Source organism: Rhizobium sp. rho-13.1 (genome assembly GCF_007000305.1).
Taxonomy (GTDB): Bacteria; Pseudomonadota; Alphaproteobacteria; order Rhizobiales; family Rhizobiaceae; genus Rhizobium; species Rhizobium rhododendri.
In genome coordinates this window covers 1-55,296 of the sequence record NZ_SCFL01000004.1, presented here as the reverse complement: position 1 = coordinate 55,296, position 55,296 = coordinate 1, and the positions used below count along the sequence as shown (strand labels likewise).

Here is a 55,296-nt window from a genome sequence, read left to right as displayed (position 1 = left end):
CGAATGAAACTGGCTACGTGTTCTCACCATCTGCGCCGCAGATGCCGGCTTGTCCAGCCATCCCCGAGGTCGTAACACCGCGGCATCAAGGAGACAGATCCATGCCACTCTACATCAAGGACGATGCCATCGACCGCCTGGCACGTCGCTATCAGGCGCTGACCAAGGCGCCATCGAAGACCGAGGCTGTCCGCAAGGCGCTGCAACTGGCGCTCGATACCGAACTGGCAAAGCCGGTGCTGGAAGATATCGCCGTGGCCTTCTGCCGAAACCTGCGCACGAAGACCAACGTGCGAAACGCCGATGCAGAGCCGCGCTGATGTTTATCGATGGCTCTGTACTGCTGGCAATGATGACCGACGAGGAAGCCGCGCGCGAATTTGCAAGGCGGATGCAGGCGTCGACCGTGCGCCTCACGTCGCCAATGACTGTGGCTCGAACGACACTGGCGCTTGTCGCCGAATTGGAAATTCCGGTCGATGAAGCGTCCGAGGCTGTCGCCACCTTCCTGCAACTGATGAATATCCAGTCAGTGGCTGTGCCCCCGCGAGCCGCTTCACTGGCGGTGGAGGCCTACTCCAATTTTGGTAAAAACGACAATTTTGGTAAAGGCGGCGCCGGTCTCAGTCTCGACGACTGCCTGACATATGCTTGCGCCAAATATTACCGCCAGCCGTTGCTTTTTTCTGGCAACGGCTTTGCTGCTACGGACATAGAGGCCGCTTGAGGCGAGACCGCGCCACGCCGCCCTTACGGGCAGTCAGAAAGCGGTGCAGCATCGAAAGTGTTGCTGCGCATCACAGACGTCGTCGGGTTTGAATCGCACTGGATACGGATCGGCGTGCGGTTGGTGGTGCCCGTGAACGGCAGGTCGACATTGATGATACCGCTTGGCGAGATTGCATCCTTGGAGTGATCGATAACGGCGCTGTAAACGGTAACTACGCGCGGACCTTTTGGAGTGACGCGCAGGGTGAGCGGCTCCGCGACAACAGCGGTAGCCATGCTCAAAGCGAGTGTCGAGGCGGCAAATAATTTGAGAAACATCATGCTCTCCTGTCATTGTGATATGCGATGGCAGGGGAACACATGGAGCGGGGCTAAGTTCCGTGCCCCGCTGCGATCACGGTAAAATTGAAGAGCCGACAGGCGTCACTCTCGGCTCAATTGCGCCGAGTGCGATTGAGATGTCGGCAAATTGCCGGCGTAATGTCGAATTCAGTCTTCCGTGTAGCGCTGCTCCCGCCAGGGATCGCCGCGCATGTGATAGCCGTTCTTCTCCCAGAAACCGGCCTTGTCCGATTTCATCAGGTCGATGCGGCGCAACCATTTGGCGCTCTTCCAGAGATAGAGATGCGGCACGACGAGGCGCATCGGTCCGCCGTGATCGCGGCTAAGCGGCTGGCCTTCCCAGGCGGTCGCAAGGATCGCGTCCTCGGCAGCGAAATCGGCCAGCGGCAGGTTGGTCGTATAGCCGTCATAGCTGGTCAGCATCACATAGTCGGCATCCGACTTGGGCATGACGTGATCGAGAAGATCGCGGGTGGAAACCCCGTCCCATTTGTTGTCATAGCGCGACCATGTGGTGACGCAGTGCATGTCACTGACCTTGCTGCTTTGCTCAAGGGCGCCGAATGCCGCCCAGTCGAGCGATAGCGGCGCCTCGACCCGGCCACCGACCTCCAGCCGCCAGCTGGAAAGCGCGATCTCCGGCTGGGTGCCGAGATCGAGCACCGGCCAGTTCTTCACCAGATGCTGCCCCGGCGGCAACCGCTCGCTCTCCGCCCGGCTGACGCGACCGGTCAGAAACTTGCCCTCCGCCGCCCACCGCCGCTTGGAAGTGGTCAGCTTGCTATCCAAAACCGGCTCGTCCGTCATCCTGATGTCCCTCGTCATTCCGCCGCGTGGAGAACAAGAACTACCCGACCATACGCCCCGCGACAACGGTGTCTGCACCCGCGAGCGGTGGTGGATTTTTTTTAGGCTGGGGCGTTGGTGCCGCGGTTCCTTTTGTTTTTCGTTGAAAGACCGGGATCAAGCCGTTTCGTCAATCAGAAAAAACTACGATATCTGTGATAAAGACCCGAGCTTTCATAGCTCTTATGACATCCATGACAAGTGAACGAAAGTCACGTAATTAACGTCACGACCCTGCCTCGAATGCCTTCGAACTTGATTACAAAAATCGGCCGCTCTTCCCCGGACCCCGATCTTGGCCTATTATGCCACCATGACAATCGATGCCGATATGATGATCGTTCCTGCAGATTACCCGGAGCTTGCCCTGATAGTGTGGAGCCGGGATGCGACACGCCCGGTTGCCGCAGCCGAGGCGTTTGCAATTTACGAGCGGAACTGGCGCTTTGTCGATCGGCAGCGACTGACACCCAGTGAGAAAGCCCTTATCGAAGAGCTGACCGCTCGGTTCGGACACGGGGAACTATTGGTTTCAAGTTAGCCGCCACGCACCCGGTCGCCACAGAGGGCAGGAACCACATGACTGACTTCCAGCGACCGGAGCATCGGATAATTGCCAAGGCATTGAGGCTTATGGATCCGACACTTCTCGTGTTAAATCGTTGCTGGTTTGCCGGAGGCACGGCCGTTGTCATGATGCACGGCGAATACCGTCGTTCCCTCGACGTAGACTTCCTTTGTGCCGATATGGATGGCTACCGCGCCATGCGCAGCCTCGCCGTCGAAAAGGGTGTCGGTGGCCTGTTTGCGGCGCCGGTTACAGCCTTACGCGAAGTGAGGGCAGATCAGTATGGCGTACGCACGCTGCTCTCGCTCGACGAACAAACGATCCGTTTCGAAATCGTTCGGGAAAGCCGCATTCCGCTGGACGGCATAATGAATGCTGGGCTCGGCGTACCAGTCCTTTTGCCGAGCGACATGATGGCGGAGAAATTGCTTGCCAATGCCGACCGGTGCCAGGATCGCGCAGTCGCATATCGCGATGCAATCGATCTCGGCATGCTGATAGATTATCACGGCGCGATTTCGCAAGACGCAGTCACGAAGGCGGAAAATGCCTATGGCGGCGATATCGGACGCAAAGCTTTGTGGGTCGTTGACAGGTTGGCCGACAGGGTGGAATTACAGCACGTTTGCGATGCGTTGCAGATGAAACGCCAAGATGCTGCGCGCGCCATGGCGGCGTTGTCACGCGAAGTTCTCCGCTTTTGGCACCGGTCCTAGATCACCAGCGGGACTTACTCGCGTCGTGCCGGAAAAATCGCCAATCCACGCCCCGCTGCGACTCAATCCCCCAAGGCCGCCACCAAAGGCGGCGGCCTTTACTGACCTCGCGACCTCAGTTGCCGAGAATTCCCGGCAGGCGCAGGCCCTTTTCCTTGGCGCAGTCGATAGCGATGTCGTAGCCGGCGTCGGCGTGGCGCATGACGCCGGTGGCCGGGTCGTTCCAGAGGACGCGGGCGATGCGGCGGGCGGCGTCTTCCGAGCCGTCGCAGCAGATGACCATGCCGGCATGCTGTGAAAAGCCCATGCCGACGCCGCCGCCGTGATGGATCGATACCCAGGTGGCGCCCGAGGCGGTGTTCAGCAGGGCGTTGAGCAGCGGCCAGTCGGAGACGGCGTCCGAGCCATCCTTCATAGCCTCGGTTTCGCGGTTCGGCGAGGCGACGGAGCCACTATCGAGATGATCGCGGCCGATGACGACGGGCGCCGAAAGCTCACCGTTCTTGACCATTTCGTTGAAGGCCAGACCGATCCGGTCACGGTCGCCGAGACCCACCCAGCAGATGCGGGCGGGCAGGCCCTGGAAGGCGATGCGTTCACGCGCCATGTCGAGCCAGTTGTGCAAATGGGTATTGCCGGGCGTCAGTTCCTTCACCTTGGCGTCGGTCTTGTAGATATCCTCCGGATCGCCCGACAGCGCCGCCCAGCGGAACGGGCCGATACCGCGGCAGAACAGCGGCCGGATATAGGCCGGGACGAAGCCGGGGAAGGCGAAGGCATTCTCCAGGCCCTCGTCTTTCGCGACCTGGCGGATGTTGTTGCCGTAATCGAGCGTCGGCACGCCGGCGTTCCAGAAATCGACCATGGCGGCGACGTGGATCTTCATCGAGGCGCGCGCAGCGGCCTCGACTTCCTTTGGCGCAGTCTCCTGTTTGGATTTCCATTCCGCCACGGTCCAGCCGAGCGGCAGGTAGCCGTGCAGCGGGTCGTGGGCGGAGGTCTGGTCGGTAACGATATCCGGTCGGACGCCGCGCTTGAAAAGCTCGGGGAAGATTTCGGCAGCATTGCCGATCAACGCGATCGATTTTGCCTCGCCGGCCTTGGTCCACTGATCGATCTTGGCCAGTGCCTCGTCCAGGCTGTCGGTCTTTTCGTCGACATAGCGCGTGCGCAGTCGGAAATCGGCGCGGGTTTCGTCGCATTCGACGGCGAGGCAGCAGGCACCGGCCATGACCGCGGCGAGCGGCTGGGCGCCACCCATGCCGCCGAGACCGCCGGTGAGGATCCATTTGCCCTTGAGGCTGCCGCCATAGTGCTGGCGTCCGGCTTCGACGAAGGTCTCATAAGTGCCCTGGACGATGCCTTGGGCGCCGATATAGATCCACGAGCCGGCCGTCATCTGGCCATACATCGCAAGGCCCTTCTTATCAAGCTCGTTGAAATGATCCCATGTCGCCCAGTGTGGCACGAGGTTGGAGTTTGCGATCAGCACGCGCGGCGCATCCTTGTGGGTGCGGAACACGCCGACCGGCTTGCCGGATTGCACCAACAGCGTCTCTTCTTCGGTGAGCGTCTTCAGGGTCGCGACGATGCTGTCGAAGTCTTCCCAGGTGCGTGTCGCCCGGCCGATACCGCCGTAGACGACGAGTTCGTTGGGGTTTTCGGCGACGTCAGGGTCGAGATTGTTCATTAGCATGCGCAGCGGCGCTTCCGTCATCCAGCTCTTGGTGTTGAGATCCGGCCCGCGCGGCGCGCGGATCTCGCGGATGTTGTGGCGTGAATTGGTCATGACGAAATCCCCTTAGCTGATGAGGTCGAGCGCGATCTGTTCGATGCGCGACAGGATGGACTTGAGCGGAATGCGCAGCGCCTCGGCCTTTTCAGGATCATAGGCGAAGGGCGGAGCTTCGGCGGCAAGATGGGTCGATTGCGCCAGCTCCATCTGGATGGCATGAACGCCCGATGCCGGCTGGCCATAATAGCGCGTTGTCCAGCCGCCCTTGAAACGGCCATTCAGCGTGCTGGTGTAGCCGGCGGCTTCAGCGGCGATGGCAACGGTTGCAGCCTCGATCGCCGGCGCGCAGGTCTTGCCCATGTCGGTACCGATGTTGAGATCCGGAAGCGTGCCCTCAAACAGGAAGGGAATGTCGGCACGGATCGAGTGGCAGTCATAGAGCACGGCAATGCCATGGATCGCCTTGACGCGTGCGATCTCGGCAGCGAGGGCCGCATGATAGGGTGCATGGAAGGCGGACAGCCGGGCTGCGGTATCGGAGTCGGAAGGCTCGGCGCCATTCTTCCAGATCGCCTTGCCGTCGAAATCCGTGCCCGGGATAAGGCCGGTGGTATTTTGACCGGGATAGAGGCTTGACCCATCGGGATCGCGATTGGCGTCGATGACATAGCGGTGGAAGGTGGCCCGAACCGTCGTCGCGTCGTCGAGCAGGCCGTCATAGAGCCGGTGGATGTGCCAGTCGGTATCGGCGAGGATGCGCCCATTGTCGTTCAGCCGCTCCCAGATGTCGGCTGGTACGTCTGTGCCGGTATGGGGAAAGGCGAGCACAACGGGCGAGGAGCCCTGGTGGACTTCGAAAGCAGGAGCGCTCATTGAATGGTCTCCTTGGCGGTTGTCGGCCTCTGCGTGCGCAAACTGCCGCTTGGAATAGCCTCCATAAGATCAGCCCTCCAGACCCGGCAGGATACCCTCGGACACCGCTGCATTCAGTGTGCCAGATGATACCAGGTCGCTGGCTGCGGCAAGGTCGTTTGCCATGTAGCGGTCCTCTTCGAGCGTCGGCACGACGCGGCGGATGGCGGCGACGGCGGCGGTGAGTTCGGGGCTGGTGACCAGCGGCGCGCGGAACTCGATCCCCTGGGCCGCCGTCAGCGCTTCGATCCCGATGATGCCAAACAGGTTGTCGGTCATCTGCAGCAGTCGGCGGGCACCGTGACAGGCCATGGAGACGTGGTCTTCCTGGTTGGCCGAGGTCGGTGTGGAATCGACCGAGGCCGGGTGCGACATCTGCTTGTTCTCAGACATCAGCGCGGCAGATGTTACCTCGGCGATCATCAGCCCGGAATTGAGCCCGGGCTTTTTGGCAAGGAAGGCCGGCAGGCCATGCGACAGCGCCGGATCGACCAGGAGCGCAATGCGGCGCTGGGCGATGGCGCCGATCTCGCAGACGGCGAGCGCGATCTGGTCTGCGGCGAAGGCCACGGGCTCGGCGTGGAAATTACCGCCGGAGACGACCGAATTGTCTGACAGCACCAACGGATTGTCGGTCACCGCATTGGCTTCGATCTCCAGCGTTTTTGCCACCTGGCGCAACAGATCGAGGCAGGCGCCGTCGACCTGTGGCTGGCAGCGGATGCAATAGGGATCCTGGACGCGCTCGTCGCCCTCGATATGGCTTGCGCGGATGACCGAATTGTCGAGCAAAGCCCGCAGAGCCGCCGCCGTGTCGATCTGGCCCTGATGGCCGCGCAGGGTGTGGATATCGGCATGGAACGGCGCCGACGAGCCCATCGCCGCATCGGTCGACAGCGCTCCTGTGATCAGCGCCGCCTGGGCGGCCCTGTGGGCGCGGAAGAGGCCTGCGAGCGCCAGCGCCGTCGAGGTCTGAGTGCCGTTGATCAGCGCCAGGCCTTCCTTGGCGGCCAGCACCATCGGCGTCAGCCCGGCCTTTTCCAATGCCGCACCGCCACTCATTCGTTCGCCGGCTAAAAATGCTTCGCCTTCACCCATCATGACCGCCGCCATGTGGGCGAGCGGCGCGAGGTCGCCGGAGGCGCCGACAGAGCCTTTTTCCGGAATGACGGGGATAACGCCCCTCTCAAGCATCGCCTCGATCAGCCGCACCATTTCGAGCCGCACGCCGGATGCGCCGCGCCCGAGCGACACCAGCTTCAGGGACATGATCAGCCGGACGATATTCTCGGCCAGGGGCTGGCCGACGCCGCAGCAATGGGAGAGGATCAGATTGCGCTGCAGCGTCGCGACATCGGCACGGTCGATCTTGATCGACGCCAGTTTACCGAAGCCGGTGTTGATGCCGTAGACCGGCGCATTGCCGGCGGCAATCTCGGCAATACGGGCGGCGGCGCGCTCGATACCGGCGTCGAACGAGCGATCGAGGACGACAGGTTCGCCCGTCCAGTAGATAATCGAGAGATCGGCGAGCGTCACCGAACCTGGATGGAGTGTGATGGTCATCGATCGATCCTCTCGCCCTTGAACAGGTGCGCATAAAGCGGATTGAAACCAATCCGGTAGACAAGTTCGGCCGGGCTATCGACGTTCCAGGTGGCGAGATCCGCCGATTTCCCGACCTCGATAGTTCCGGTTTCAGCAAGCACGCCTAGGGCCCGCGCGGCCTCGCGGGTCGTCCCGGCAATGCACTCCTCGACCGTAAGGCCGAACAGGGTCGCCGACATGTTCATGGTGAGCAGCAGGGATGTCAGCGGCGAGGTGCCGGGATTGCTGTCGGTGGCAATGGCGATCTTCACCCCGGCGTCTCGCAACAGCTGGACCGGCGGCTTCTGCTTCTCGTTGATGGCATAGAAGGCGCCGGGCAGCAGCACGGCCACCGTGCCGCTCGCGGCAAGTGCAGCCACGCCTGCAGCATCCAGATATTCGAGATGATCGGCCGACAGGGCCCCGTAGGATGCAGCGAGCCTGGCGCCACCGAGATTGGAAAGCTGCTCGGCATGCAGCTTGACCGGCAGGCCGAGCGCCTTGGCAGCGTCGAACACCAGGGCAATTTCGGACGGCGAGAATGCGATACCTTCGCAAAATCCGTCGACGGCATCGATCAGGCCTTCCGCCGCGCCCTGCCGCATGCCGGGAAGCACAACCTCGTCGATATAGGCGTCGTTGCGCCCCTTGTAGTCGACGGGCGTCGCGTGTGCTGCGAGATAGGAGGTGACGACGCGGACCTGACGGATGCGCTCAATGGCTCGGGCGGCGCGCAATATCCGCAGTTCGGCATCGACGTTCAGCCCGTAGCCGGATTTGATTTCGATGGTGGTGACGCCTTCGGCCAGCAGCGTGTCCAGCCTCGGCAAGGCGGCCGCCACCAGTCCTTCGACGGACAGGGCATTTGTGGCATTGACCGAGGAAACGATGCCGCCCCCGGCGCGCGCAACCTCTTCGTAAGTGGCGCCCTCGAGCCGCATTTCGAACTCGCGGGCGCGATTGCCACCATAGATGATGTGCGTGTGGCAATCGACCAGTCCGGGGGTCACCCAGCGCCCTTCGAGGTCGAGGATATCGGCGGTCTCGATGGCCCAGACCGGCAATTCACTCTCGGGGCCAGCATAGGCGATGCGGCCATTTTCGACGACGATTGCAGCCTTTTCGATAAGGCCGAGGCCGGGCAGGCGGCTGTCCAGCGTCGCAAGCCGGGCGTTGCGCAGCAAACGTGGGCGGCCTAGAAATGCGGTATTCTGTTCGGAGGAATTGTTCCCGGTCATCAGCTTTGCGCCTTTCTTTATGGCCTAACATGTATATACATAATAGTCGTGTGACAAGCAAAAATATGGCAGCTGGCGAGGAACCTAGGACGGATCGCCCGCAAATAGAAGGGGAATGCCGATGGTCGGACTTCACGCAGGATCAGCCCTATTGCCAACCGGCTGGCAAAAGAACGTACGCATAGAGATTGCCGACGGGCGCATCGTCAGCATCGCTGCGGGCGTACCGGCCGAGGCCGCCGACGAGCGCCACGCAGTGCTCGTACCCGCCATGCCAAACCTGCACAGCCACGCTTTCCAGCGGGCGATGGCAGGTCTTGCCGAAGTGCGAGGCCCCGGCAGCGACAGCTTCTGGAGCTGGCGGACGGTGATGTACAAATTCGCCCTGACGATGACGCCCGAGGATGTCGAGGCGGTCGCGGCCGAACTCTACATGGAGATGCTGGAGGCCGGCTTTTGCCGCGTCGGGGAATTCCACTACCTGCACCACGACAAGGACGGCAGGCCCTATGCCAATATTGCCGAATTGGCCGAACGTATCGGCGCTGCCAGCAGTCAAGCCGGTATCGGGCTGACGCTGCTGCCGGTGCTTTACGCGCGGTCCGGTTTCGGAGGCGGTCAGCCGATCGAGGGCCAGCGCCGCTTTATCAATACGCCGGATAGCTTTGCGACACTGATGGAGGGATGCCGGCAGGTGATTGGCGCACTGGAAGGCGGCGTGCTCGGCCTTGCGCCGCATAGCCTGCGGGCGGTGACGCCGGAAGAACTGAGTTTTGCCGCAGAGCTTGGGCGGAACGGGCCAATCCACATCCACGTCGCAGAGCAGGTCAAGGAAATAGAGGACTGCATTGCCTGGTCCGGCGCACGGCCCGTCGAATGGCTGCTCGACCATGCCGATGTCGATGCGCGCTGGTGCCTGATACATGCGACACATATGACGGAGGATGAAACGACACGCATGGCCAAGAGCGGCGCGGTGGCAGGCCTCTGCCCGATCACCGAGGCCAACCTTGGAGACGGGACATTTCCTGCCCCGCAGTTCATGTCAGAGGGAGGGCGGTTCGGCATCGGCTCGGACTCGAACGTCCTGATCTCGGTGCCTGAAGAGTTACGCCAGCTGGAGTATTCGCAGCGCCTCGACCTCCGCGCCCGCAACGTGGTGGCACCTCAAAACGGCTCGACCGGTCGTGCGTTGTTCGATCAGGCATTAAGAGGCGGTGGTATCGCCCTACAGACCGCTACAGGACTGCAAGAAGGAAACTACGCCGATCTCGTATCGCTGGATGTATCCGCCGTGCCCTATCTGGAAGGCGACCAGTTGCTCGATCACTGGATGTTTGCCGGAGGCGTGAAGATCGACAGTGTCTGGGCACTCGGGCGCAAGCAGGTCAGCGGTGGAGTGCATGTCGGGCGGGACCGGATCCGAAAGCGTTTTGTTGCCACCATGACCCGTCTGCTTTCGGCTTAGACGAGAAGCATGTCATCAGAGCGCAAATTAGTTGATGGAGGCTTCCAGCTTGGAACCCTTGCCGGTCATCTCTTCGCCGGCCGGTGTCAGCATCGACAGGCTGAGAACAGACACCACCATGATCGTTACGACGGCTATCATTACTCGCATTGGACTTTTCCTTGTGAACTTGCCCGACAAACGCACCGCGTAGCAGACAGTTCCGTAGGTGGGGTCCTGGGCCCGACAATACCAGCTTACTGCTGCGGATTTGCACCAGGTTGCTGCGGCGCAAAGGGTTCGGCCTGGCGGATGGTGTGCGTCGGATTGACCAGCAGAATGCTGAGCACGATCATCACCAGCGCAAGAATGAGAGTGAGACCGATCAAGAGGGGGCGAATGGCCATCGGCGGCTGTCTCCGTTCATCACCGAAATTTGAGAATCATAGGTCTATCAGAAATGCTTGAAGTTTCTGAGGCATATCCGGCATTTTCATAAATATAGACTTATGTCGCAGCGAGGCCTATGCGAGACGCAGACTGGATCGCCCAATCATTGAGCAGCAATCAAATTTGCATATTAAATAAGGGGCGGCTTGCCGCGCCTCCGAAATCTCATATGGTGCATTGGCTTTAAACCATTTTACACCGAGGCCATGTCGAGGCAGCAACCCGGCACAGACCGGCAGTGCAACGACGCGGCCAATTTTGCCCCCAGAGGAGAGACCATGAAAATCAATGCATTGCTACTATCGGGCGCCGTGGCGCTGGCCACCCTTGCCGGACCTGCCGCCGAAGCCAAGGATTGGAAAACCGTCACCATCACGCTCGAAGGCGCTTATGCGCCCTGGAACATGACCAATGCCGACGGCACGCTGGGCGGCTTCGAGCCGGAGTTGGCCAAGGTGCTCTGCGAAAAGGCCAAGGTCGAGTGCAAGCTCGTGGCCTCCGACTGGGACGGCATGATCCCGGCGCTCAACGCCGGCAAGTTCGACATCATCATGGATGCCCTGTCGATCACCGACGAGCGCAAGCAGGTCATCGACTTCACCGTTCCCTATGCCGCCACCCCGGCAGCCTTTGCCGTCGCCAAGGACAGTCCGCTGGCGAATGCCGCCGGCACCGGCAAGACCATCACCATGACGCCCGGCCAGACCGGCGTGGCTGAGATCGATGCCCTGAAGAAAGCCTTCAAGGGCAAGACCATCGGCATCCAGGCGGCCACCGTCTACGCCAAGTTCGTCTATGACAACTTTGCAGACATCGCCACGATCCGCGAATACAAGACCGGCGCAGACCGCGACCTCGACCTGCAGAACGGCCGCATCGACCTCGGCTTCGACGACGCCGTCTATTTCGAAACCGCCTTCGAAGCAGCCAATGGCGCGCTCGGCTTCTCCGGCCCGCAGATTGCCGGACCCATCTGGGGTATCGGCGAAGGCCTCGGCGTTCGCAAGTCCGACACAGACCTGCGCGACATGTTCAGCGCGGCGATCAAGTCGGCACTCGCCGATGGCACCGTCAAGACCCTGTCGATGAAGTGGTTCAAGACCGACGTCAGCCCGAAATAACTTTTCCAACAGATGCCTCCGGTCGATAGGGCCGGGGGCGTCACTGTTTTCGTCATTTCGGAATAACAGATGTCGACATTGCAACTGCTGGGCTTCGGTTCGACCGGGTGGGGCGCCCTGCTTCTCGTGGCAACGCTGCTGACGCTCGCCGTCACTGCAGCGGCGCTGGCGATCGGCGCCGTGCTCGGCACGCTCGTCGCCGCAGCCAAGCTTTCCGGCAACCGGCTCCTATGGGCGCTCGGCCATGCCTACACCACCGTCTTTCGCGGCGTGCCTGAACTGCTGATCATCTATCTCATCTATTTTGGCGGCTCGAGCGCCCTGACCTCCATGGGCAAGGCACTGGGCTACGACGGCTTCCTTGGCCTGCCGTCCTTTGCCGCCGGCGCCCTTGCCGTGGGGGTCATCTCCGGCTCCTACCAGGCTGAAGTGTTTCGCGGCGCCTACCTGGCGATCTCGAAGGGCGAACTGGAAGCCGCCTCGGCGATCGGCATGGGCACGCGACTGCGCTTCCGCCGGATCATCCTGCCGCAGGTGCTGAGGCTTGCCATCCCCGGCCTCGGCAATGTCTGGCAGCTGAGCCTCAAGGATTCAGCCCTGATCTCTGTTACCGGGCTTGCCGAACTGATGCGCACCAGCCAGGTGGCGGCCGGCTCGACGCGGCATTATTTCCTGTTCTTTATCGCCGGCGGGTGCCTCTACCTGATCCTGACCAGTCTTTCGGACCAGGTTTTCAACCGAGCCGAGCGTCGCGCCAACCGTAGCATGCCGTCGGCAACGATGGGGAAGGCTTGAGCCATGGATATCGCCTTCCTGTCATCGACCATGGCCACGCTGCTCGCAGCCTTGCCGATGACGCTGGCCCTGTTCATCACGTCGATCACCCTTGGCGGCCTGCTGGCGCTGGGGCTCGTCTGGATGCGCACCGGCGGCAATCCGATCCTTTCGGCCTTCGCCAAGGCCTATATCTTCGTGTTTCGCGGCTCGCCGCTGCTGATCCAGATGTTCCTGATCTTTTACGGCCTCGGCCAGTTCGGCATCATCCGCTACTCGTTTCTCTGGCCGCTGCTGCGCGAGCCCTTTGTCTGCGCCGTGCTGTCGCTGGCGCTCTGCACGGCCGGCTACACGGCAGAGATCTTTCGCGGCGGCATCCGCGCCGTTTCGCCGAAGGAGATCGAGGCAGCCCGCTCGATCGGCATGTCCGGCTTTCTGCTGGTGCGCCGCATTCTGGCGCCCATCGCCTTCCGCCATGCGCTGCCTGCCTATTCGACCGAGATCGTGCTGATGTTGAAGTCGACGGCGCTCGCAAGCCTCGTAACCGTCTGGGAGGTAACCGGCGTCGCACAGCGGCTGATCTCGCACACCTACCGGACGATGGAGGTATTTCTCTGCGCCGCCGTCATCTATCTCGTCCTGAATTTCATCATCCTGCAGGCCTTCGGCCTGCTAGAATATCGCCTCTCCCGCCATCGCCGCGCAGCGCCGCAGGCTTTGAAGGCGTAACGCAGTCTGAACTGGAGCGACCATGGCCCGCGTCAACCGACTTTCGGTCCGCAATATCCGCAAGAGCTTCGGCACCCACGAGGTGCTGCGCGGCATCTCGCTGGATGCCGAGGATGGCGACGTCATATCCCTGCTCGGCGCTTCCGGCTCCGGCAAGTCGACATTCCTCCGCTGCATCAACCTTCTCGAAGTCGCCAACGACGGCGAAATCTGGGTGGATGGCGAGCAAATCCGCATGATCCACAAGAACGGACGGAGCAAGCCGGAGAGCAACCGGCAGGTCGACCACATCCGCTCGGAACTCGGCATGGTGTTCCAGTCGTTCAATCTCTGGTCCCATATGACCATCCTGCAGAATGTCATCGAGGGCCCGATCCACGTGCTGAAGCGGCCTCGTGCGGAAGCCATTGCTGACGCCGAGGCGCTGCTCGAGAAGGTCGGCATCGCGGACAAGCGCCATGCCTATCCGGCCCATCTTTCCGGCGGCCAGCAGCAGCGCGCGGCGATAGCGCGGGCGCTGGCGATGAAGCCGAAGGTGATGCTGTTCGACGAACCGACATCCGCACTCGATCCGGAACTGGTCGGCGAGGTGCTGCGCGTCATGCGGGCGCTGGCAGAAGAGGGCATGACCATGCTGGTCGTCACCCACGAGATGAGCTTTGCCCGCAACGTCTCCAACCGCGTCGTCTTCATGCGCGAAGGGCTGATCGACAGTTCCGGCAGCCCGGAAGAGATGTTTGGCGGCGGCGGCTCGCCGGCTTTCCGCCAGTTCATCGGCAATTTCGGAAGCTGATCCCATGACCGTCACTCTCGAAGCAAAGCTCGGCTGGCGCGACGTCGCGGCCATCGCAGGCGGCGAAAGCCTGTCGCTCGCCCCCGCAGTCTGGGCGCGCATCGACAATGCCAGCCGCATCGTTGCCCGCATCGTCGAAACGGGCCAGCGGGCCTACGGCATCAACACCGGCGTCGGCGCCCTATCGGATACAGTGGTAGACCTCGCATCGCAGAGCAAGCTGTCACGCAACATTATCCTCAGCCATGCCTGCGGCGTCGGACCGCTTCTGTCCCGGCGCGAAGTCAGGGCGATCATCGCCGCCCAGATCGCCAATTTTTCCCACGGCTATTCCGGTGTGCGCCGCGAGATCGTCGACCACCTCCGGACGTTTCTCGACAAGGACTGCATTCCAGACGTCCCCTCCAGGGGATCGGCAGGCTATCTCACCCACAATGCCCACACGGCACTGGTGCTGATCGGCGAGGGTGCGGCCCATGTTGCAGGACAGCCGATGACCGGTGGCGAGGCGCTTGCGGCTATCGGCCTTGTGCCGCTGGTGCTGGGCGCCAAGGAGGGGCTCAGTCTCGTCAATGGCACGGCCTGCGCCACCGGGCTTTCTTGCGTGGCACTGGCGCGTGCAGCCAATCTTCTCGAATGGGCGGATGCCATTGCCGCGCTGACGCTCGAGGCAGCCGGCGGACAGATGGCAGCCTTCGACGAGACCGCGCTCGCCCTCAAGGTTTCGGATGGCGTCCAGAAAGTCGGCGCATCGTTACGGCGGCTGCTCGCCGGCAGCGGTCTGATTGCGGCAGCGCTCGGCAAACGCACTCAGGATGCCCTCAGCCTGCGCGCCATCCCGCATGCCCATGGCGCGGCCCGCGATGTCTTCGAAAATTCCGCCCGCGTGGTCGACCAGGAACTGGCCTCCGTCACCGACAATCCGGCCGTCTACGGCACGCCGGACAATCCCGTCGTCTCCTCGGAGGCCCATGCCGTATCGCCGGCACTCGGCCAGGCAGCGGACGGCCTCGCGATTGCGTTGGCGCAGATCGCTGGCATGAGCGAACGCCGGATGGACCGACTGGTCAATCCACTGGTGAGCGGCCTGCCGCCGTTCCTCGCCAGCGACGCAGGCAGCCATTCCGGCCTGATGATCGCCCAGTACAGTGCGGCAGCGCTCGCCAACGAAAACCGTCGACTGGCTGCTCCCGCCAGCACCGATGGCGGCCTGACATCGGCGTTGCAGGAGGATTTTCTCGCCCATCCGACCGCGGCCGCCAACAAGTTGCTCGCGGTGCTCGACAACGCCGAGTACATCTTTGCGATCGAACTGATGGCAGCCGCACAGGCACACGACTTCCTGTCTAAGGTGGCAGCGCGCGCCGATGGCACAGAGACGATTTACCGGCTTGTCCGCAGCCGCGTCGCGCATTATGCCGACGACCGTCCGCTTGGCGGCGACATCGAGGCGATCAGGTCGCTGATCCGCGACGTGCCACCGCCGCCTCACTGAAATCGGGAATGTAGCCATGACACCGCAATTCGACGTCGCCGTCATCGGTCTCGGTGCCATGGGCAGCGCGGCCCTGTCGCATCTTGCCGCCCGCGGCGTGCAAGCCATCGGCATAGATGCCTACTATCCGGCCCATACGCTGGGCTCTTCCCATGGCGACAGCCGGCTTATCCGGCTCGGCTATTTCGAGGACCCGTCCTATGTGCCGCTGCTGCAGCGGGCCTATGCCAACTGGCGGGCACTGGAAGGGCGGCTGCGCAGCGAAGTCCTGACAATCACCGGCGTGCTGCAAATCGGCGCGCCCGACAGCACTATCGTGACAGGCACGCGCGCCTCCTGCAAATTGCACGATCTTACCATCGAAGAGCTGGACCGGGCGGCGATGAAGGCGCGGTTTCCGGTGTTCTCACTGGATGCCGGCGAGATCGCCCTGCTCGATCCTCAGGGAGGCTATATCCGCCCGGAAGCGGCTGTCGCGGGCTATATAAGGCTTGCCGCCGAAGACGGTGCCGTGCTGCATTTCGGCGAGAAAGTCACCGGGATCGAGCCTGACGACGCCGGCGTGACTGTTACGTCTGCCGTGGGCAAGTATCGGGCAAACAAGGTGATCGTCGCCACCGGGTCGTGGATTTCTGAACTCGTGCCGCAGTTGAAAGAGCATGCAGTGCCGATCCGGCAGGTGGTCGCCTGGTACCAGCCGCGCGACGGCTTCGTGACCCAGCCGCAGCGCATGCCCGCCTTCATACGCGACGAAGGCGACGACGGCTCCTATTTCGGATTTCCGGCCATCGGCGTCGACGGGGTCAAGATCGGTCGCCATGCGCATTTCCGCGAACCGATCGATCCGAACGAGCCCAATCCACCGGTGAACGACGCCGATACGGCGCTCCTCGACGCCTTCATCGCCAGGCGCCTGCCCGCTGCGAACGGGCTGCGCGTCAACGCCATTACCTGCCGCTACACCATGCTGCCGAGCGAGGATTTTCTGATCGACCTGATGCCCGGCAACCCGCGCATCGTCGTCGCCTCGCCCTGTTCCGGCCACGGCTTCAAGTTCACCAGCGTCATCGGCGAAATACTCGCAGACCTCGCTCTCGATGGCCGAACAGACCTGCCGATCTCCGCATTCTCGTTTGGCACGATGGAGAGATTTCTCGCGGCGCGGAAGTGAGGGTCATGGTGATGGCTTGCGTGCCGTTTGCGGCCACAGTTTTTATGAGTCAGTGCGCGGCCCGTTATCTGGCTCAGACGACATTGCACTCTTTTTCAGGTTGGGAAGCACTACGGTCTGGGTTTTGCTCCAATCGAGATAAAGCGCGGAATCGTTATCTTCCCAGAACGCGCGCTCTTCCGTTTCATTTTCGAATGCAGGTATAGCAGCAATAGGCTTGTTCACTTCGATGCCTTTCCTGCTGACAGCATAGTGGGCGGAAACGACACTCTTGGCTTTGCGCCGCGGAAACACTCAAGGCACATTGATTGAGAAATGGGTCGAACTCAAACTATTTCGGTCCGTTGCCCCCTATCGACACGTTGCCAGCGATGCGCGAGCATCTGAGGAAGAGCGCCTAGGCAAGTCCAGAGCGATGCACCATCGAACGAGGAGCAATATATGCACACCGATCTCACCGAAACATTGAAGGCTGCACGGCAGACATTCCTCGGCATTCCTGCTGCAGTCATGCCACACGCCGGCTCGGTTGCGATCTTCGGTGCCGTGCACGGCACACCCTATCCAGATGCCACTCGCCAGGACGGCGAGACAGGTCCCGAGGCAGTTCGCAGGGCAATTTCCGCTGCGTGCGTCCATCTCGAAAACTGGGACTTCGATTTCGGCGGCCCCTTGCTGAATGACGGCGCGCTCGAAGTCATTGACCTCGGCGATGTCTTCACCGATCCACAGGATGCGGCCGCCAACCGCGAAAATATCGAGCGCACGACGCGCGCCGTCCTTGCCGCCGGTGCCATTCCCGTGCTGATCGGCGGTGACGATTCCGTCGCCATCCCGTTCATGCGCGGCCTCGGGGCAGCAGGCCCGCTGCATGTTCTCCAGGTCGACGCCCATATCGACTGGCGCGACAACATTGGCGACGAAAGGCTCGGTTACTCCAGCACGATGCGCCGGGCGTCGGAACTGCCGTTCGTTGCATCCATGACGCAGGTCGGCATCCGCGCCGTCGGCAGCGCACGGCGGCCGGAGGTTGAAGCCGCAGAAGCCTGGGGCTCGCGGCTGGTGACGGTATCTGAAACGCGACGGCTGGGATTGAGTGCCGTGATCGGCGGCATCCCGAGAGACGGCGCGGTGCTGATCCATATCGACTGCGATGCAATGGATCCCGGAACGTGCCCGGGCGTCAACGCTGTATCGCCGGGCGGATTTTCATTCGAGGAAATGACCACGCTGATCGCCGAAGCGTTACGAGGTCGCCGGCTGGCCGGGTTCTCCATCGTCGAATTCCAGCCACGGGCGGATATCAACGACATCTCCGCCATCGTGGTCGGTCGCCTCGTCTGCCATGTCCTCGGCCATCTGGCCCGAGGCTCTCTCAGCCCGTGAAAAACAGAAATAGGTAACGGCGGCCGGGGGCGGAGAGTTTCAGCAAAACTCGCCTTCCTGTCTCACTATAGATTGATTGGCTGCTCTCGCACCTGACCGATAAGATATTTGTATTGCGCACGACCGAATTTGCTTTTTGGCCATGCGACCCGAAATTGGCATGGGAGCAGGTGCTCGATTGCCGGAAGTCCGTCCGGTTGGGCGGTCAATCAAGGAAGAAAATCATGAACAGCAAACAGATGAAGACGGGCGCCCTGGCGCTGGCCGCCGGACTGATGATTTCCGTTGTCGGCCCGCAGGGTGCGCAGGCTGCCGACAAGATCCGCGTGCGCGGCGTGGTCGAGAGCTTGAGCGGCGATACGCTGAAGGTAAAGTCGCGCGAAGGCAAGGATGTGATGATCATGCTGAAGTCCGGCTGGGCCGTCAACGGCATCGTCAAGGCAGACGTCAGCGACATCAAGCCGGGCGATTTCGTCGGGATTGCTTCCATGCCGACCGACAGCGGCGTCAACGGCGCGCTCGAAGTGCTGATCTTCCCGGCCGCCATGAAGGGCACCGGCGAAGGCGACTACGGCTGGGACCTGAAGCCAAAAAGCTCGATGACCAATGCGACGGTTGCAAGCGCGGTGACCTCCGTTAACGGTCCGACGCTGTCACTGACCTACAAGGGCGGCGAGAAGAAGATCTCCATCCCGCCAGGCACGCCTGTCGTCACCATCGCCCCGGCCACCAAGAGCGACATCAAGGCTGGCGCCGGCGTGATCATCAACGGCACCACGGCAGGCGACAACATGGTCGAAGCCGACCGCGTCGTCGTCGGCATCAACGGCGTCGTTCCGCCTATGTGATCCAGCGCTCATGCGCTATCGTCATACGGCCCGGCTGCACCATGCAGTCGGGCTGTTCTGTTCGTCCGCCACAGCACCGTCGCACTTCAAAATGATCCGGCTGCGTCAGCGGCATCGCACGAGGACTGTCCATGGCCAGCATCGAAGACATCGGGGTCGCTCCGCCGCCAGAGCCGGCAAAGATCTACATCAGGCGCCACTCGGTCGTCACCCGCATCACCCACTGGATCAACGTTCTCTGTCTGACGCTGCTGCTGATGAGCGGCATGCAGATCTTCAATGCCCATCCGCAGCTTCACTGGGGACAATACGGCGCGGTCGAGGACCCATCCTGGTTCGAGATTGCCAGCGTCGAGGACGGTGACAAGATCATCGGCACCACCCGCATCGGCAGCGTGACGCTGACCACCACCGGCGTGCTCGGAGCATCCCGGGTGGATGGCGAGATGACAGCGAGGGCCTTTCCGGCCTGGGCCACCATTCCGAGCTTCCAGGATCTGGCGACCGGCCGCCGCTGGCACTTCTTCTTCGCCTGGTTGTTCGTCATCAACGGCCTGCTCTACGTTCTCTACGGCCTGATCGGCGGCCACTTCCGGCGCGACCTCGCACCAACCGCCCATGACATAGCCCCGCGCAATGTCTGGCAGGAGATAAAGGATCACGCCCGGCTGCGCTTTCCCAAGGGAGAGAAGGCGCGCCGCTATAACGCGCTGCAGAAGCTGACCTATATCCTCGTGATCTTCATCCTGCTGCCGCTGATGGTCGGCTCCGGGCTCACCATGTCTCCGGCGATGGATGCCGGCTATCCCTTCCTGCTCGACATATTCGGCGGCCGCCAGTCGGCCCGCGGTATCCACTTCATCGCCGCCTGGAGCCTTGTGCTCTTCGTCGTCGTCCATGTGATCATGGTCATTCTGTCCGGCCTCTGGAACAATATGCGCTCCATGGTGACCGGCCGCTATGCGATATCCGCGGAGACCAAGCCATGAGCAATATTCTCTCCCGTCGCCGCTTCCTGATCGGTTCGGCCGCAGGCCTCGGCGCCATCGGCCTTACCGGCTGTGACGATGTCGCCGGCAACCAGCAGGTCCAGAAGGTGCTGGCGATGGCGGAAAAACTGACCATGGGCAGCCAGCGCCTGCTGGTGTCGCGCCAGGCGCTGGCGCCAGAGTTCACCGAAGCCGAGATATCGCCGAGCTTCCATCCGAACGGCTCGACCCAGCCAAACAGCCCGGATTACGTCCGCATGAGCGAAACAGGCTTTGTCGACTGGCGCCTGAAGATCGACGGCATGGTCAACCAGCCAATGGAATTCTCGCTGGCCGACCTCAAGAAGCTGCCGTCGCGCACCCAGATCACCCGCCACGACTGCGTCGAGGGCTGGAGCGCTATCGGCAAATGGCAGGGCGTGCCGCTCGGGCTGATCCTGCAGACGGCGGGGCTGAAGCCGGGCGCCCGCTATGCCGTTTTGCATTGTGCCGATGAACTAGAGCAGACGCTCGACGGCAGCGGCGTCTACTACGAAAGCATCGACCTCATCGACGCCTTCCATCCGCAATCGATCCTTGCCTATTCGCTGAATGGCAAGGATCTGGCGGTGGAACACGGAGCACCGCTGCGGCTGCGCGTCGAGCGCCATCTCGGCTACAAGCACGCGAAATATCTCATGCGCATCGAAATCCGCGACCGCTTCGACGATCTCTGGGGTGGCAAGGGCGGGTTCTGGGAGGACAGGGGCTATGAGTGGTATGCTGGCATCTGAGGCAAAGCCGCAGCGCTGGGGCGCACGCATCCCGCTCGCCGTGATCTACGCGGTCGCCGGTGCGTTTCATCTCACTGTCCCCGACGTGTTCGTCACCATCACCCCGGCCTGGGTCCCCAAGCCGCACGAGGTGATTATTGTCACCGGGCTCTGCGAACTTGCCGGCGCCGCAGCCCTGCTCACCGGCCGCACGCGCGCCATCGCCGGCATCGCTCTCGCCGCCTACGCCGTCTGCGTCTACCCCGCCAACATCAAGCACGCCATCGACAGCCTCTCCGCCCCCACCCCACCCGTTCTCGGCTGGTGGTACCACGCCCCGAGGCTCGCCTTGCAACCGGTGCTGGTCTGGTGGGCGCTCTATGCGGGCGGGTTGGTGACGTGGCCGTTTAGCAGACGCAGAGAGGGTGAGGGCGGGTCTTGAACGACCGTCGGGAAAGGAATACTTCTTTCCTAGATATAATTGAGGCTTGCAATGAGCACGACCGTTACCGCCAAAGGCCAGGTCACCATTCCGAAGGCAGTCCGCGAGCTGCTTGGGCTCAAGCCCGGGACGCAGGTCGATTTCCGCCAGACACCAGACGGCAATGTCATCATGGTGCCGGCTCAAGGCAAGGTCCGTACCGACGGGTTTGGTAGTCTGCGTGGACACGCTGGCGCGGGGCTGACAACCGACGAAATCATGGCCCTGACGCGGGGTGACATTGTAGCGGAATCTAAAGTGCGCCAATTGCAATAGATTCAATTTTCTTGGAAATAAGTATCAGTGTCGCCGTGCTAAAAATGCACGAGGACTGTTTTGCGCCCTCGCTTCAGTCACTAAAGCTACCTTGGATCATCCCCCAAGTGGTGACGGGAAAATGAACGCCTCTGGATGCGAAAATGGATTGCACTTCTTACACAAAAGCTAATACATCGCCTAAGTTGAATGCGGGCATTTTGGCTAAACGGAAAAATCATCAAAATGGCGTTGCTTTAGGTTGCACCCAGCTTATAGAGCCCTTGTAGCTTTCCCTCAGCACCGTCCGTAGAGACTGCCGCGATACCAAAAAATATCTCCGCCTGAGGGGAGCCACGGATTTGGATCCCGAAGCTTTTAGAGAAAGCTAGCAAACAAGCTTCGTTCTCCACGAGGCTAGCCATGAACATGGTGTAAATACCAGATGGCGCGCGCGCGCATCGGTCCGAAATGTCGATCCTAATATCTTCACCGTTCACGACGATCTCGACTAGCGGGAAGCTCATCAGCTCCTTGTCCCTTCCCATCGTTTCGATGAGAGCTGCAAACGAGAACCCGTCTGTTTTCGAGTATATTAAAATGACCTTGCCGTGCCCCCACAAAGAGTCTCTTTCGCCACGCACCCACGTCGCTTCTGGATGGATTTCGACACCCCAAGTGGCTTCCGTCATACCTCCAGTGATGACTTTCAGACCTTTAAGCTGTTCTTCGCTGACGAACGTTATTTGGTCTCCGCGCGTGTTAGCTGAAAGCTCTAAGAAAGTGGCGGGGATCCCCATATCGGCGATGTAAGCCGCTATTGCCGCTGAAAGGCGTTGTGAACGCTCCATGCTTTCTGGCGACGGGTTCTTAAATGAAAATTGATGTACACCAAACTTTGATCCATCTGGATAATAACGGAGCCTCCCTCCAAGAAACATGAGTGTTGCAGCACTTATGCATTTTCCTGGCGCAAACTTACGAGGGATTATCAACTCGTCAGGCTGCTGGGGATCTAGGATATAGGTGCCAATGGAAGTTGAGAACCATGCGCCACGAATCAACCTACCGATAGCAATTGCTACTTCAAGGTGACCGCCTCCTGAGTTAATGTAGACTGAAGTTCTAGGAGGAGGTGCAACTCGCTCAAGAAATCTCTGAAATTTCTCGTCATCGCCCTCCTCTATTTGCCCAAAGGCACTTATGTGGAAAAAGCCGCCGAAAAGCCCCTCTATATGCGTTTGCGGGTCAGAATATTCGAAATTCATCCGGCCGCCTCCGCTGTTGGCTGACAATTGCGTGTGCCACTATCATTCATTTAATGAGAAAATACTGAAGACAAATAATCAGTGGCCCGCGCATGCGCGGAGTTCTGAATTCACAATAGCTTGTCATAGATGGTGATTTCGGAGACCGAGCTATCTCGCGTGTGTATCCGGAACCTGCCTGTAAAACTCCAGCGCAACCCAGAAGGTGAATAATAAAAACATAATTTAAGTTTCTTAGCGTAAAAATAAACTGCGAAACCGCAATAGCTATCCAGGTGCTAAATCGGTCCCGAGGGAGATTTGACACTAAACTCTACTCTTCTCGCTGGAAAAAATTGACCAAATTTCAGAAGACGCGGTTCGCAGTGCTTTCCGATTTCTTCATCGGAGCCCACGCAGTCGTAGCGGCAATTCCGTTGCTGACATGCGACATCGCGCGCTATCGTACATATTTCCCGTCAATCGAGATCATCCCCGAAACGCGCTGCCAACACACCGCTACCCCTCGACAATCTCGAACCTGTCCGGTGGCGAGGCGGCCATTTCGGCCCAGTCTAGCTCCTGCTCGAGGGCGTGGAAGACGTCGTCGTCGATGGAGCCGGTGCGGCGGAGTTCGGCGAGTTTGACGCGTTTGGCCTTGATGGAGCGACGCCGGAGGCTGTCGAGTTCGCTTTTTTCGCGCGGGTGGATGCCGTTGGCGGTGAGCTTGCGGTCGCCCTCGTAGATCGCCCGGAGCGTTCGCACCTCGCCTGTTTCCTCCAGCGTGTCGAGGTCGGCAAGGGCGGTGTCGAGCAGCGTCATGCGAGCATTCGTGATGCCCTCGCGCATGGAGTCGTCGTTGCCGAATTTCAGGATGCGGATGAGCGGCCCGAGCGTCAGCCCCTGGAGTATCAGGGTGCCGAGGACGACCGTCAGGGCGGCAAAGACGATGAGATCGCGGGACGGGAAATCCGCCGGAAGAGCAATCGCCGTTGCCAGCGTCAGCAAGCCGCGCATGCCGCACCAGCCCGCGACCAGGCTCATGCCGACGGTCGGCGGCTCCTCGGAGACCAGCTTGCGACGTGCCAGATAATTGATCACGCGGTTATAAAGCATCACCCATCCGAGCCGGACCAGAACGACCACAAGCAGGATGGCGCCACCGAAGGCAAAGGCGAATTCAATGTTTTTCGGGTAAAGCTGCTGGATCGTCTCGCGCGCCTGCATGCCCATCAGCAGGAAGGCGAGCACGTTGAACATGAAGATCGTCGCCTCCCAGACCGAATAGGAATGGATGCGATTTCGCGCCGTCTGGCGTTCCGGCATGTAGCGGGCGATCACCATGGCGTAGGCAACGATGGCGAGCACCGCCGACAGATGCAGGCGCTCGGCAATCACCCAAGTGCCGAACGTGGCGACGAATTCGAACAGCGAGCCGCCCAGCGTGCCTGCGAGCCGCGGCGCAATGAAGATGTAGAGAAATCCAAGCGCTATGCCGAGCACCAGGCCTCCGGGGGCTGCCAGCGCCAGTTCCGGGATGACGACGGACGCAGAATTTCCGCCTGTGGAAAACGCCACGGCAGCGCCGAAGATCAGCAGCGCCACGGCATCGTTGAGCAGGCTCTCGCCTTTCAAAACCGCAAATGTTCGGCGGGGCAATGCGAACCGGCTGAGCATCGCGCTTGCCGCCGCAGCATCCGGCGGCGCGACGATGGCTCCGAGCGCAATGGCAGCGGCAACAGGCAGCCCGGCAAAGGTAACGCCGACGAAGGCGACGGCTGCCGTCGTCAGGATGACAGCGATGGCGGCAAGCGAAATCAGCGGCACCCAGTTTTCACGCAGCGCTCTCGGCGGCAGGTCGTAGGCGGCATCGAACAGGGCCGGCGCGATGAAGATGGCGAGCGCCAGCTGCGGATCGATCGAGATCGTCGGCGCCCAGGGAAGGGTCGCCACCAGCAGGCCGGCGACAGCCAGCATCGTCGGATAGGGAATCATCAGCCGGCGCGATGGCTGCAGGAATACGATTGCCACCAGCAGCAGCGTCAGCAGGCTCTCGAAAAACGCCATGGTCTAAATTTCTCCAATCGCGCTATCTTGGTCGAAAGCAGCATTCGGCAAGCGCCAGGCTGGAGAAATCGTCGGGAGACGTTGGATCTAAGAGGGCTGCCCGTCGCCCGGACCCTCGGCGAGCTCTTCCAGGATCGGGCAATCCGGACGGTCGTTGCCGTGGCAGGCGTGCACCAGGGTTTCGAGGGTGCGGCGCAGCTCGCTCAATTCGCGGATCTTCCGGTCGATCTCGCTGAGCTTGGCGCTGGCGATCTGGCGCACGTCGGCACTGGCGCGGTCGCGATCCCCATAGAGCGCCAGCAGCTGGCGGCATTCCTCGACGGAGAAGCCGAGGCCCCGGGAGCGCTGCAGGAAGCGCAGCTTGTGGATGTCGGCCTCGCGGTAGTCGCGATAACCGTTGCTGCTGCGGTCGGGGCTGACAAGGCCGATCTCCTCGTAGTAGCGAATGGTCTTTGCCGGCAGGCCCGACCGGTCCGATGCATCGCCGATGTTCATGTCGCCTCCTGAAGCTTTTCGTGGCGCAGCCGGAGGGCATTGGCGATCACCGAGACGGAAGACAGGCTCATGGCCGCTGCCGCGATCATCGGCGACAGCAGCAGGCCGAACACCGGATAGAGACTGCCTGCGGCCAGCGGAATGCCGAGCGCATTGTAGCCGAAGGCGAAGATCAGGTTCTGGCGGATGTTGCGGATCGTCGCCTGCGACAGGCGTCGGCCCCTGAGGATGCCGCCAAGATCGCCCTTCACCAGCGTGATGCCGGCGCTCTCCATCGCCACATCTGCGCCGGTGCCCATGGCAATGCCGACATCGGCTGCGGCCAGCGCCGGCGCATCGTTGATACCGTCGCCCGCCATCGCCACCCGGGCGCCTGCGGAATGCAGCGCATCGACCAGCGCCTTCTTGCCCTCCGGCAACAGCCCGGCATGAACCTCGTCGATGCCCAACTGCCGGGCGACCGCCTCGGCCGTCGCCGCCGCATCACCCGTCGCCATGATGATTTTCAGGCCGCTCCGGTGCAGGGCAGCAATCGCTGCTCCGGCCGTCGGCTTCATCCGGTCGGCCACAGCGAGCAGGCCGGCGAGCTTGCCGTCGATGGCGAGGAAAACCACAGTCCTGCCGTCGCGGCGCAGGCTCTCTGCCCGGTCGCGGAGCGGTGCCGGATCGGCGCCCAGCGCCTCCATCATAGCCCCATTGCCGAGGCCAGCGGATGTTGCCTCGATGATGCCGCCAATGCCCATGCCTGTTGTCGCCTTGAAGTCGGCAACGGCGGCCGCAGCGATGCCCCGTCGCTTCGCGGCCTCGAGGATGGCTGCTGCCAGTGGATGCTCGGAGCCCTGTTCGAGACCGGCAGCGAGCTGCAACAGCCGGTCCTCCGTCATACCCTCGACGGCGATGATATCCGTGAGCTCGGGCTTGCCCTCGGTCAGTGTGCCCGTCTTGTCGATCACCAGCGTATCGACGCCGGCAAAGCGCTCCAGCGCTTCGGCATCACGGATGAGCACCCCCTCGCGCGCGCCACGGCCGGTGGCGATCATCACCGACATCGGCGTCGCCAGACCCAGAGCGCAAGGGCAGGCGATGATCAGTACCGCAACCGCCGCCATCAGCGCATGGGCAAGCCGAGGTTCCGGTCCGACCGTCATCCAGATGCCGAAGGTGAAAAAAGCGGCCAGTACGACAGTCGGCACAAAGACCGCCGAGACCCGATCGACCATGCCCTGCACCGGCGCTCGCGTGCGCTGCGCCAGCGCCACCATGCCGACGATGCGCGACAGCGTCGTATCGGCGCCGATCTTCTCGGCCACCATCACCATGGTGCCGTTACCGTTGATGGTGCCGCCGGTGAGCATTGCGCCAACCTGCTTTTCGACGGGCAGGGCCTCGCCCGAGATCATTGATTCATCGACCGTCGAGCTGCCTTCGGCAACCGTGCCATCGACCGGCACCCGTTCGCCGGGACGCAGCCGCAGGCGATCACCGAGGCGCACCAGATCGAGCGCCACCGTCTGGTCCGTGCCATCTGGCCCGACCCGCTGTGCCGTGTCAGGCGCGAGGGCCATCAGGGCGCGGATGGCAGAGCCGGTCTGTTCGCGTGCCTTGAGTTCGAGCACCTGGCCGACAAACACCAGCGCCACGACGACGGCCGCAGCCTCGAAATAGACCGGCACGCCGGTGCCATGGGCCGTCATGGCCATCGGAAAAAGATCGGGCGCCAGCAGGGCGACGACGCTATAGAGATAAGCGGCGCCGACGCCGAGACCGATCAGGGTCCACATGTTCGGGCTGCGGTTGAGCACCGAATTCCAGGCCCGGCGGAAAAAGGGCAGGGCAGCCCAGACCACCACCGGCGTTGCCAGCAGAAGCTCGATCCAGCCAGTCAGGCGCTCGCCGATCAGGGTGTCGAAAGGCAGGCCGACCATCGGCCCCATACCGAGAACAAGTAATGGCACAGCAAGGACCACACTCACAAAGAGCCGGCGCATGAAGTCGGCAAGCTCCGGGTTCGGGCCTTCGTCTGCGGCCGGAACGCCCATCGGCTCCAGCGCCATGCCGCATTTCGGGCAATCGCCGGGCTTGTCGCTGACGATTTCGGGGTGCATCGGGCAGGTGTACTGGGTGCCCGCAGGCATTGCCGAAGCGGCAGGGGCCGCTCCATCGACATAGGCTGCCGGGTTGGCTTCGAACTTCGCCTGGCAACCGGCCGAGCAGAAATAGTGTTTCGCGCCCTCGTGCCGCAGGAAATGCGCCGCCGTCGCCCGGTCGACAGACATGCCGCAAACAGGGTCTCGGGCCGTCAGGAATGCACCCGGGTCAGCCTCGAATTTCGTCCGGCATCCGTTGCAGCAGAAATGGTATGTGCGGCCTTCGTAAGCCAGATGCGGCTTACCCGCATCGGGATCGACGATCATGCCGCAGACGGGATCGCGGGTGACGGGCTGCATGCCATTGCCGGAGGCATGGGAGTGACCATGATGCGCGTCGTGATGGTGGGCGTTCGATGCCATGGCAGTACTCCAAACCCCGTTGAGGTTTCGCTTTATGAACCTTCCAGCGACTGGAGGGTCAAGCAGTTTCTTTGCATTGGACAAACGAGACCGGCAACTACCTGGAAGCCAGCTCGTGTGTTAGCTTCAGGCAATCGACACGTGCGAAATGATTCCAATGCGATATGAGCTTTCTGCGGCACAGATGTCCGCCCTCCTTCCGGCCATCATTCATGCCGAAGACCGGTTGGCCCGGCTGGACGAACGGGTGCTGCGCCACGCCATCGGCGACGGATTTCGCGAGCGCGGCCATTTCTTCGATGCCGTCGCGGCTCTCTGGGTTGGCGGTGAACTGGTGCATGTCGAGGATCTCGTGCTGCACGACGCCCATATGGATGCCCGCACGCCGACCCATGAACTGACCATCGCCCACGCGCTGCTCCGCACGCGGCGCCGGCTGTGGCAGGCGGAGCCCGGCTGGGGGCTCGATCCAGCCGGCATTGCAGCCTTGCGCGGATCGGGCGAGACGGGCGGCAGCGAAGCTTCGACTGCGACCGCCGATCCCGAGTCGGAGACCGGGGCCGAAGATGCCTTCAGCCTGGAGATGGCAGCGATCGATGCGGTGCTGGCCCGCTCGGACCGGCTTCTGGAGGAGACCAAAGGCCGCGCGCCGGAAACCAAGGCAGCCGTAGATCACGATCCGCTGGGCCTGATCCACGACGATGAATGGGATGAAAGCGAGCGCCTGCGCGAATGGCGTTCCGTGATCGGTGATGCAGACGGGATGCCGCCTGCACTGGGCGCAGCGGTGCTTTACGATGCCTGGGAACGCCTTGAGCCGCTGCGTCGGCAGCACTGGCTTGGGGGGCTTCTGACGGCCAGCTATCTCCGGTCGCGCGGCAAGGTGACCTCCCACCTGTTCTGCCTCAATGTCGGGATGAAGGCCATCCGCTTCGAGCGACGGCGCGCACCCGACCGCCTCACGCGGCTGACCGCTTTTCTCGAGGCGATGGCGGAGGCGGCCGAGGCGGGGCTGAAGGAACTGGACCGGCTGACGCTGGCAAGGACGCAGATGGAACGACGGCTCAAGGATCGCCGCTCCAACAGCAGCCTGCCGGCAACCATCGACCTCGTACTGTCGCGACCGATCGTCTCAGCCGGCATGGTCGCCCGCCATGCCGGTATTACCCCGCGCGGCGCCCTCAACCTTGTCGCCGATCTCGGCATCCGCGAAATGACCGGGCGCGGGCGCTACCGAGGCTGGGGCGTGCTTTGAGCGGAGGTCAAGGCCTGATCAGCCGTCCGCGCGGCCGCTCGAAAGTCTTGCGGCCGCCTTTCCAGCCAGCCAGTACCGGCCTGATTTCGCGAACGATCTCAGCCGGATCGTTACCATCGATGAGGATCATGTCGGCCGGCGCGCCGATTTTTATATGACGCTCCCGCCCCATCAACCGCGCAGCGCCGTCGGTGACCATTGCAAAGACGCCCAGCATGTCCGCATCGAGCGAAACCTGCGCCACATTGGCGTAGAGATTGGCCATACGGATCAGCGACGCATCGCCATAGGGGGTGAAAGGGTTCATGACATTGTTGGTGGCGATCGATGTCACCACGCCGAGCGTTGACAGATCCAGCGCCGGGGCGACGCCGCGCGGCACCAGATGATCCCGGTCGCGGCCGGTCAGGAAGAGGTCTGTTGACGGCAGCACCGTCACTGCCACACCGGCGTCGGCTAGCCGGCTACCGATCTCGGAAACCGCCTGCGGCGGCATTGCCGAAAGCTTGGTCACATGGCCGACCGAGACCCGCCCACTGTAACCGCGCGCCATCGTCTCTGAAATCACCGAGGGAAGGTTGGAGTTCTCCGGGTCCAGATCGAAATCGAGGTGGAAGTCCACCGCTGTGCCGAAACGCTCCGCGAGATCGAAGATACGGCGGATATGCTCCGTGGGGTCGGGATCGGTGTAGGGACAGCCACCGACCAGATCAGCGCCGTCGGCAAGCGCCTGCGCCAGCATAGCCTCGGTTTCCGGCTCCTGTGTCAGCCCCTCCTGCGCAAAGGCGCAGATCTCGATATCGATGGCCCATGCATAGTCCGCTTTCAGCTGGCGGATAGCATCGAAAGAGCGAAACCCGGCGCGAGGGTCGATCTCGACAAAAGTGCGCAGAAGGGTCGTTCCCTGCAGGATAGCGCGCTCCAGCACGATGGCTGCGCGGGCATAGACGTCCTCGACGGTAAAGCCGGCTTTCGCCCGCGCCGTTTCCCGCACTGCTTCGGCAAGCGTCCCCTCGCAGATGGTGCATCTACCGAGGATGCCGGCCTTGTCGAGATGGATGTGGCTGTCGACGAACCCGCTGCAGAGATATCCGCCGCTGGCATTTTCGACAGGGCCTTCGAATGTGAGGGAGGGAGCGATCGCGGCGATCAGGCCGTTGGCGACACCGACGTCCACGGGCGTCGGTTCGCCGGGCAGGCGGGCATTGGCGATGACGACGTCGAGTGGCATGGGCATCCCCGGAAAAGACTATCTCCGAGGTTTAAAGGGGCAGGGCGACCCCAAGCAAGGGCCGCCCTGTGAAAATCGGTCAGGCATTAGGGTGGATGACCACCTTGACGCAGCCATCTTTCTTGTCGCGGAAGGTCTTGTAGGCTTCCGGACCGTCTTCGAGGCCGATGCGATGGGTGATAATGAACGACGGATCGATCTCACCCTCGAGGATGCGCTTCATCAACGGCTCGAGATGGCGCTGGACATGAGTCTGGCCCATCTTGAAGGTGAGCGCCTTGCCGAATGCCGCACCGAGCGCAACCGGAACAGCCGCGCCGACGAAGACGCCGGGCAGCGACACCGTGCCCCCGGGACGGCAGGCCATGATTGCCTGCTGCAGTGCATAGGGCCGCTCCATCGAAGTGAGGTCGGTCTGCAGGGTTTCCATGATTCCGCCTTCGCCATGGCTTTCCATGCCGACGGCTTCGATGACCGAATCCGGTCCCTTGCCGTTGGTCATTTCGACGATGCGCTGCTGGAGGTTACCTGCCGCATAATCGAGCGTCTCGGCGCCTGACTGGCGAGCCAGCGCCAGGCGTTCCGGAACGGTGTCGATAGCGATAACGCGCTCGGCACCGAGCATGAAAGCCGACTTGATGGCGAACAGGCCGACCGGTCCGCAGCCGAAGACGGCAACGGTGTCACCGCGCTGGATGTTGCAGTTCTCGGCCGCCTGGTAGCCCGTCGGGAAGATATCCGACAGGAAGAGCACCTGTTCGTCGGAGAGACCTTCCGGCACCTTGATCGGCCCGACATCGGCATAGGGAACGCGGAGGTATTCGGCCTGGCCGCCCGGGAACCCGCCATAGAGATGAGAGAAGCCGAAAAGGCCGGCAGTGGCATAGCCCATCTGCTTGGCCTGTTCGGCGCCAGCAGGATTGGAGCGTTCGCAGAGCGACCACATGCCCGACTGGCACATGCGGCATTCACCGCAGCCGATGGTGAATGGCACGACGATCCTGTCGCCCACTTTGAGCTTTTTGTTGTCCGAGCCGACTTCGACCACTTCTCCCATAGTCTCGTGGCCCATCACGTCGCCCGACTTCATGCCGGGCGCAAAGCCGCCCATGAGATGGAGATCAGAGCCGCAGATGGCGCAGCTTGTGACCTTGATGATTGCATCGCGGGAATGGAGAATTTTCGGATCCGGAACAGTGTCGCAACGGATGTCTTCTTTGCCGTGCCAGCAGAGTGCGCGCATGGGGAGGTCCTTTCGAAGGTTCAGGCGGTGGAGCCTGAAAATCGAACGACGACCTATTGGATAGGTTCCCATTTTTCGAGGAAAGCTGGTCGGACAACCTCGGGCAAAAAGGTCTGTTGGGCCAAATGCCTTCAAGCCTGTATGAGAGATGTCCCAAAAATATCTGCCGAGATCGCCTCCCCAGCAGGGCCAACGGGAGACAAGCGGCATGGTTCTGGGGTAGAGTACACAATTAGCACGCGTAAAAGTGGTTAAATGCGCTCACGTTAATCAGTCCGACATTTTAGATTGGACTTTATTAGGTCCGGATGCTAATTTTTAAACAAATTTTCAAGGAATTTCATTTTGGAAAACCCTATCTTCGAGCAAAAGTCAACGTTCCTGAGCGCTATGGCCAACGAGCAGCGGCTGCGTGTTCTCGATATCCTGACGCGGGGCGAAATGCCGGTCGGCGCATTGGCCGATATGATCGGGCTTAGCCAGTCGGCGCTGTCGCAGCACCTCGCGAAGCTTCGCTCGGCCCACATGGTGAAGACCCGCCGCGATGCGCAGACGGTCTACTACACCGTCAATTCGGAAAGTGTTCGCAAGGTCCTGGCGCTGCTCGAGGAAATCTTCGACGCCCCAGAGGTCAAGGCAGAGGAACTCAAGGCGGGCTGATTTAAAGTCGGCTGGCTTTTTCAGGTTTGCTGCAGCAAGACACTAGGTCTTCAGCAGCGAGCTGATCCTGCGGATGGCCAGTTGATAGCCTTCCGTACCGAGACCGGCAATAACGCCGTCTGCGCGGCTCGACACGAAGCTATGGTGCCGAAATTCCTCGCGCTTGTGAACATTCGAAATGTGCACTTCGATCACCAGGCCGTCAAAGGCGTTCAGCGCGTCGAGGATGGCAACTGACGTGTGGGTGAATGCGGCCGGATTGATGACGATGGCAGCCGCCTCGTCGCGGGCCGCATGGATCCAGTCGATAATCTCGTATTCCCGGTTGCTCTGCTCGAAGCGGATCGTATGGCCGAACTCCTGCGCCACCCGGTGGCAATCGGCTTCCACCATCGACAGGGTCTCATGGCCATAGACCTCCGGCTGGCGCTTGCCGAGCAGGTTCAAGTTGGGGCCGTTCAGGACGTAGATCAGGCTCATGGTAATTTCTCGACTGTCGCGGAGGCTGATGCCAACTGCCGACCCCAAGGCTACAGCATCGTACCCGTTGCTGTCGACCACCGGCTCGACGACACGTTAAACTCTCAGGCGAGATCAGCCCTGCTTTTCGGCCGGCGCCTCGACGTGCTGGCGATCTTGGTGGCGCCGCACGAGCTCGGCCTGTACCTCGTCCTGGAACAGCATCACCTGGCGGCGGACGTCATCCTCGGAAAGACCCACCGCCGTCAGCTGCGCGGCCAACCTTCGGCATTCAGTTTTCCAGTAATCGACAGCGTCGGTGCCATGCTTGTCGTCCAGTTCACGCGCACAACGCTCGATATCACCCGCACGACTTGCCACCGGAAACACCACGATATTGCCATTGCCAACGACACTCAGCAGTTCACTCAACTTCGACGCCATGCGACTCAAAACCCTCGTTTACTGCTCCCTGTTTACGCGCAGTTGGTTAACGGTCTCTTGGCGAGGTAACCGGAATGGCACAACCGCGCCCTCTACCTTTCCATGATATCTGCCTTATGTCTAAAGCAGGCGAAAAGCGGTGGAGGAAAGGGTGCAAGGACTTGGGCTGAAGCCAGACAACGAGGCGGAACGGCTGATTGCCGTCCGTTCCCTGAGTTCTGCACGCGGTGGCGCGACCACCGAAATGGAAGCTCTGGCAGGACTTGCCCGCAATGTTTTCGGAACTGCCTTTGCGGCCATCAACATCGTAGAGGAGGACTGGCTTCGCATAGCCGGTCAGGCGGGCCTGGTGCTCGGCGATTGCGGCCGCGACCAGTCGATCTGCACACGGGTCGTCTACGGCAACGACCTGCTCGTCGTCCCCGATCTGAAGGAAGATCCCGAGCTCAGGCATCTCCCCTTCGTCGACGGCGATCCCTTTTTCCGCTTTTATGCAGGAGCACCGGTCGAGCTCGATCCGGGGTTGGCAGTGGGCGCATTCTGTATTCTCGACACCCATCCGCGCGAGCTCGACGTCTTGCAGATCGAGACATTGCGAAACTTTGCGGTGGTCGCCAGCGCTCTGTTGCGGCTGCAAAAGTCGAATATCGTCATGTCGCTCACCGAGCAGGATCTCCGCACGGCGGCGATGACGGACCCGCTCACCGGTTTCTTCAACCGATCGGCGCTGCCGGCCTTCGTCGATAGCGCTTTGACAAAGGCCCTCGAATCCGACCGCCCGTTCGGAGCGCTCTATATCGACCTTGACGGGTTCAAGGCGATCAATGACCGGCTCGGCCATCACGGCGGCGACGATATCCTGCGCCAGGGGGCGGAGCGCATCCGCGCAGTCATCCGCTCGAGCGACATCGCCGTGCGCATGGGCGGCGACGAGTTTGCCATCTTCTCTCCGGAACTCGGCAGCCCCAGAGCAACAGCCGCATTGGCGGAACGGGTGGTCGGGGCCTTCCGCGAGCCTTTTGTGATCGAGGGGGAAATGATCCGCGTCAGCGTCAGCGTCGGAGCGGCCGTGGCACCGGAGGCCGGCAATGATCGGCAGACGCTTCTGAAGAATGTCGACGACGCACTGTACCGGGCGAAATCGGCAGGACGCGACCAGTTCGCCTTGTACCGCCAATAAACAAAAAAATGGGCCGCGACCCTTTCAGGAGGCGGCCCATCGATGACGCAACAGACTAACCTTATGCGGCGGCGGAGACGCTGCCTTCGGTCGGAACTTCTGCAATGGTCTTCAGGATCTGCGAAGCGATCTGGTAGGGGTCGCCCTGCGAGTTCGGGCGGCGATCTTCGAGGTAGCCCTTGTAGTCGTTCTTGATGAACGAGTGCGGCACGCGGATCGATGCACCACGGTCGGCAACGCCGTAGGAGAACTTGTTCCACGGAGCAGTTTCGTGCTTGCCGGTGAGGCGCTTGTCGTTGTCAGGACCGTAGACATTGATGTGGTCCATCAGGTTCTTTTCGAAGGCTGCCATCAGGGCTTCGAAATAGGCCTTGCCGCCGACTTCGCGCATGTAGGCGGTCGAGAAGTTGGCGTGCATGCCCGAGCCGTTCCAGTCTGTGTCGCCGAGCGGCTTGCAGTGATATTCGATATCGACGCCGTACTTTTCGGTCAGGCGCTGCAGCAGGTAGCGGGCTATCCACATTTCGTCGGCGGCGCGCTTGGAGCCCTTGCCGAAGATCTGGAATTCCCACTGACCCTTCGCCACTTCGGCGTTGATGCCTTCGTGGTTGATACCGGCTGCAAGGCAGATGTCGAGGTGCTCTTCGACGATCTGGCGCGCGATGCTGCCAACGTTCGAATAGCCGACGCCCGTGTAGTAAGGACCCTGCGGAGCAGGATAGCCGGCTTCTGGGAAGCCCAGCGGACGGCCGTTCTCGTAGAAGAAGTATTCCTGCTCGAAGCCGAACCAGGCGCCGGCATCGTCGAGGATGGTAGCGCGGGAATTGCTAGGATGCGGCGTGACGCCGTCCGGCATCATGACTTCGCACATGACGAGAACGCCGTTCAAGCGCTCACTGTCCGGAAAAACGGCAACGGGCTTCAGCACGCAATCGGAGCTGCGGCCTTCGGCCTGCATCGTCGACGATCCGTCGAAACCCCAGAGAGGCAGTTCCTCGAGAGTTGGGAATGCGGCGAATTCCTTGATCTGCGTCTTGCCGCGCAGATTGGGAACCGGCGTGTAACCGTCGAGCCAGATGTACTCGAGTTTATATTTCGTCATGGCGAACCTCTCATAGGTTTACGAAGCTAAGGTCAGTAAAGTCTATCGGCGTCGGCGGCCTCGGATCGTGGCCGTCCACGTTTGCCAAGAGACATGCATTTGCTATGCCAGTTTCTGCGCCAACCCCTTCGCAACGCCATCTTCCAGCGGTTGGCACACTTCTTTAACCAGAATATTCTAAAATTCACATATTAAAGAGGCCAGCGCGCTGCGCTGGTGGCGACATCTGCGGCCTTTTCCGCATGGAAGCGCATCTTCCGGTTCGCTTCGCTCACGGCATAGGCCGGCACAACGCTGACAATGATCTGTCAGCGTAAATTTACGCCACAATATCACCACGATTTCCCTTGCGGAAAACGGCGAATTGCCTACATATTCAACATAATGATTTCTTTTTAATCATTTCGAGCAAATGGCAGGCAGACATGTTACATTGAGAATGCCGGGAGTCGTGATCTCCACGGGGAAACGAAAGATAGACATCAATGGCAAACACACACGCAGAAACGGCAACGATCTACCAGTTTCCCATCATCACCCGTAAGGTCCGACGCGACCTCGGTGGTGACGCGACCGTCGTATTGCTCGATCGAAAGCTCAATCGGTTTTCCGAAGGTGCGTATGCGGATGCTGCCTATGGCGGCAGCTGGTATCATGACGCGGCTATCGAAGCCGAGCACAAGCCGAAGTCCTGATCCCCAAAGCCGGCGCAGACGTCCAGAAGCTTCCGCTGCTCCGTGGCTTGCGATCGAAGTTATGAGCTGTGCCTACATATGCGCGAACCGAAACCATCACGCTCCTAACCATGGGAACATATCCCATCCTGACTGGTTGCTGCTTTTCAACCTCAGGAGGACATCATGGCCGAAGAATTCACACCGAAACCCGCTACGCCGCTAGGCATCATCGAGCCCTCCGACGCGCCGCTCGTCGATGAAGCCCTGGCGCAGCCGAAGTCGGACTTTTCAGATACCGTCGCCGACCAGGTTGAAGCGCTAAAGGCCGAGGTCGCCAGCCTGTCGACTTCCATAGCCGATATGACAGATGCGGCGCGCACCAAGCTCAAGTCAAACGCGAATGCGGTAGAGGCGGTGGTCGACGAGACCGTCAGGCTGCACCCGGTCCTCAGCGTTCTGACCGCAGCCGGCATGGGATATCTCCTGGCACTGGCCGTACACGGCGTCAACCGCCACCGCTGATCCGCCCGCAATCCTTTCGTCTCCCTCGCGCCAGACTCCGGCGCAGGGGGCGAAAGTGAATCCGGGCACAGAACAAAGGCCACGCGCCTGCGTTGTGTCGATGACGGAACTCTGGAGACACCCATGGTCGGCGACGAAAATCTCAAGACCTATCGCGCCAAGCGAGATTTCAAGAAAACGCAGGAGCCGAGCGGCGAAACGGAGATTGCTGCCTCGAACAGAAGGCGGTTCGTCATCCAAAAGCACGACGCGACGAGGCTTCACTATGACCTGCGCCTGGAACTCGACGGCGTCTTCAAGTCCTGGGCAGTCACCAAGGGTCCGTCTCTCGATCCCGGCGACAAGCGCCTTGCCGTCGAGGTCGAGGACCATCCGCTCGACTACGGCGACTTCGAAGGTACAATTCCGAAAGGCCAGTATGGCGGCGGCACGGTGCTGCTGTGGGACCGCGGATACTGGGAGCCGGAAGGCAGCAAGACCCCGGAAAGAGCGCTTGAAGACGGCGATTTCAAATTCAGTCTCGAGGGCGAAAAGCTGCATGGCAGCTTTGTGCTTGTCCGCATGAAGCACGACCGGAACGGCGGCAAGCGAACCAACTGGCTGCTGATCAAGCATCATGACGATCATGCCGTGGACACCGGCGGCGAGAAAATTCTCGAGAAGGATAGCTCCGTCGCGTCCGGCCGCTCGTTGGAAACGATTGCCGCAGGCAAGGGAAAGGCCCCCAAACCTTTCATGCTTGCTAAGAGCACTTCGTCCGCCGGCGCTGTCTGGGACACCAGCGAGGGACTGGCTGCAGAAGAACGCGCTACCAAAGAGCCAACGCGCAAGTCAGCCAAGGCCGAGGTCAAGGGCAAAGCCGGCGCAAAGGAAAGCAGCTCGGCAATGCCGGATTTCATACCGCCGCAGCTTTGTGACACGGGCGCACGGCCACCGTCCGGTAAGGGCTGGGTACACGAAATCAAGTTCGATGGTTACCGCATCCAGATGCGGATAGTGGGCGGTAGCGTCAGCCTGAAGACCCGCAAGGGCCTCGACTGGACGGACAAGTTCAGCGCGATTGCCCGCGCCGCAGAGGCTCTGCCCGATGGCATCATCGACGGGGAAATCGCCGCGCTCGACAGCCATGGCGCGCCGGACTTTGCCGCCCTGCAGGCAGCCCTTTCAGAGGGAAAGACTGAGGATCTCGTTTTCTTCGCCTTCGATCTGCTGTTCGATGGCGGGGAGGACGTGCGCGAACAACCTCTTTCCGAGCGCAAGATTCGCCTGCAGAAGATCTTGGACAAAGCAAAGCCCGATGCCCGCATCCGGTTTGTCGAGCATTTCGACACCGGTGGCGACGCGGTGCTGCGCTCCGCCTGCCAGCTTTCCCTTGAAGGCATCATCTCGAAGAAGCTCGACGCTCCCTACCATTCCGGCCGTAGCGCCTCGTGGTCGAAGTCGAAATGCCGCGCCGGCCACGAGGTGGTGGTCGGCGGATGGGCAACGACCAACGGACGGTTCCGTTCGCTGCTGGTTGGCGTCTACAGAGGCGATCATTTCGTCTATGTCGGCCGAGTAGGCACCGGATATGGCGAGGCGAAACTCAAGACGCTCGAACCAAGACTGGAAGCCGTCAAAGCTGACAAATCGCCATTCACCGGCATCGGTGCCCCGCGCAAGGATGCGAGCATTGTCTGGGCAAGGCCGGAGCTCGTCGCCGAGATCGAATTCGCCGGCTGGACGAATGACGGGCAGGTTCGACAGGCGGCGTTCAAGGGCCTGCGCGACGACAAGCCCGCATCCGAGGTCGAGGCCGAAAAGCCTGCATCGCCTGTAAAGGTAGAGGTGCCGCATCCGGAAGAGAAAGTCCACGCAACCCGGCGGGGCGCAGCAGCCCGGGCGTCGGTCATGGGCGTGGCGATCTCCCATCCAGACAAGGCCATGTGGCCTGACGCCGGCGACGGCGAGCCGGTCACCAAGCTGGATCTTGCCCAGTATCTGGAGGCGGTCGGTCCATGGATGATGGACCACATTGCCGGTCGGCCGTGCTCGATAATCCGGGCGCCCGACGGCATCGGCGGCGAGCAGTTCTTCCAGAGGCATGCAATGCAGAGCACATCGAACCTGCTGGATCTTGTCACCGTATCAGGCGATCGCAAGCCCTATCTCGAAATCGACCGCATCGAAGGCCTTGCCGCGGTGGCGCAAGTCGCGGCGCTCGAGCTGCATCCCTGGAATTGCCTGCCGAAAAAACCCGAAGTGCCCGGAAGACTGGTATTCGACCTCGATCCCGGCCCTGACGTGCCATTCTCGACCGTAGTCGAGGCTGCGCGCGAGTTGCGCGACCGGCTCGAGGAGCTAGGCCTTGTCAGCTTCTGCAAGACCACCGGCGGCAAGGGCCTGCACGTCGTCACACCTCTGTCGGAAGGCAAGACGGCGCTGACATGGCAGGAGGCGAAGACGTTTGCCCACGACCTCTGTCTTCAGACGGCCCATGACGCCCCTGACCGCTACGTCGTCAACATGGCAAAGAAGCTTCGCAACGGACGCATCTTCCTCGATTACCTGCGCAACGACCGCATGGCGACGGCAGTCGCCCCGCTTTCGACACGCGCGAGACCGGGCGCGACGGTGTCGATGCCGATCCTTTGGTCGCAGGTCAAGTCCGACCTCGACCCGAAAGGCTTCACAATCCGCACCGTGCCCGCCCTGCTGAAGAAGAGCTCGGCCTGGGAAGACTACAACGACGGCGCCCGCCCACTCGCCCCGGCGGTAAAGCGCCTCGCAAAATCGCGCGCGGACGCGGCCTGATGGCGGTGAAGGCAGGCCGGAAAGGCAAAAAGGCTGATGTCAGCAAGGGAGACCTGCTCGGCATCGCGCTCGATACATCACCGATGGAGGCGCGCTCCGCCGAGGCGTTGCCGCAGGGCGATGGCTGGCAATACGAACCGAAGTGGGATGGCTTCCGCTGCCTCGCGTTCAAAAATGGCGAGGAAGTCGCGCTTCATGCGAAATCCGGCAAACCGCTCGGACGCTACTTTCCCGAGGTTCTCGCACTATTGGCCGAGATTCCGGCCGAGAGATTTATCATCGACAGCGAGTTGGTGATCGAAATCGACGGTCACCTCTCGTTCGAGGCGCTGCAGATGCGCCTTCATCCGGCGGAAAGCCGCATTCGAAAGCTCGCCGCCGCCACGCCGGCTCGCCTCGTCATGTTCGACATGCTGCTGTCTTCGGACGGGATGCCGCTGGTCGACCTGCCGATGTCCGAGCGCCGTAGCGCACTCGAAAGCTTCGCAAAGCAGAACCCCCGTCCGCGACAGATGGTACTGTCGCCCTTCACGACCGACCTTACCCAGGCTGAGCGCTGGCTTTCGTCGTCGGGAAATAGCGCCACCGACGGCGTCGTCGCCAAACGCCGAGACGGCGCCTACGAGCCGGGCATCCGCGCGATGCTGAAGGTGAAACGCCTGCGCACCGCCGACTGCGTCATCGGCGGCTTCCGCTACGAGAGCAACAGCGCCGAAGTCGGCTCGCTTCTGCTCGGCCTCTACAACGAGGACGGCAAGCTCGATCACGTCGGCTACACCTCGACAATTTCGGACGAGGAACGACCGGATCTCACAAAACAGCTCGAGGCGCTGCAGGCACCACCAGGTTTTGCCGGCAAGGCGCCGGGCGGCCCCAGCCGCTGGACGACCGAGCGCAGCGCAGCGTGGCAGCCCCTGCGGCCGGAGCTTGTCGTGGAAGTCCGCTTCGACCAGGTGACAGGCCGGCGTTTCCGGCACGGAACGACGCTGGTGCGCTGGCGACCGGACAAGGACCCGCGCCAGTGCACATTCGAGCAGATAGCGCCGCCTCTTGCACCGGATGAGGTCGATTAGGGGCCGGTACAAGCCGTCCCTTCACGAACGCTAGCCGGCGTTCGCGGTCAGCCATTCGCTGACATGGCTAACGGTATCGCCGTAGAACGTCTCGTACAGCGACTGCGAGACGTAGCCGATATGCGGGGTTGCCAGGACGTTGGGCAGTGTCCGGAATGGATGATCCGGCAACATCGGCTCGACGTCGAAGACATCCACCGCAGCACCGGCGATGGCCTTGCGCTTGAGTGCATCGATCAGCGCTGCCTCCGTGACGATAGGGCCGCGCGAGGTATTGATGAGGAAGGCGGAAGGCTTCATCAGCGCAATCTCGTCGGCCCCGACCAGTCCGCGACTGCGATCGCTGAGCACCAGATGTACGCTCAGGAAATCGGATTGCCGGAACAGCGCCTCTTTAGAGACCAGCGTCGTCCCGAACTGTTCGGCCTTATCGGCCGTCAGGTTCTGGCTCCACGCGATGGTCTTCATGCCGAATGCCTGGGCGATGGTCGCGACCCGCGAGCCGACATTGCCAAGCCCGAGCAATCCGAGCGTCTTGCCGTTGAGATCGGAACCGATCGAACGCTGCCAGCCGCCGGATCGAAGAGAGGCATTCTCGCTGGCGACGTGACGGGCAACGCCGAGGATCAGCGCCCATGTCATTTCCACGGTCGCCGTCGATGCATAGCCCGTGTGCTTGACGACGATGCCGCGTTCCGCTGCAGCTCCAACATCGATCGAGGCATTACGCGCGCCGGTCGAGACGATGAGCTTCAGGTTAGGCAATTGTGCCAGCAACTCGGCCGGCAGCGGCGTGCGTTCGCGCATGACGCAGATCACATCGAACGGCGCCAACCGCTGGACGAGTTTCTGCCGGTCGGCGAGGTGATCGTTGAAGACGGTGACCTCGGCCCGCGCGGTCACATCGGACCAGTCGGCAAGCGTCAGGGCTACATTCTGATAGTCGTCCAGGACTGCGATTTTCATCTGTGTTCCTTCAAGGGCTGATAAGCCTAACCTAGGAACGAAGAACCATTTTCACAGGGCCGAAACGCGGACGGCGGCCCATCAGCCGCCGCAGGTGCGCAGCTGGCTGTTGTAGGTCGAGGCGATGCCGGCGGCCCGGCGGGCGGTGCGCTGCAGCTCGCCATTGGAGCGGAAGCTGCCGCGGCTGTAGCCGTCATGGCCGACATAATAGGCCATGTAGAGATTGTAGGTATCGTTCAGCGCGATGCCGTTCTGGAGATGGCTTTGCGCATGGTACCAGCCGATGAAATTGATCGCGTCGGCAAAATTGGTCCGTCGGGCCGACCAGTGGCCGGTCGCCCGCTGGTAGCGCGACCATGTTCCATCGAGAGCCTGGGCATAACCATAGGCGCTGGAAGGCCGCGTCCATGGGATGAAACCGAGCAATAGTGTGCGCGGTGGCCGTGCATAGGGCTGGAAACCGGATTCGACGTAGATCGTCGCCATCAGCACCGGCACGGGGACCCCGTACTCGCGCGAGGCCTTGTCGGCTGCCCTTCGCCAGTTGTTGAAAAGGCCGTCGCGCTGCTCGAAAATGGCGCAGCTGTTGCGGATCTGATGGGGCGCCGTCGCGCAACTGGACAACACGACAAGGGCGGCGATAAACAATTTTCGCATCGCAAACTCACTCTCTTCCGAGAGATGAATAAGCGGTAAACGTTAAAAACGGGTTTTTATCGAGTCCGGGAATCGCACAGCGTGATTTTTGGCGAAATGCGCCTGCAAACGGGGAGAAGACAATGCCGGAAACCATCCGCCCGATGCCAGGCGAGGCAGGCATCCTCGAATTCCTGCAGCTGTGCGACAGCTTCTACCCGGCCGATGCCGTCGATGCGTCGATTGGCCAGCAGCGTCTCTGGTACGATGCACTCTGCGCCCAGTTCGAGAGGCGAATGCCGGACGGCATGACGGCAGAAGATTGCCCGATTGGCACCGTCCCGACCCGTCGATATCGCCCCGCCGACGTGCGGACGTCGACGAAACTGCTCTATCTGCATGGCGGCGGCTATGTCGTCGGCTCGCTGTCGAGCCATCATTCGATCTGCGCCGAGATCGCCGACGCTGCGGGCGCCGAACTGATTGCCGTCGATTACCGCCTGGCCCCGGAACATGTGTGGCCGGTGCAGACGGACGATTGCTTCACGGTGCTGAAGCTGCTGCTGGGCGATGGCGAGACGGTCGTCCTAATCGGCGACAGCGCCGGCGGCAACCTCGCGGCAGGCCTGACGCTCAGGGCACGTGACGAAGGGCTGGATGGGATCGTCGGCCAAGTGCTTATCTACCCGGCGCTCGGCGGCGACCTCGTCTCGGGCTCCTACCAGGAGATGGCAGACGCTCCGGGGCTGACAACCGCCGATGTCGCCTATTATCGCGCCATCCTCAAGGCACCTGCAGACGAGCCTGTCGCTCATCCGCTGCTAACCCGGACCTGTGCGGGCCTGCCGCCAGCCTACATCACGGTCGCCCATTTCGATCCGCTGCGCGACGACGGAAGACTTTATGCCGGACGGCTTGCCGCTGACGGCGTCGAGGTCTGGTTCCGCGAGGAGCCGCAGATGGTGCATGCCTGGCTCCGGGCCCGCCATATGAGCAACGGCGCACAGGCAGGCTTTCGCGCAGTCTGCATCGCGGTCAGCCGATTTGCCGACACGCTCTGATCACATCATGTCGCGCGGCACGGCCTTGTCGAAGGTCTTTTCGAAGACCTTCGTCTCGCCCTCGTAGCCGATGACCGAACCGCCGATCAGCCATTCCGTCGCCGTGCAGGCAATCGTCGCGGTCGAGACGGTGCGGACGAACCAGCCGGGCCGCTGCATGTCACAGGTCCACACCGATTTGCCCTTCATCGACAACGGATCGTTGGCGGAGATCGACCACACCTCGTCGCGCAGCTGGCGCGTCGACAGGCCGGTGCCGGGATGCTCGAACAGGCCGGTGTCTTCATAAACGCAGTAATCGGTGCGACCGGCGGAGAGATCGCGCACCACCTGGCGCTTCGTCTCGCTCGGCTTGTGCTCGATATACTTCGGCAGCGGATCGGGGTTATCCGGCTGCTTCATCTCGAACATCTGGTGCTCGCCGAGCAGCGGCATCGCAAGGCCTATAGAGGCGAGATCGATGGTCACGCCTTCGTCGACGGGTGGCGGCAGCAGCATCGGCCAGTAGGCAGTCGACAGCGACAGGCGGATGCGGTGGCCGGCCTGGAATCGATAGCCGCAGGCATCGAGCACCAGACGGATCTGCGTCGGCTCGCCCGGCACCATCGGCTGCGGCTCGGCATTACTGTCACGATGGGCGAGATTAAGAACGCCGAAGGTCACTCGCGTCGCGGTACCGTCCGGATGGATATCGACGAGGCGGGCGCAGAGATTGGCAAGCTCGGCGTGAGCGCGGACTGTCAGCGTCAGTTCGGGGCGCCCTAGGAAGTCATGGGCTTCCGTCAGCACCGGCGTCTGGAACACCAGCGAGCCGCCATCGTCGCCGCGCTGGTCGAGTGCCATCTCGGCATCCGGCTTGAGGGTGAACCATTCGCCGGATGCGGTGCCCGTGTCGAGCGGCGACTTCAGGAAGACCGGGTGCTCCGGCGCATGCGGGATCGGCATCCCTTCCATCAGCGTACCGAATTGCTCGACATAGAAGCACTGCATATCCGGTTGCTGCCATTCGGGCTTGGAAACCCAGAAGCCGGGATCGACATCGCGGCGGGTCGCGGGCTTCGGGGCATCGAGCATGAAAGCGCGCACCTGCGGCAGGTTTTCGATACTGTTGTCCTCGCCGCGCAGCCAGCGGTTCCACCAAGCAATTGCCTCGCCATGGAAATCGGCACGCGGTTTCGGCCAGGCGAAATGTGGATATTTGTGAACCCAGGGGCCGATCAGCGCCTTGGCCTTGTCGCCCAGTCCCTCGACGGCTTTCAGCGGCGTATTGCGGTAACCATCGGCCCACCCGGCGATTACAAGGGCCGGAACCTTGAAGGCCGAGAAATCGTCGCCGATCGATCCATGTTGCCAGAATGCGTCGCGACGCTGGTGCTGCAGCCACTCCTCCATGAAGAACGGCTCGTTCTCCAGCCGCTCCATCCACATCTCGCGCCAGCGCTCGCCGACGATCTCGGGGTCGGGCGCACGTGACTGGTAGGCGAGCATGGTCGCTGCCCAGGAGAGCTGCGCCGACAGATGGCAGCCGTCCTTGTAGTGAATGTCGTCATTATAGCGATCGACGGTCGAGGCGATCGAGATCACCGCCTTCAGCGCCGGCGGATTGAGGGCTGCCACCTGCAGGCAGTTGAAGCCGCCCCAGGAAATCCCCATCATGCCGACAGACCCGTTCGACCACGGCTGGGCGGCAATCCAGGCGATCAGCTCGCAGGCATTGGCGAGCTCCAGCTCGGTATATTCGCCATCGATGACGCCATCGGATTCGCCCGACCCCCGGATATCGACGCGCACCCCGGCAACGCCGGCAGCCGCAAACACTGGATAGGTGGATTCGTCTCGCGGGCTGGTTCCATCACGCTTGCGATATGGCAGGAACTCGAACACCGCCGGCACCGGATCTGCCTCGGCATTGTCAGGCATCCAGATACGGGCAGCGAGCCGCGTGCCGTCGGCAAGCGTGATCCACTGGTTTTCGATGACGGTGAAGGGGCGGTCAGTCATGGCATTCCAATTCCAAGGCAATAGTCAAAGGCAATAATCAGATGTCGAAGAACTTGATAGGTATCAGTCTTTCGTTCCAGCAATAGCTACTCGTGCATGACCCCTGCCTCAGCACTCAGCCGAACGCCTGGAAGATTTTGATAGTCATCATAGGATAGAATGACCGCCGACTTTTCGCCATCGCGGGTGATGATGGTGGGCTTGCTTTTCAATGCGTCTTTAACGAGGGCGGACAACTTTTCCTGTGCCTTCTGAAGTTCAATCTCACGCATGTTGCACCTCCAAAGAGTATAGTTGATCTTAGCACCGCGCCCTGTCCTTTCACGGCGCAGACGCGCCGTGGCTGGATACCTGTGACGGGCACAGGTATGAGGAAGACTTTGAGCCAGCGCCGACAGACACCAGCATCATAGCTCAATTCCCCGCGCTCTCCATCTTCCGCGTCGTCAAGACCTTCTCCAGCCAGCCGATCTCCATTTCCGGCACCGATTTCAGCAACAGGTCGGTGTAGTCGTCGAAGGGTGGCGAAAGGACCGTCGATTTCGGCCCGAACCGAACCAGCTTGCCGCGATGCATAACTGCGACGCTGTCGGCGATGGCGCGCACGATGGCGATGTCATGGGTGATGAAGATGTAGGAGAGCTGCTTTTCCTCCTGCAGCTTCATCAGCAGGTTTAGGATGCCTTCCGCGACCAGCGGATCCAACGCCGAGGTCGGCTCGTCGCAAAGGATCAGCTCCGGATTGGCGGCAAGCGCACGGGCGATGGCGACACGCTGCTTCTGGCCGCCGGAGAGTTCGGCCGGATAGCGATCGACGAAACCGGTGCCCATCTCGATCTGCTCGAGCAGCTCTTTCACCCGGGCTGTCTTTGCCGCACCGCGCAGGCCATAATAGAAGGTCAGCGGCCGGCCGATGATATCGCGCACCGTCTGGCGCGGGTTCATCGCCGTGTCGGCCATCTGGTAGATCAGCTGGATGCGTCGAAGGTCGTCGTTCGAGCGACCTTTCAGGGCAGGGGACAGCATTTTATCGCCGAACGAGACACTGCCCTGCTGGGGCGGTAGCAGGCCGGTAATGACGCGTGCCAGCGTCGACTTTCCGGAACCGGATTCGCCGACGATCGCCAGCGTCTGGCCCTTCGGCACATGCAGCGTGACGTCGAACAGCACCTTGAAGCCGTTGGAATAGCCGGCAGTGATGTTCTCGACCTTCAGCAGCGTGCCGGTCTGGACGGCAGCCTCGGTCCGCAGCGCCTGGCGGACGTTGACGAGCGCTTGAGTATAGGCCTCGCGCGGCGCCTCGATGATCTGCTGGGCGGTGCCGTATTCCACCGTCTTGCCGTTGCGTAACACCATGATGTCGTCGGAAATCTGGGCAACGACGGCAAGGTCATGGGTGATGTAGAGGGCCGCCGTGTTGGTCGCCTCGATGGCGTGCTTGATAGCGGCGAGCACGTCGATCTGGGTCGTCACGTCGAGCGCCGTGGTCGGCTCGTCGAAGACGATCAGCTCCGGGTTGGAGCACAGTGCCATCGCGGTCATGGCGCGCTGCAATTGCCCGCCGGAAACCTGATGCGGATAGCGCTCGCCAAACGTCTCGGGGTTGGGAAGGCCGAGGACGCGGAACAGATAGAGCGCGCGGGCCCGGGCCTCTTCCTTGGTCATCAGGCCGTGCTTGACGGAGGCCTCGATGACTTGTCCGCCGAGCCGGTGCGCCGGATTGAAGGCGGCCGCAGCCGATTGTGCCACGTAGCAGACGCGGGCGCCGCGCACGCGGCGGATGCCGGATTTGCCGAGCGCCAGAAGGTTCTCACCGTCGAGCAGCACTTCCCCGCCGGTGATTTCGGCGCCCCCGCGACCGTAGGCAAGTGCCGACAGGCCGATGGTCGACTTGCCCGCACCGGATTCGCCGATGAGGCCGAGCACCTTGCCCTTGGCGAGATCGAAAGAGACATCGTCGACGATAGTCACGCGCTTGGGCGGCTCGCCGGGCGGATAGCTGGTGGCCTCGATCTTCAGGCCGCGTACCGAAAGCAGCTCAGGCATCGCCACGTCCTCCCTTGAGGCTGGACGTCCGCTTCAACAGCCAGTCGACCACCAGATTGACACAGATGGCGAGCGCCGCGATGGCCCCGCCGGGCAGGAGCGCCGCAGAAATGCCGAAGATGATGCCGTCCTTGTTGTCCTTCACCATGCCGCCCCAGTCTGCAGTCGGCGGCTGGATGCCGAGACCGAGGAAGGAGAGGGTGGAAAGAAACAGGATTGCGAAGGCAAAGCGCAGGCCGAATTCAGCCAGGAGCGGCGACAGCGTGTTTGGCAGGATTTCGCGGAAGATGATCCAGATCTTGCCTTCGCCACGCAGCTTTGCCGCCTCGACGAACTCCATCACCGCCACGTCGAGCGCCACCGCGCGACCGAGACGGTAGACGCGGGTACTGTCGAGAATAGCCATGACCAGGATCAGCACGACCAGGTTCTGCGGCAGCACCGCCAGAACCACCAGCGCGAAAATCAGCGTCGGGATCGACATCATCAGATCGTTGAAGCGCGACAGCACGGTGTCGATCACGCCGCGCGAGACGGCTGCGGTAAACGACAGGATGATGCCGAGCGAGAACGAGATCAGCGTCGCACCGAGCGCCACGGACAGCGTCGTCCGGGCGCCGAAGATCAGCCGCGAGAGAATGTCTCGGCCGAGATTGTCGAGCCCGAAGTAGAATTGCCCGTCGGCCGGCGCCCAGACCTCGCCGACGACCTCGGTCTCGCCATGCGGGGCGATCCACGGGGCGAAGATAGCGCAGACCAGCGCCAGCAGGATGCCTGCCATGCCGACCCAGGCGGTGATGGGGATCTCTCTCAATCTCATCGCGGATGCCTCAGACGGGGGTTGGCGACAATGGCAAGGATGTCGGCCACCATGTTCAAGAGGATGTAGACGGCAGCGAAGATTAGGCCGCAAGCCTGGACGACGGGCATGTCGCGCACCGTCACGGCGTCCACCATGTACTGGCCCATGCCGGGATAGACGAACACCACCTCGACCACGACAACGCCGACGACGAGATAGGCAAGGTTCAGCGCCACGACGTTGATGATCGGCGCCAGCGCATTCGGCGCCGCATGCCGGACGATGGAGCGGAAGGCGCTAAGGCCCTTCAGTTCCGCCGTCTCCATATATGCGGACGACATCACCGAGAGGATCGCCGCCCGCGTCATCCGCATCATGTGGGCGAGCACGACGAGAACCAGCGTTGCCGTCGGCAGGGCAATTGCTTGCAGCCGGTCGTAGAGGCTCATTTCGGCATAGACGGTGGCCGGGAAGGTGGCGACGCCGAACTTTACGGCGAAGAACATGATCAGCAGGTAGCCGATGAAAAACTCAGGCAGCGAGATCGCCGCCAGCGACACGATGTTGATGATCTTGTCCGGCATCCGGTTGCGGAAATGCACCGACAGCATGCCGAGCCCGACGGCCAGCGGCACGGAGATCAATGCCGCAAATCCGGCGAGAAACAGCGAATTACCGAGCCTGAGGCCGATCTGCTCGCTGACCGAATTCTGGCTCGCCCAGGAGGTACCGAAGTCGCCGACCATGGCATGGCCGAGCCACGACAGATAGCGCGACAGCAGCGGCAGGTTGAGTCCCAGCTGATCGCGGATGTTGGCGATTGCCTGAGGCGTCGCCGACTGGCCGAGATAGGTGGAGGCGAAATCGCCGGGCAGCGCCTGGAGGCCGACGAAGATCAGCAGCGAGACGGCAAACAGCAGGACTATGCTGAGGATGAGACGCTCGAGGATCAGCGCCGCCAGTGGAAACTTCTCGCGCAGCCTGCGGCCGGGAAGACCGTCGGTGTCGATCGAATTGGACATGGGCTGACCGCCTTTTCTGAAACGGATAGGGCTTTTCTGAAACTTGAGGGGGTGGATCGGGGGCGAGACGTCCCACGATCCACACTCCAGTCTGGCGGGCGGCGCATCGGCCGCCCGGTTTCAGTCTCAGGCGTCGAGCCAGACGCGGGTGGCGACATAGCCGTTCGACATGTCGTTGCCGATGTCCTGGACATAGTTCATCAGCTTCTTCGAACCGGCGTTCACGAAGTCGTTGAACATCGGCAGGATGGTGCCGCCTTCGTCGCGGACCATCATGGCCATCTGGCGATAGAGGTCTTTGCGCTTGGTCTCGTCCAGTTCGGCACGGGCCGATACCAGCAGCTTGTCGAAATCCGGGCGCTTGAAACGGGTGTCGTTCCAGTCGGCGGTTGACAGATAGGCGCCGGAATAGAACTGGTCCTGCGTCGCGCGGCTGCCCCAGTAGGAAGCGCTGAACGGCTGCTTGTTCCAGACGTTGGTCCAGTAGCCATCGGCCGGCTCGCGCTTGATCTCGAGGTTGATGCCGGCCTTCTTGGCGCTCTGCTGGAACAGCACGGACGCATCGACGGCACCGGGGAAGGCAACTTCGGAGGTCCGCATCAGAATCGAGCCGTCATGGCCGGACTTCTTGTAGTGGAACTTCGCCTTGTCCGGATCGTACTTGCGCTGCTCGATGCCATCGGGGAACAGCGCATAGGTGCTGTTGATCGGGAAGTCGTTGCCGAGCGAACCGTAGCCGCCAAGGATGCGCTTGACCATTTCCTCGCGGTCGATGGCGTATTTCAGTGCGAGACGCAGGTCGTTGTTGTCGAACGGTGCGGTGTCGCAGTGCATGATGAAGACGTAGTGACCGCCGCCGGCCGTCGTCAGAAGCTGGACGTTCGGGGCGCGTTTCAGAAGGTTGACCGTCTTTGGATCGATGCGGTTGATGCAGTGGACCTGGCCGGAGGTGAGGGCGGCGACGCGGGCCGTCGCGTCGTTCATGGTGATCAGTTCGACGCTGTCGACATAACCGCGATCCGTGCGCCAGTCGTTCGGGTTCTTCTCAAAGGTCATGCGAACGCCGGCCTGGAAATTGGCCACCTTGTAGGCGCCGGTGCCGATCGCTGCCGTCGGGTTGTCCATGCCGCCGTTCGGCTGGATGACGAGGTGGTAGTCGGTCAGGAGCGCCGGCATGTCGGCATTGCCCTGGTCGAGGGTGATGACGAGATCGCCGTTCTGGTTCTCGATCTTGGTCAGCGACTTCATCATGCCGAGAGCGCCGGACTTCGACTTCTCGTCGGAATGGCGGTGCAGGGTGGCGACGACGTCGTCGATGGTCATTTCCTTGCCATCGTGGAACTGCACGCCCTTGCGGATCTTGAAGGTCCAGATCTTGGCGTCAGGCGACGATGTCCAGGATTCGGCAAGTGCCGGAAGTGGCTTGCGGGTCTGCGGATGGGTTTCGACCAGCGTGTCGCCCCAGGTGCGTACCGCGACGAACATGACCTGCGAGGTGGCCGAGGCCGGATCGATGCTGTCGGTCGACGAGCCGCCCTCCAGCCCGAGCTTCAGGTGGCCGCCCTTTTTCGGCGTCTGCGCCATGGCGCTGGTGGCAAACATCGCGTCGGCGGCGGCAAGCGTGATACCGGCGGCCATGGCGCGACCCATGAATTCGCGGCGGTTCATGCCCCCCGAGGTGACACGACCGGTCAGATATTTCGTAAACTCGCTCATTCCCTGTTCCTCTTCTCTGGTTGTTATTAGACTTCGTATCCCGGCTGCCGTTTTCGGCGTTAACTTCCCGGTCCGATCCATTGCCGACGACTATACGGAGATAGCAGCCAATTCAAACCCTTGATCGATCTCCCTGATAAATTCGCCGCATCTTTTCGTGACCGGATGCGCGGCAATCCTCGACGTGTATCGGCGGATCGGCTGGCCGCCCGCCATCGGTTTCACCCTGCAGTAATGGCGGGTTCACCACCGATTGCAGCGGTTGAACGCGACAGAAACTACCCCCGATGCGACGATGCGGACCGGCATCCCTGCCAATCCGCCCATCGATCTCCAGGCTGTCGCCTCGCGGCCCGAATCCCGGGCCGGCGGCACCGATTGCGATACCCATTCTACCCCTGTCGTTTCTGCCCGACATGCCGTCCCACTCCCTCCGGCGGAGGCAGCGTCGCATGGGCACCGGCGATGGCCATGATTCTGTTCAAGATAATTTCCGGCGCCGGCATCGCCTTGGCAGCCTTGGAGTCCACGTGCAGCAGCATCTGCTCTGCGGTGGCGATCGCTTCGCCCGTCTCGCTGTTGTGGATCGTGTGGAAAACCTGCAGCCGCTTGTCGTCGGCGAAAAGAATCTGGCAGGTGGCATGGATCGGCTGTCCGAGTTTCGCTTCACCGAGATGCCGGATATGGGTCTCGACGGTGTAGTAGCTGTGACCGTCCCGGACATAGGCGAGATCGACGCCGACGAGCCGCAGCAGCGCATCCGACGTGTCGCCGAACACCTGCAGATAGCGGTGTTCCGTCATGTGGCCGTTATAGTCGACCCAGGCCGGGCTGACCTTGGTCTCCACCAGTGTCAGCGGCCGCGCCGTGTCGTGCAGCGTATCGCGCTTGCCGCCCTCGGCCCAGAGGCCATCCTCGAAATCCTTCAGCAGCTTGCCGGCACCCCAGCCATTGCCGCCGTCGCCGCCCTTCAGCGTCTGCAGGATGCCGACGAGGTTTTCGTCACGGATGCGCTCGAGTTCGCGGATCGAGCGACCGCCGGCCTGCTCGTCAGATTGCCGGCCGATCTTTTCCACCAGCGCGTCGTCGAGATCGACGACATCGGTGAGCTTGCTCCAGGGCCAGGCGAGGCACGGGCCGAACTGCGCGAGGAAATGCCGCATGCCGGCTTCACCCCCGGCAATGCGATAGGTCTCGAACAGCCCCATCTGCGCCCAGCGCAGGCCGAAGGAATAGCGGATGACGTCGTCGAGCGTTTCGACCGTGCAGATATCGTCCCTGATCAGCCACAGCGCCTCGCGCCACAGCGCCTCCAGCAGGCGGTCGCCGACAAACGCCTCGATCTCCTTGGCGATATGGACGCCCTTCATGCCGATGGGCACCAGACGCTCCATTGCCGCCCTGATCGTTTCGGCGGAGGTCTTCTCGCCACCGACGATCTCGACCAGCGGCAGCAGGTAGACCGGGTTGTAGGGATGGGCGACGAACAGGCGTTCCGGGTGGCGCATGTCGCGCTGCAATTCGCTCGGCAGCAGGCCCGAGGTGGAGGAGCCGATCAGCGCGTCCGGCCGGGCGGCCGCATCGATCTGGTTGAGCACGCCGCGCTTGAGGTCGAGCCGCTCCGGCACGCTCTCCTGGATCCAGTCCGCATCGGCAACCGCCTCCTCGAGGCTTGCCGTGAACGTCAGCTGACCCCGCGCCGGCAGCGGCGCCCCGGTCAGCATCGCATAGGCCCGCTCGGCATTGGCCAGCACTTCGCCGACAATCCGCTGCGCGTCCGGATGCGGATCGAACACCTTGACGTCGATGCCGGCCAGAAGAAACCGGGCAATCCACCCCCCGCCGATAACGCCACCGCCGATGCAGGCCGCTCTATTGATTTTGGTCATAGTGGTTCCTGCCATGCTCTAACTTCCGTCGTCCGACCCATATTGCTACCGCTTTGTCAGCTTCAGCTTCCGCCGGACCTCGTCCGGCCCGATAATGCGACCGCCCATGCCTTCGACGACGGTGACGGCTTTTTCGACCAGCTGGGCATTGGTGGCGAGCTTTCCCTTGCCGACATAGAGATTATCCTCCAGCCCGACGCGGACGTTGCCGCCGGCAAGGATGGCGGCTGCCGGATAGGCCATGGCGTTGCGGCCGATCGAGAACGCCGAAAATGTCCAGCTCGGCGGCACGTTGTTGACCATCGCCATGAAGGTATTGAGATCGTCGGGCGCTCCCCACGGGATACCCATGCAGAGCTGAATCAACACCGGGTCCTCGATCAAGCCTTCCTCGACCAGCTGCTTGGCAAACCAAAGGTGGCCGGTGTCGAAGGCCTCGATCTCCGGGCGGACGCCGAGGTCGGTCATCTTCTTCGCCATGGCGCGCAGCATGCCCGGCGTGTTGGTCATCACGTAGTCGCCAAGCGAGAAATTCATCGTGCCGCAGTCGAGCGTGCAGATTTCCGGCAGGCACTCGGCGACGTGGGCAACACGGTCCGTGGCGCCGCCCATGTCGGTGCCGACAGGATTGAGCGGCAGTGGATTTTCGACGTCGCCGAAAATCATGTCGCCGCCCATGCCCGCCGTCAGGTTCAGCACGACGTCGACCTCGGAGGCGCGGATGCGGTCCGTGACCTCCCGATAAAGCTCGATGCGGCGGCTGCCGGCACCGGTTTCGGGATCGCGAACATGACAATGGACGATGGCAGCGCCGGCCCTTGCGGCATCGATGGCGGATTCGGCGATCTGCTTCGGGGTAACCGGCACATGGGCGGACTTCGAAGCCGTATCGCCGGCACCGGTAACGGCACAGGTGATGAACACATCGCGATTCATGGCAAGAGGCATTTGGGGGTCTCCATTGGTTGACCGGATTACGCGGCATGACAGAGAGGATTGCTTTGCATTTTCGGAAGTAGATTATACATTATCGGAAACGGACCGCGATCCCTATGCTGACCTCGTCGAATGCCCCGCTGGATATCGACCTGCTGATCCTGCCGGAGACCAACCTGATCCTGATCGCCTCGGTCATCGAGCCGCTGCGAGGCGCCAACCGCATTGCCGGCAGCGAGATCTACCGGTGGCGATTGTTCACCCCCGACGGCGCTCCGGTGCAGACGACGAGTAATATCCAAATCCCTGTAGACGCCGCCTTTCGTCCGGCCAGGGAGACGACGCCGCTGTTCGTGCTCGGCGCCTACAACTGGCAGCGCAGCGCCACGCCGGCCCTGAAGATGCAGCTGTCCCAGACCGCGCGTTATCGCACGGTCATCGCCGGCATCGAATCCGGAACATGGCTGCTGGCGGAAGCAAGCCTGCTCGACAACGTGGCGGCCACGACCCATTGGGAGGATTTCGACGATTTTGCCGCAGCCTATCCGCAGGTACGGATGGTGCGCGAACGCTTCGTCATCGACGGCAAGCGCATCACCACCGGCGGCTCGCTGCCAACAGTCGACCTGATGCTCGAAATCATCCGGCGGCGGCAGGGCTATTCGCTGGCACTGGAGGTAACCCGGCTCTTCATCTACGAGCAGGCCGGTTCCCGCAGCAACACGCAGGTCATGCCGTCGACGGCAGCGTTCGGGATGAACGATCCCCGCGTCGCTCACGCGGTGCGGCTCATGGAAGAGACCGTCGAGCAGCCCCTGTCGCTCACCCGCCTCGCCAGGCGCGCAGGGCTCAGCGCCCGTCATCTGCAAACGCTGTTCCGCGAAAGCGTCGGCGTTGCGCCCCACGTCCACTACCTCGCGCTCCGCCTCAACGCCGCCCGCCGCAAGGTGATCGAGACACCCGCCACCTTCGCCGACATCGCCGCCGCCACCGGCTTCAACTCCGCCTCCGCCTTCTCCCGCAGCTACCGCACCCAGTTCGCCGAAAGCCCCTCCCAAACCCGCAACCGCATCGGCCGGAGGGTTTGAGCGGGCCATGGGAGAAGAAGGGAGAAGAATATCGGCGGGTAACCAGGCTTCAATTTTTGATTGTACCTATTGATATACTCGCGCAAAGATACGGCGATGAAAGGCTACGTCTACATACTCGCATCGAAACGCAACGGTACGCTTTACATCGGCGTGACTCGGGATATGGCCGGCCGGCTTTACGACCACCAGAATGAACTGACCCCCGGCTTCACCTCGCGACACGGTGTGAAAACGCTGGTCTGGTTCGAGGAGCACGATCTGCTGACAGCCGCGATCACCCGCGAGAAAACGATGAAAAAGTGGCCCCGACAATGGAAGCTCAACCTGATCGAGACCACCAACCCCGATTGGCAAGACATCTCCCACTATCTTCACGGCCTGTAGAACGGTGGAAACCCGGCACGACGGCGCTGGAGTCGCCCACAAGCGGTAACCCTCGCACGTGTAGGCTCGTCACAAGCATAGGTGTGTGGCGCGGATCCACAGACTGAGCAGGTATTGAAAAATATATCCATAACTGCCAAACGCTTCAAACTCCAACCTTGCCCTGACGCCCCCGGCTCCCTCATTCCTGTGCTCGTCACAGGAATCCAGTCACGGCGCGTCTGCGCCGTGAGAGGACTCTCTGTTGGTGAGAAAAGTGTTTATCGCCCAAGGACTTGGGCGGCTGGATTCCTGTGACAAGCACAGGAATGAGGGAGGTCGGGGTGGCTCTTTCCGGTTTTGTGATCTTTCTGATTTCTTACACTCTCTCTCTCCTCTCTCGCTTCCCTCCATCGCCCCTGCTCGCAGCACCTCATGGGGATAA

General features: G+C 61.8%; 55 protein-coding genes. 27 read left to right on the top strand and 28 right to left on the bottom strand.

Annotated features, from left to right (window positions below; genetic code table 11):
- Positions 1–101: 101 nt before the first annotated feature.
- Together EQW76_RS13570 and EQW76_RS13565 are read left to right on the top strand one after the other, a co-directional pair.
- A complete protein-coding gene (locus tag EQW76_RS13570; RefSeq protein WP_142824915.1) occupies positions 102–320 on the top strand; it encodes a type II toxin-antitoxin system VapB family antitoxin in 219 nt (72 codons plus the stop codon).
- Positions 320–727, top strand: coding sequence for a type II toxin-antitoxin system VapC family toxin (locus EQW76_RS13565; RefSeq protein WP_142824914.1), 408 nt, complete (start codon positions 320–322; stop codon positions 725–727). Before EQW76_RS13570 ends, EQW76_RS13565 begins: the two co-directional genes overlap by 1 nt.
- A gap of 23 nt (positions 728–750) precedes the next feature.
- Here EQW76_RS13565 and EQW76_RS13560 read toward each other — a convergent pair whose 3' ends face one another.
- Together EQW76_RS13560 and EQW76_RS13555 are read right to left on the bottom strand one after the other, a co-directional pair.
- The gene (locus EQW76_RS13560) at positions 751–1,047 is read right to left on the bottom strand and encodes a hypothetical protein (protein ID WP_142824913.1); all 297 of its coding nucleotides are present in this window, start codon (positions 1,045–1,047) and stop codon (positions 751–753) included.
- A 171-nt stretch (positions 1,048–1,218) separates the two neighbouring features.
- Entirely contained in the window at positions 1,219–1,878 is a 660-nt protein-coding gene (locus tag EQW76_RS13555) for a sulfite oxidase-like oxidoreductase (protein WP_142824912.1), read from the bottom strand.
- 352 nt (positions 1,879–2,230) lie between these two features.
- Here EQW76_RS13555 and EQW76_RS13550 point away from each other — a divergent pair, with 352 nt between their 5' ends.
- Positions 2,231–2,458: a hypothetical protein gene (locus EQW76_RS13550; RefSeq protein ID WP_142829434.1), complete on the top strand. Its 228-nt coding sequence runs from the start codon at positions 2,231–2,233 to the stop codon at positions 2,456–2,458.
- Between the two features lie 38 nt (positions 2,459–2,496).
- Positions 2,497–3,201: a nucleotidyl transferase AbiEii/AbiGii toxin family protein gene (locus EQW76_RS13545; RefSeq protein ID WP_142824911.1), complete on the top strand. Its 705-nt coding sequence runs from the start codon at positions 2,497–2,499 to the stop codon at positions 3,199–3,201.
- 115 nt (positions 3,202–3,316) lie between these two features.
- Here the strand turns inward: EQW76_RS13545 and hutU are convergent, their stop codons facing one another.
- From hutU to hutI, 4 genes are all read right to left on the bottom strand, one after another.
- Positions 3,317–4,990 carry a urocanate hydratase gene (hutU, locus tag EQW76_RS13540; protein ID WP_142824910.1) on the bottom strand — a complete coding sequence of 558 codons (1,674 nt, stop codon included), beginning with the start codon at positions 4,988–4,990 and terminating at the stop codon, positions 3,317–3,319.
- Positions 4,991–5,002: 12 nt separating this feature from the next.
- Positions 5,003–5,809, bottom strand: coding sequence for an N-formylglutamate deformylase (gene hutG, locus EQW76_RS13535; protein WP_142824909.1), 807 nt, complete (start codon positions 5,807–5,809; stop codon positions 5,003–5,005).
- Between the two features lie 69 nt (positions 5,810–5,878).
- Positions 5,879–7,414: a histidine ammonia-lyase gene (gene hutH, locus EQW76_RS13530; protein WP_142824908.1), complete on the bottom strand. Its 1,536-nt coding sequence runs from the start codon at positions 7,412–7,414 to the stop codon at positions 5,879–5,881.
- Complete coding sequence (gene hutI / locus EQW76_RS13525; RefSeq protein ID WP_142824907.1) at positions 7,411–8,673, bottom strand: imidazolonepropionase; 1,263 nt, start codon at positions 8,671–8,673, stop codon at positions 7,411–7,413. The genes hutH (EQW76_RS13530) and hutI overlap by 4 nt, the downstream gene beginning before the upstream one ends.
- A 121-nt stretch (positions 8,674–8,794) precedes the next feature.
- Between hutI and EQW76_RS13520 the strand changes: the two genes are divergently transcribed.
- Positions 8,795–10,141: a formimidoylglutamate deiminase gene (locus EQW76_RS13520; protein ID WP_142824906.1), complete on the top strand. Its 1,347-nt coding sequence runs from the start codon at positions 8,795–8,797 to the stop codon at positions 10,139–10,141.
- A gap of 27 nt (positions 10,142–10,168) precedes the next feature.
- Here the strand turns inward: EQW76_RS13520 and EQW76_RS30145 are convergent, their stop codons facing one another.
- Positions 10,169–10,291 carry a hypothetical protein gene (locus tag EQW76_RS30145; RefSeq protein WP_257625765.1) on the bottom strand — a complete coding sequence of 41 codons (123 nt, stop codon included), beginning with the start codon at positions 10,289–10,291 and terminating at the stop codon, positions 10,169–10,171.
- A gap of 86 nt (positions 10,292–10,377) precedes the next feature.
- Positions 10,378–10,527, bottom strand: coding sequence for a hypothetical protein (locus tag EQW76_RS29365; protein ID WP_162854770.1), 150 nt, complete (start codon positions 10,525–10,527; stop codon positions 10,378–10,380).
- Positions 10,528–10,848: 321 nt separating this feature from the next.
- Between EQW76_RS29365 and EQW76_RS13515 the strand changes: the two genes are divergently transcribed.
- The 6 genes from EQW76_RS13515 to solA all read left to right on the top strand — a co-directional run bounded on the left by EQW76_RS13515 (position 10,849) and on the right by solA (position 16,653).
- Entirely contained in the window at positions 10,849–11,691 is an 843-nt protein-coding gene (locus EQW76_RS13515; protein WP_142824905.1) for a transporter substrate-binding domain-containing protein, read from the top strand.
- A 69-nt stretch (positions 11,692–11,760) separates the two neighbouring features.
- Positions 11,761–12,486 (top strand): ABC transporter permease subunit, encoded by a 726-nt coding sequence (locus EQW76_RS13510; RefSeq protein WP_142824904.1) that lies wholly within the window; start codon positions 11,761–11,763, stop codon positions 12,484–12,486.
- 3 nt (positions 12,487–12,489) lie between these two features.
- Complete coding sequence (locus EQW76_RS13505; RefSeq protein ID WP_142824903.1) at positions 12,490–13,194, top strand: ABC transporter permease subunit; 705 nt, start codon at positions 12,490–12,492, stop codon at positions 13,192–13,194.
- Positions 13,195–13,216: 22 nt separating this feature from the next.
- Positions 13,217–13,987, top strand: a complete 771-nt coding sequence (locus tag EQW76_RS13500) for an ATP-binding cassette domain-containing protein (RefSeq protein ID WP_142824902.1) — start codon at positions 13,217–13,219, stop codon at positions 13,985–13,987.
- Between the two features lie 4 nt (positions 13,988–13,991).
- Positions 13,992–15,482 (top strand): histidine ammonia-lyase, encoded by a 1,491-nt coding sequence (hutH, locus tag EQW76_RS13495; RefSeq protein WP_142824901.1) that lies wholly within the window; start codon positions 13,992–13,994, stop codon positions 15,480–15,482.
- 16 nt (positions 15,483–15,498) lie between these two features.
- The gene (gene solA, locus EQW76_RS13490; RefSeq protein ID WP_142824900.1) at positions 15,499–16,653 is read left to right on the top strand and encodes an N-methyl-L-tryptophan oxidase; all 1,155 of its coding nucleotides are present in this window, start codon (positions 15,499–15,501) and stop codon (positions 16,651–16,653) included.
- Between the two features lie 42 nt (positions 16,654–16,695).
- Here the strand turns inward: solA and EQW76_RS13485 are convergent, their stop codons facing one another.
- Complete coding sequence (locus EQW76_RS13485; RefSeq protein WP_142824899.1) at positions 16,696–16,878, bottom strand: CopG family antitoxin; 183 nt, start codon at positions 16,876–16,878, stop codon at positions 16,696–16,698.
- A gap of 216 nt (positions 16,879–17,094) precedes the next feature.
- Between EQW76_RS13485 and EQW76_RS13480 the strand changes: the two genes are divergently transcribed.
- The 6 genes from EQW76_RS13480 to EQW76_RS13455 all read left to right on the top strand — a co-directional run bounded on the left by EQW76_RS13480 (position 17,095) and on the right by EQW76_RS13455 (position 21,385).
- On the top strand, positions 17,095–18,039 hold the full coding sequence (locus tag EQW76_RS13480; protein ID WP_142824898.1) for an arginase family protein: 945 nt from the start codon (positions 17,095–17,097) through the stop codon (positions 18,037–18,039).
- 224 nt (positions 18,040–18,263) lie between these two features.
- Positions 18,264–18,887 carry a hypothetical protein gene (locus EQW76_RS13475; protein ID WP_142824897.1) on the top strand — a complete coding sequence of 208 codons (624 nt, stop codon included), beginning with the start codon at positions 18,264–18,266 and terminating at the stop codon, positions 18,885–18,887.
- Between the two features lie 131 nt (positions 18,888–19,018).
- Positions 19,019–19,876 carry a cytochrome b/b6 domain-containing protein gene (locus tag EQW76_RS13470; RefSeq protein WP_142824896.1) on the top strand — a complete coding sequence of 286 codons (858 nt, stop codon included), beginning with the start codon at positions 19,019–19,021 and terminating at the stop codon, positions 19,874–19,876.
- A complete protein-coding gene (locus EQW76_RS13465) occupies positions 19,873–20,649 on the top strand; it encodes a molybdopterin-dependent oxidoreductase (RefSeq protein WP_142824895.1) in 777 nt (258 codons plus the stop codon). The genes EQW76_RS13470 and EQW76_RS13465 overlap by 4 nt, the downstream gene beginning before the upstream one ends.
- The gene (locus EQW76_RS13460) at positions 20,627–21,070 is read left to right on the top strand and encodes a DoxX family protein (RefSeq protein WP_244616965.1); all 444 of its coding nucleotides are present in this window, start codon (positions 20,627–20,629) and stop codon (positions 21,068–21,070) included. Before EQW76_RS13465 ends, EQW76_RS13460 begins: the two co-directional genes overlap by 23 nt.
- Positions 21,071–21,121: 51 nt before the next feature.
- The gene (locus EQW76_RS13455) at positions 21,122–21,385 is read left to right on the top strand and encodes an AbrB/MazE/SpoVT family DNA-binding domain-containing protein (RefSeq protein WP_142824894.1); all 264 of its coding nucleotides are present in this window, start codon (positions 21,122–21,124) and stop codon (positions 21,383–21,385) included.
- A gap of 236 nt (positions 21,386–21,621) precedes the next feature.
- On the opposite strand, the gene EQW76_RS13450 is transcribed toward EQW76_RS13455, so the two are convergent.
- The 4 genes from EQW76_RS13450 to EQW76_RS13435 form a co-directional block, all read right to left on the bottom strand.
- Positions 21,622–22,632: a hypothetical protein gene (locus EQW76_RS13450; RefSeq protein ID WP_142824893.1), complete on the bottom strand. Its 1,011-nt coding sequence runs from the start codon at positions 22,630–22,632 to the stop codon at positions 21,622–21,624.
- A gap of 498 nt (positions 22,633–23,130) precedes the next feature.
- Entirely contained in the window at positions 23,131–24,678 is a 1,548-nt protein-coding gene (locus EQW76_RS13445; protein ID WP_142824892.1) for a cation:proton antiporter, read from the bottom strand.
- Positions 24,679–24,765: 87 nt separating this feature from the next.
- A complete protein-coding gene (gene cueR, locus EQW76_RS13440; protein ID WP_142824891.1) occupies positions 24,766–25,173 on the bottom strand; it encodes a Cu(I)-responsive transcriptional regulator in 408 nt (135 codons plus the stop codon).
- Positions 25,170–27,683, bottom strand: coding sequence for a heavy metal translocating P-type ATPase (locus EQW76_RS13435; RefSeq protein ID WP_142824890.1), 2,514 nt, complete (start codon positions 27,681–27,683; stop codon positions 25,170–25,172). The genes cueR and EQW76_RS13435 overlap by 4 nt, the downstream gene beginning before the upstream one ends.
- Before the next feature lie 157 nt (positions 27,684–27,840).
- Here EQW76_RS13435 and EQW76_RS13430 point away from each other — a divergent pair, with 157 nt between their 5' ends.
- Entirely contained in the window at positions 27,841–28,938 is a 1,098-nt protein-coding gene (locus EQW76_RS13430; RefSeq protein WP_142824889.1) for an RHE_PE00001 family protein, read from the top strand.
- A gap of 7 nt (positions 28,939–28,945) precedes the next feature.
- Here the strand turns inward: EQW76_RS13430 and EQW76_RS13425 are convergent, their stop codons facing one another.
- Complete coding sequence (locus tag EQW76_RS13425) at positions 28,946–30,169, bottom strand: amidohydrolase family protein (protein ID WP_142824888.1); 1,224 nt, start codon at positions 30,167–30,169, stop codon at positions 28,946–28,948.
- 79 nt (positions 30,170–30,248) lie between these two features.
- Positions 30,249–31,412 carry a zinc-dependent alcohol dehydrogenase gene (locus EQW76_RS13420; RefSeq protein ID WP_142824887.1) on the bottom strand — a complete coding sequence of 388 codons (1,164 nt, stop codon included), beginning with the start codon at positions 31,410–31,412 and terminating at the stop codon, positions 30,249–30,251.
- Positions 31,413–31,754: 342 nt separating this feature from the next.
- Between EQW76_RS13420 and EQW76_RS13415 the strand changes: the two genes are divergently transcribed.
- Positions 31,755–32,072 (top strand): metalloregulator ArsR/SmtB family transcription factor, encoded by a 318-nt coding sequence (locus tag EQW76_RS13415; protein WP_279309161.1) that lies wholly within the window; start codon positions 31,755–31,757, stop codon positions 32,070–32,072.
- Between the two features lie 42 nt (positions 32,073–32,114).
- Here the strand turns inward: EQW76_RS13415 and aroQ are convergent, their stop codons facing one another.
- Together aroQ and EQW76_RS13405 are read right to left on the bottom strand one after the other, a co-directional pair.
- Complete coding sequence (aroQ, locus tag EQW76_RS13410) at positions 32,115–32,552, bottom strand: type II 3-dehydroquinate dehydratase (protein ID WP_142824886.1); 438 nt, start codon at positions 32,550–32,552, stop codon at positions 32,115–32,117.
- Between the two features lie 114 nt (positions 32,553–32,666).
- A complete protein-coding gene (locus EQW76_RS13405) occupies positions 32,667–32,975 on the bottom strand; it encodes a DUF6074 family protein (protein ID WP_142824885.1) in 309 nt (102 codons plus the stop codon).
- A 151-nt stretch (positions 32,976–33,126) separates the two neighbouring features.
- Here EQW76_RS13405 and EQW76_RS13400 point away from each other — a divergent pair, with 151 nt between their 5' ends.
- Positions 33,127–34,155, top strand: coding sequence for a sensor domain-containing diguanylate cyclase (locus tag EQW76_RS13400; protein ID WP_224128021.1), 1,029 nt, complete (start codon positions 33,127–33,129; stop codon positions 34,153–34,155).
- Positions 34,156–34,216: 61 nt separating this feature from the next.
- On the opposite strand, the gene EQW76_RS13395 is transcribed toward EQW76_RS13400, so the two are convergent.
- Positions 34,217–35,257 (bottom strand): glutamine synthetase beta-grasp domain-containing protein, encoded by a 1,041-nt coding sequence (locus tag EQW76_RS13395; protein ID WP_142824884.1) that lies wholly within the window; start codon positions 35,255–35,257, stop codon positions 34,217–34,219.
- Positions 35,258–35,742: 485 nt separating this feature from the next.
- Here EQW76_RS13395 and EQW76_RS13390 point away from each other — a divergent pair, with 485 nt between their 5' ends.
- The 4 genes from EQW76_RS13390 to EQW76_RS13375 all read left to right on the top strand — a co-directional run bounded on the left by EQW76_RS13390 (position 35,743) and on the right by EQW76_RS13375 (position 40,322).
- On the top strand, positions 35,743–35,952 hold the full coding sequence (locus EQW76_RS13390; RefSeq protein WP_142824883.1) for a DUF2735 domain-containing protein: 210 nt from the start codon (positions 35,743–35,745) through the stop codon (positions 35,950–35,952).
- A 165-nt stretch (positions 35,953–36,117) separates the two neighbouring features.
- The gene (locus EQW76_RS13385; RefSeq protein ID WP_142824882.1) at positions 36,118–36,456 is read left to right on the top strand and encodes a hypothetical protein; all 339 of its coding nucleotides are present in this window, start codon (positions 36,118–36,120) and stop codon (positions 36,454–36,456) included.
- Positions 36,457–36,579: 123 nt separating this feature from the next.
- Complete coding sequence (gene ligD / locus EQW76_RS13380; RefSeq protein WP_142824881.1) at positions 36,580–39,249, top strand: DNA ligase D; 2,670 nt, start codon at positions 36,580–36,582, stop codon at positions 39,247–39,249.
- Positions 39,249–40,322: an ATP-dependent DNA ligase gene (locus EQW76_RS13375; RefSeq protein ID WP_142824880.1), complete on the top strand. Its 1,074-nt coding sequence runs from the start codon at positions 39,249–39,251 to the stop codon at positions 40,320–40,322. Before ligD ends, EQW76_RS13375 begins: the two co-directional genes overlap by 1 nt.
- A gap of 30 nt (positions 40,323–40,352) precedes the next feature.
- Here EQW76_RS13375 and EQW76_RS13370 read toward each other — a convergent pair whose 3' ends face one another.
- On the bottom strand, positions 40,353–41,288 hold the full coding sequence (locus EQW76_RS13370) for a D-2-hydroxyacid dehydrogenase family protein (RefSeq protein WP_142824879.1): 936 nt from the start codon (positions 41,286–41,288) through the stop codon (positions 40,353–40,355).
- Positions 41,289–41,369: 81 nt separating this feature from the next.
- The gene (locus tag EQW76_RS13365) at positions 41,370–41,945 is read right to left on the bottom strand and encodes a transglycosylase SLT domain-containing protein (RefSeq protein WP_142824878.1); all 576 of its coding nucleotides are present in this window, start codon (positions 41,943–41,945) and stop codon (positions 41,370–41,372) included.
- A 122-nt stretch (positions 41,946–42,067) separates the two neighbouring features.
- On the opposite strand from EQW76_RS13365, the gene EQW76_RS13360 reads away from it, so the two are divergent.
- Positions 42,068–42,985 (top strand): alpha/beta hydrolase, encoded by a 918-nt coding sequence (locus EQW76_RS13360; protein WP_224128019.1) that lies wholly within the window; start codon positions 42,068–42,070, stop codon positions 42,983–42,985.
- Here EQW76_RS13360 and EQW76_RS13355 read toward each other — a convergent pair whose 3' ends face one another.
- The 8 genes from EQW76_RS13355 to EQW76_RS13320 all read right to left on the bottom strand — a co-directional run bounded on the left by EQW76_RS13355 (position 42,986) and on the right by EQW76_RS13320 (position 53,409).
- Positions 42,986–44,986 (bottom strand): CocE/NonD family hydrolase, encoded by a 2,001-nt coding sequence (locus tag EQW76_RS13355; protein ID WP_142824877.1) that lies wholly within the window; start codon positions 44,984–44,986, stop codon positions 42,986–42,988.
- An 86-nt stretch (positions 44,987–45,072) separates the two neighbouring features.
- Positions 45,073–45,258 (bottom strand): type II toxin-antitoxin system Phd/YefM family antitoxin, encoded by a 186-nt coding sequence (locus EQW76_RS13350; RefSeq protein ID WP_142824876.1) that lies wholly within the window; start codon positions 45,256–45,258, stop codon positions 45,073–45,075.
- 142 nt (positions 45,259–45,400) lie between these two features.
- Positions 45,401–47,032 carry an ABC transporter ATP-binding protein gene (locus EQW76_RS13345; RefSeq protein ID WP_142824875.1) on the bottom strand — a complete coding sequence of 544 codons (1,632 nt, stop codon included), beginning with the start codon at positions 47,030–47,032 and terminating at the stop codon, positions 45,401–45,403.
- Entirely contained in the window at positions 47,025–47,852 is an 828-nt protein-coding gene (locus tag EQW76_RS13340; protein WP_142824874.1) for an ABC transporter permease, read from the bottom strand. Before EQW76_RS13340 ends, EQW76_RS13345 begins: the two co-directional genes overlap by 8 nt.
- The gene (locus EQW76_RS13335; RefSeq protein WP_142824873.1) at positions 47,849–48,856 is read right to left on the bottom strand and encodes an ABC transporter permease; all 1,008 of its coding nucleotides are present in this window, start codon (positions 48,854–48,856) and stop codon (positions 47,849–47,851) included. The genes EQW76_RS13340 and EQW76_RS13335 overlap by 4 nt, the downstream gene beginning before the upstream one ends.
- Positions 48,857–48,982: 126 nt before the next feature.
- Positions 48,983–50,572, bottom strand: coding sequence for an ABC transporter substrate-binding protein (locus EQW76_RS13330; protein ID WP_142824872.1), 1,590 nt, complete (start codon positions 50,570–50,572; stop codon positions 48,983–48,985).
- 392 nt (positions 50,573–50,964) lie between these two features.
- Positions 50,965–52,461 (bottom strand): carnitine 3-dehydrogenase, encoded by a 1,497-nt coding sequence (locus EQW76_RS13325; RefSeq protein ID WP_142824871.1) that lies wholly within the window; start codon positions 52,459–52,461, stop codon positions 50,965–50,967.
- A 45-nt stretch (positions 52,462–52,506) separates the two neighbouring features.
- Positions 52,507–53,409, bottom strand: coding sequence for a 3-keto-5-aminohexanoate cleavage protein (locus tag EQW76_RS13320; RefSeq protein ID WP_142824870.1), 903 nt, complete (start codon positions 53,407–53,409; stop codon positions 52,507–52,509).
- 104 nt (positions 53,410–53,513) lie between these two features.
- On the opposite strand from EQW76_RS13320, the gene EQW76_RS13315 reads away from it, so the two are divergent.
- On the top strand, positions 53,514–54,485 hold the full coding sequence (locus EQW76_RS13315; protein ID WP_142824869.1) for a GlxA family transcriptional regulator: 972 nt from the start codon (positions 53,514–53,516) through the stop codon (positions 54,483–54,485).
- 96 nt (positions 54,486–54,581) lie between these two features.
- Complete coding sequence (locus EQW76_RS13310; RefSeq protein ID WP_111221098.1) at positions 54,582–54,872, top strand: GIY-YIG nuclease family protein; 291 nt, start codon at positions 54,582–54,584, stop codon at positions 54,870–54,872.
- The last annotated feature ends 424 nt before the right edge of the window (positions 54,873–55,296 follow it).

What these genes read in the sequence shown, in the direction of transcription:
- EQW76_RS13445 (WP_142824892.1), bottom strand. Translation starts at nt 24,678, where the DNA reads ATGGCGTTTTTCGAGAGCCTGCTGACGCTGCTGCTGGTGGCAATCGTA.
- EQW76_RS13335 (WP_142824873.1), bottom strand. Translation starts at nt 48,856, where the DNA reads ATGTCCAATTCGATCGACACCGACGGTCTTCCCGGCCGCAGGCTGCGC.
- EQW76_RS13450 (WP_142824893.1), bottom strand. Translation starts at nt 22,632, where the DNA reads ATGAATTTCGAATATTCTGACCCGCAAACGCATATAGAGGGGCTTTTC.
- EQW76_RS13385 (WP_142824882.1), top strand. Translation starts at nt 36,118, where the DNA reads ATGGCCGAAGAATTCACACCGAAACCCGCTACGCCGCTAGGCATCATC.
- hutH (WP_142824901.1), top strand. Translation starts at nt 13,992, where the DNA reads ATGACCGTCACTCTCGAAGCAAAGCTCGGCTGGCGCGACGTCGCGGCC.
- EQW76_RS13345 (WP_142824875.1), bottom strand. Translation starts at nt 47,032, where the DNA reads ATGCCTGAGCTGCTTTCGGTACGCGGCCTGAAGATCGAGGCCACCAGC.
- EQW76_RS13350 (WP_142824876.1), bottom strand. Translation starts at nt 45,258, where the DNA reads ATGCGTGAGATTGAACTTCAGAAGGCACAGGAAAAGTTGTCCGCCCTC.
- EQW76_RS13480 (WP_142824898.1), top strand. Translation starts at nt 17,095, where the DNA reads ATGCACACCGATCTCACCGAAACATTGAAGGCTGCACGGCAGACATTC.
- hutG (WP_142824909.1), bottom strand. Translation starts at nt 5,809, where the DNA reads ATGAGCGCTCCTGCTTTCGAAGTCCACCAGGGCTCCTCGCCCGTTGTG.
- EQW76_RS29365 (WP_162854770.1), bottom strand. Translation starts at nt 10,527, where the DNA reads ATGGCCATTCGCCCCCTCTTGATCGGTCTCACTCTCATTCTTGCGCTG.
- EQW76_RS13320 (WP_142824870.1), bottom strand. Translation starts at nt 53,409, where the DNA reads ATGCCTCTTGCCATGAATCGCGATGTGTTCATCACCTGTGCCGTTACC.
- EQW76_RS13430 (WP_142824889.1), top strand. Translation starts at nt 27,841, where the DNA reads ATGCGATATGAGCTTTCTGCGGCACAGATGTCCGCCCTCCTTCCGGCC.
- EQW76_RS13425 (WP_142824888.1), bottom strand. Translation starts at nt 30,169, where the DNA reads ATGCCACTCGACGTCGTCATCGCCAATGCCCGCCTGCCCGGCGAACCG.
- ligD (WP_142824881.1), top strand. Translation starts at nt 36,580, where the DNA reads ATGGTCGGCGACGAAAATCTCAAGACCTATCGCGCCAAGCGAGATTTC.
- EQW76_RS13330 (WP_142824872.1), bottom strand. Translation starts at nt 50,572, where the DNA reads ATGAGCGAGTTTACGAAATATCTGACCGGTCGTGTCACCTCGGGGGGC.
- hutI (WP_142824907.1), bottom strand. Translation starts at nt 8,673, where the DNA reads ATGACCGGGAACAATTCCTCCGAACAGAATACCGCATTTCTAGGCCGC.
- hutH (WP_142824908.1), bottom strand. Translation starts at nt 7,414, where the DNA reads ATGACCATCACACTCCATCCAGGTTCGGTGACGCTCGCCGATCTCTCG.
- EQW76_RS13465 (WP_142824895.1), top strand. Translation starts at nt 19,873, where the DNA reads ATGAGCAATATTCTCTCCCGTCGCCGCTTCCTGATCGGTTCGGCCGCA.
- EQW76_RS13355 (WP_142824877.1), bottom strand. Translation starts at nt 44,986, where the DNA reads ATGACTGACCGCCCCTTCACCGTCATCGAAAACCAGTGGATCACGCTT.
- EQW76_RS13500 (WP_142824902.1), top strand. Translation starts at nt 13,217, where the DNA reads ATGGCCCGCGTCAACCGACTTTCGGTCCGCAATATCCGCAAGAGCTTC.
- EQW76_RS13360 (WP_224128019.1), top strand. Translation starts at nt 42,068, where the DNA reads ATGCCGGAAACCATCCGCCCGATGCCAGGCGAGGCAGGCATCCTCGAA.
- EQW76_RS13390 (WP_142824883.1), top strand. Translation starts at nt 35,743, where the DNA reads ATGGCAAACACACACGCAGAAACGGCAACGATCTACCAGTTTCCCATC.
- EQW76_RS13370 (WP_142824879.1), bottom strand. Translation starts at nt 41,288, where the DNA reads ATGAAAATCGCAGTCCTGGACGACTATCAGAATGTAGCCCTGACGCTT.
- EQW76_RS13310 (WP_111221098.1), top strand. Translation starts at nt 54,582, where the DNA reads ATGAAAGGCTACGTCTACATACTCGCATCGAAACGCAACGGTACGCTT.
- EQW76_RS13315 (WP_142824869.1), top strand. Translation starts at nt 53,514, where the DNA reads ATGCTGACCTCGTCGAATGCCCCGCTGGATATCGACCTGCTGATCCTG.
- EQW76_RS30145 (WP_257625765.1), bottom strand. Translation starts at nt 10,291, where the DNA reads ATGCGAGTAATGATAGCCGTCGTAACGATCATGGTGGTGTCTGTTCTC.
- EQW76_RS13455 (WP_142824894.1), top strand. Translation starts at nt 21,122, where the DNA reads ATGAGCACGACCGTTACCGCCAAAGGCCAGGTCACCATTCCGAAGGCA.
- EQW76_RS13405 (WP_142824885.1), bottom strand. Translation starts at nt 32,975, where the DNA reads ATGGCGTCGAAGTTGAGTGAACTGCTGAGTGTCGTTGGCAATGGCAAT.
- EQW76_RS13365 (WP_142824878.1), bottom strand. Translation starts at nt 41,945, where the DNA reads ATGCGAAAATTGTTTATCGCCGCCCTTGTCGTGTTGTCCAGTTGCGCG.
- EQW76_RS13420 (WP_142824887.1), bottom strand. Translation starts at nt 31,412, where the DNA reads ATGCGCGCACTCTGCTGGCACGGCAAAGAAGACATCCGTTGCGACACT.
- EQW76_RS13515 (WP_142824905.1), top strand. Translation starts at nt 10,849, where the DNA reads ATGAAAATCAATGCATTGCTACTATCGGGCGCCGTGGCGCTGGCCACC.
- EQW76_RS13570 (WP_142824915.1), top strand. Translation starts at nt 102, where the DNA reads ATGCCACTCTACATCAAGGACGATGCCATCGACCGCCTGGCACGTCGC.
- EQW76_RS13435 (WP_142824890.1), bottom strand. Translation starts at nt 27,683, where the DNA reads ATGGCATCGAACGCCCACCATCACGACGCGCATCATGGTCACTCCCAT.
- cueR (WP_142824891.1), bottom strand. Translation starts at nt 25,173, where the DNA reads ATGAACATCGGCGATGCATCGGACCGGTCGGGCCTGCCGGCAAAGACC.
- EQW76_RS13505 (WP_142824903.1), top strand. Translation starts at nt 12,490, where the DNA reads ATGGATATCGCCTTCCTGTCATCGACCATGGCCACGCTGCTCGCAGCC.
- EQW76_RS13550 (WP_142829434.1), top strand. Translation starts at nt 2,231, where the DNA reads ATGACAATCGATGCCGATATGATGATCGTTCCTGCAGATTACCCGGAG.
- aroQ (WP_142824886.1), bottom strand. Translation starts at nt 32,552, where the DNA reads ATGAGCCTGATCTACGTCCTGAACGGCCCCAACTTGAACCTGCTCGGC.
- EQW76_RS13395 (WP_142824884.1), bottom strand. Translation starts at nt 35,257, where the DNA reads ATGACGAAATATAAACTCGAGTACATCTGGCTCGACGGTTACACGCCG.
- EQW76_RS13565 (WP_142824914.1), top strand. Translation starts at nt 320, where the DNA reads ATGTTTATCGATGGCTCTGTACTGCTGGCAATGATGACCGACGAGGAA.
- EQW76_RS13475 (WP_142824897.1), top strand. Translation starts at nt 18,264, where the DNA reads ATGAACAGCAAACAGATGAAGACGGGCGCCCTGGCGCTGGCCGCCGGA.
- solA (WP_142824900.1), top strand. Translation starts at nt 15,499, where the DNA reads ATGACACCGCAATTCGACGTCGCCGTCATCGGTCTCGGTGCCATGGGC.
- EQW76_RS13325 (WP_142824871.1), bottom strand. Translation starts at nt 52,461, where the DNA reads ATGACCAAAATCAATAGAGCGGCCTGCATCGGCGGTGGCGTTATCGGC.
- EQW76_RS13340 (WP_142824874.1), bottom strand. Translation starts at nt 47,852, where the DNA reads ATGAGATTGAGAGAGATCCCCATCACCGCCTGGGTCGGCATGGCAGGC.
- hutU (WP_142824910.1), bottom strand. Translation starts at nt 4,990, where the DNA reads ATGACCAATTCACGCCACAACATCCGCGAGATCCGCGCGCCGCGCGGG.
- EQW76_RS13555 (WP_142824912.1), bottom strand. Translation starts at nt 1,878, where the DNA reads ATGACGGACGAGCCGGTTTTGGATAGCAAGCTGACCACTTCCAAGCGG.
- EQW76_RS13510 (WP_142824904.1), top strand. Translation starts at nt 11,761, where the DNA reads ATGTCGACATTGCAACTGCTGGGCTTCGGTTCGACCGGGTGGGGCGCC.
- EQW76_RS13545 (WP_142824911.1), top strand. Translation starts at nt 2,497, where the DNA reads ATGACTGACTTCCAGCGACCGGAGCATCGGATAATTGCCAAGGCATTG.
- EQW76_RS13560 (WP_142824913.1), bottom strand. Translation starts at nt 1,047, where the DNA reads ATGTTTCTCAAATTATTTGCCGCCTCGACACTCGCTTTGAGCATGGCT.
- EQW76_RS13470 (WP_142824896.1), top strand. Translation starts at nt 19,019, where the DNA reads ATGGCCAGCATCGAAGACATCGGGGTCGCTCCGCCGCCAGAGCCGGCA.
- EQW76_RS13460 (WP_244616965.1), top strand. Translation starts at nt 20,627, where the DNA reads ATGAGTGGTATGCTGGCATCTGAGGCAAAGCCGCAGCGCTGGGGCGCA.
- EQW76_RS13375 (WP_142824880.1), top strand. Translation starts at nt 39,249, where the DNA reads ATGGCGGTGAAGGCAGGCCGGAAAGGCAAAAAGGCTGATGTCAGCAAG.
- EQW76_RS13520 (WP_142824906.1), top strand. Translation starts at nt 8,795, where the DNA reads ATGGTCGGACTTCACGCAGGATCAGCCCTATTGCCAACCGGCTGGCAA.